Origin of the sequence: Westiellopsis prolifica IICB1 (genome assembly GCF_004323185.1) — a bacterium.
GTDB classification, from domain to species: domain Bacteria; phylum Cyanobacteriota; class Cyanobacteriia; order Cyanobacteriales; family Nostocaceae; genus Pelatocladus; species Pelatocladus prolificus_A.
In genome coordinates, this window is record NZ_NAPS01000002.1 from 2,212,066 (window position 1) to 2,252,676 (window position 40,611).

The window sequence follows — 40,611 nt, forward strand, 5'->3', positions numbered from 1 at the left end:
GGCATTGGGCATGGGGTATGGGGCATGGGGCATGGGGCATTGGTTATTCTCCTTTGTCTCCCTGTTCCCCGTTACCCGTTACCCGTTGCCCGTTGCCCGTTGCCCGTTGCCCGTTGCCCGTTGCCCGTTGCCCGTTGCCCGTTGCCCGTTGCCCGTTACCCGTTGCCCGTTACCCGTTGCCCGTTCCCCGATCCCTGATCCCCGATCCCCAATCCCCTATTCCCAATTAGTAAATACGATTTAGCAAATGAATATAGCAGTAGTGGGGTTAAGCCATAAAACAGCCCCAGTTGAAGTCCGGGAAAAGCTGAGTATTCCAGAACCACAAACCGAAAGTGCGATCGCGCAACTACTTAGCTATCCTCATATTGATGAAGTGACCATCCTCAGCACTTGTAACCGTTTAGAAATTTACATTGTCACTGAAGAAAGCGAACAGGGTGTTCGAGAAGTCACACAATTTCTCTCGGAACACAGCAAAATCGCTGTGACATCTCTACGCCAACACCTATTTGTTTTGCTTCATCAAGATGCTGTGATGCATTTGATGCGGGTTGCTGCTGGTTTAGATAGCTTGGTACTTGGTGAAGGTCAAATTCTTGCTCAGGTAAAAAATACTCATAAGCTAGGACAGCAATACAACGGTATAAAAACTATTTTGAATCGATTATTCAAACAAGCGATTACGGCTGGTAAACGAGTACGTACTGAAACTAGTATTGGTACTGGAGCCGTTTCTATTAGTTCTGCGGCTGTAGAATTAGCGCAGATGAAGATAGAAAATCTCGCAGCTTGTCGAGTGGCTATACTCGGTGCTGGCAAAATGTCACGCTTGTTGGTGCAACACCTAGTTTCTAAAGGTGCTGGCAAAATTTGTATTTTAAATCGCTCTGTTAGTAGAGCAGAAGAATTAGCGAAAACTTTCTCTGAACATAATATCCAAACTCATCCACTTTCAAAAATGATGTCAGTAATTTGCGAAAGTGATTTAGTATTTACAAGCACATCTGCAACTGAGCCAATTCTGGATCGTGGCAAGTTAGAACTTGTGTTAGAAGCCAGTCGGGCGCTGATGTTAATTGATATTTCCGTCCCGCGCAACGTTCATGCAGATGTGAACGAACTAGCAAACGTCAAAGCGTTTAACGTCGATGATTTGAAAGCAGTAGTAGCCCAAAACCATGAAAGCCGTCGTAAGATGGCTCAAGAAGCCGAAGGACTTTTAGAAGAAGAAGTAGACGCTTTTGATGTTTGGTGGCGATCGCTTGAAACTGTGACTACAATTAGTTGTCTACGCAATAAAATCGAAACTATTCGAGAACAAGAACTAGAAAAAGCTTTGTCCCGTTTGGGCTCAGAATTCGGCGAAAAACACCAAGAAGTGATCGAGGCTTTAACACGAGGTATCGTTAACAAAATTTTACATGACCCCATGGTGCAACTGCGAGCGCAGCAAGACGTTGATGCCAGACGCCGTTGTATGCAATCCCTGCAAATGTTATTTAACCTGGATGTAGGAGAGCAATTTAGTTAGGAATCGGGGATCGGGGATTGGGGAAAGGGGATCGGGGAAAGGGGATAAGGGGGACAACTAATCAGTGAACAGTGAACAGTTTAATTTGATAACTGATAACTGATAACTGATAACTGATTCATCCCCGATCCCCAATCCCCAATCCCCAATCCCCAATCCCCAATCCCCGATCCCCGATCCCCAATCCCCGACCCTTTATGAACCGCCTTTTTCGAGTCATTGCGCTGGTGTTAGGTTTGTGGCTATTGTTGGAATTAGCCTCACGTCTGGTTGCGGAAATTCTTTGGTTTGATGAAGTTGGATATTTACAAGAATTTCTGTTGCGTTTACAGACACAAGCGGGGTTGTGGGCGATCGCTTTTTTGATCTCAATCAGTTTTTTACTAGGGAATTTATTTATAGCCAATCGTCTCAAGTACCACTCTGGGAAGATTGAGACGCCAGAACGCGGGGACTTTAATAAATTGCGACACACAAACGTGGGAAATATCAATGAAAGATTATCCGCGTCACCCCGTCTCCCCAGCTCCGCGTCTTCGCAACTGTCACCGCGTCTTGCGATCTTCGCGTCTTCTCATCTGAAGCTACACCTACTTTTCCCAGTAGTTTTAGGACTGAGTGCTTTAGCAGGATTGATTCTGATTTATTACACTCAGAGGGCTTTTGAGTTGTGGTTTGTCAATATCAAACTCTTCACTTTATCTTGGCAACTACCACCACCATTACAGTTATTTTTGCAACTTTTTAACACCGCAGAAATACGGCTATCTATTGTCAATACAGGTTTGCTGGTAGTTTTGGTGATCGCGATTTTAATTAATCATCAGTTTTTTTTAAAAGCGATCGCTCTACTGATGAGCTTACTATTAGCATTTTTACTATCAGCAAAGTGGGTACTGGTTTTGCAGTATTTACAACCTACAAGTTTTAATAGTACAGACCCTCTTTTTAACCGAGATATTAGTTTTTATGTATTCTCTCTACCAATTTGGCAGCTATTAAAATTTTGGTTGCTAGGACTTTTTTTATACAGTATAGCTTCTGTAACATTAATTTATCTGCGTTCGTCAAATAGTTTGAGTGAGGGATGGTTTCCAGGGTTTTCTGTACCGCAGCGACTTCATTTAAACGCCTTGACAAGTTTGCTGATGCTGGTAATTGGCTTGCATTATTGGTTATTGCGCTACGAACTTTTATATTCTAAGAGTGGATTCAACTTTGGTGCTAGCTACACAGAAGTCAAGGTACAGTTACCAATTTATACTGGACTGAGTTTATTGGCGGTAGCGATCGCACTTTACTTACTGTGGCGAATATATATTTTATCTAGACGTAAAAAAGCGAGATTAAGACCAATTCCCTTTCCCCGCCAACTAGTCTACTTGCTCGGATTATACCTAGTAGTAGCAGGGATTTCTGGCGAAATTTTGCCCACAATTGTACAGCGTTTAGTTGTCCAACCTAACGAATTAGCTCAGGAAAGACCTTATATTGCTCGTACTATTGCTTTCACCCGCAAAGCATTTAAATTAGATGCGATCAATGCAGAAACTTTTGATCCACGAGGTCAACTGACAGCAGCTGATTTAAAGACCAATGATCAAACAATTGGTAATATCCGTTTGTGGGATACTCGTCCTTTGTTACAAACTAATCGTGAGTTGCAACAAATTCGACCGTATTATAAGTTTTCTGGTGCTGATATTGACCGCTATACATTATTACGAAACCTTCAAAATAAAACAACACAATATCAACAAACCATTATCGCAGCAAGGGAATTAGATTATGGTGATGTTCCGCAGCAGGCGCAAACTTGGATAAACCAACATTTAGTTTATACACATGGCTACGGTTTTACACTTAGTCCTGTAAACCTTGTTGGTCCCGGTGGATTACCCTATTACTACGTTAAAGATATTGGTGTTGAAGATACAGGTAGTCAAGGAGCTTTACAAATCACCACTGAAGAAATTCGTGCTAGTATTCCCATCACCCAACCACGCATTTACTACGGCGAAATTACTGACACTTACGTGATGACTGGGACAAGAACCCAAGAGTTAGATTATCCCAGTGGCAACGAGAATGTCTATAACGTCTACGATGGGCAGGGTGGAATTTATATTGGCGCGATGTGGCGACGGTTGCTGTTTGCTCAATATCTTAAAGATTGGCAAATGCTACTGACGCGCAACTTTAATTCTCAAACTAAATTATTATTTCGCCGCAATATTCGAGAAAGGGTACAAGCAATCGCGCCTTTTTTACGTTTTGACAGTGACCCCTACCTAGTTGCTGCGGATGGGGGAGGGAAAACTCTCAGAGGTAAATCAACAGACCTTTACTGGATAATTGATGCATATACTGTAAGCGATCGCTATCCCTATTCTGATCCTGGAAAAAATTCATTTAATTACATTCGTAATTCTATCAAAGTAGTTGTTGATGCTTACAATGGCACAGTAGATTTCTATGTTGCTGATCCCACAGATCCAGTAATTAATACTCTGGGAAACATTTTTCCTCGAATGCTCAAACCTCTGCAAACTATCCCAGATGGGCTTCGTAGTCATATTCGCTACCCAGGAGATTTTTTTAGGATTCAATCTGAACGCCTGCTGACTTATCACATGATTGATCCACAGGTATTTTATAATCGGGAAGATTTATGGGAGATACCGACAGAAATTTATGGTAGCGAACAGCAATCGGTAGAACCATACTACCTGATCATGAAATTGCCACAAGCACAGAAAGAAGAATTTGTTTTATTGTTACCTTTTAAGCCTAATCAACGCGCTAATTTAATTGCTTGGTTAGCAGCACGTTCTGATGGCGAGAACTACGGCAAATTATTATTATATGAATTTCCGAAACAATTATTAGTCTACGGAACTCAACAAATCGAGGCATTAATTAACCAAGATCCGGTAATTTCTCAACAGATTTCTTTGTGGAATCGTGAAGGTTCAAAGGCTGTTCAAGGAAATCTTTTAGTAATTCCTATTGAGCAATCTCTTTTATATGTTGAACCTTTATATTTAGAAGCCGAACAAAATAGTTTGCCAACATTTGTAGCAGTCATTGTTGCCTACGAAAATAAAATTGTGATGGCAGAAACTCTAGAAAAAGCCTTTGCTGCAATCTTTCAGCCAGAAAAGCCAGCTTCGCCGACAATCATACGACCTGTGGAGTAAGGATATCAAGCAGAAAAAATATCTTTGAAAAATATTCCAAGAAGAGCGAAGCATCACTATGATTAAATCAATTAAAAACAAGGAGTTTCTTGAGAGTAAGTCTTAAATAAATTCCAGTTCCTCTATAAAAACAAATTCGCACTCAATTGGTGAGATCCAAACATGACAAATTTTATTATCGTAGATTTCGGCTTCCACAATAATACCTGGTGCCAGATACTTATTACCGACAAAATCAGAATTTCTAAAGTAAAAATTACCACCTACTAACAGTTTAGCTGGCTTCAACTTTCCTTCTTCTTTAGCTTGATAATATGCTTGGGAAAGTTCTTCATTAGTGAGATGATGGTGTACATACTTCATCAATGATTCCCATTTTTCTGGGATTAAGCTTGATTTTAAACTTGAAGATAAATTTACTTTGTCTTCCTGTTTATGTTCAACTTCCAATTTCAACCTTTGAATATATAAACCTAAAGCTTCCTTGCCACTAATTTTATGAGTTTTAGCAATTGTCAAGACATGAGCAATAATCTCTAGTTCTTTAATTGGATCAAATTCCATCTTTAGCAATCCTAATTGTTAGATAATACATCAGTTGTTCACATGATAGTACTTCAAGCTGTTCTCTTGATAACATAATAATTGTTTACTATTGATAGTGGACTTATACCATTTCACAAAAAACCTGATACAAATACAGACCGTGTAGAGACGCGATATATCGCGTCTGGTACAAAATTTATATGTATTGTGATTAATGTGAATTGGTATTAGTGGGTTATACCCCTGTTTCTACAATCAGAATCGGAGATTAAAAATGACCGAAGCGTCGCAACGTAAAAAGGTGATAGTTGTTGGTGCAGGTTGGGCTGGGTTAGGTGCAACCTATTACCTAGCAAAACAAGGTTATGATGTGACTCTTCTCGAAGCAGGTTCTTACCCTGGTGGGTTAGTAGCAGGTTGGAAAACCCCAGGAGGACGTTCAGTAGAAGCGGGAATTCACGGTTTTTGGTATCCTTACAGAAATATCTTTGCCCTGATTCATGAATTAAAGATTAACCCCTTTACAACTTGGACTCGTTCATCCCAATATTCACCCGCAGGTTTAGAAGTTGAATCACCTATTTTTCAAAACTTACCCCAACTTCCAACACCTCTAGGAACTTTTATTTATACTCAATTTCAACGCCTACCATTAATTGACCGTCTCAGCGCCTTACCTTTACTTTACGCTGTCATTGATTTTGATAATTCTGATGCAGCTTGGCGGAAATATGATTTTGTCACAGCACGAGAACTGTTCAAAGATTTTGGTGTTTCTGCACGACTTTACAGCGAATCCTTTGAACCAATGTTATTGGTGGGTTTGTTTGCGCCTGGTGAACAATGTTCCGCAGCAGCAGCATTAGGGATGCTTTACTATTTTATTTTGGCGCATCAACCAGATTTCGATGTGGTTTGGTGTCGGGGAACTGTTGGAGAAAAAATCTTTCGCCCTTGGATACAGTATATTGAGAAATTAGGGGGAAATTTCCTCACAAATAAACGTGTGACTGACTTAATTATCGATAGTAATAATCAAGCAACAGGTGTAGTTTGCGGTGACGAAGTGTTTGATGCTGATGCAATAATTTTTGCTGTCGGTGTCACTGGAATGAAAAAGATTGTCTCTAGTAGCAGCAGTTTGCAAACTCGTACAGAATTCCGCAATTTAAATAACTTAGGGGCGATTGATGTTTTAGCAACTCGTCTTTGGTTTGACCGCAAAATTACAATTCCTCGTCCTTCTAATGCTTGCTTTGGCTTTGATCAAACTACAGGCTGGACATTTTTTGATTTGAATGCTCTACATGATGAATATCAACATGAACCGGGAACAGTTGTAGAAGTTGATTTTTATCATGCTAATCAATTTCTTCCTCTTGAAGATCAAGAAATCATACCGATAGTGCAGCGTTATTTAGCAACTTGTATACCAGAATTTCAGCAAGCAAAGGTAATTGATAGCAGCGTTATTCGTTTACCACAGGCGGTTACTCACTTTGCACCTGGTAGCTATCGCCATATGTTACCAGCTAAAACTAGTGTGAAAAATGTATTTATGAGTGGTGATTGGATTGTTAACCGTCACGGTTCTTGGTCTCAAGAAAAAGCTTATGTCACAGGTTTAGAAGCAGCAAATTTTGTAATTTCTCACTTAGGTGAGGGTACACCAGTGCGTATTATACCAGTGGAAGCTGATGAACCTCATATTCAATTAGCAAGGACAGTGAATAGAACTGTACGTCATGTAAGTAAGTCTATTTTACCTAGTTTTTGGCTACCATAATGCCCATCATAATTCAGCAACGCCTTTATTTGAGTCGTCTGAAGACGACTTGTGCTATTAGCTAAGGGTTTAAACCCTTAGCGGTATATTGAAAAAATTAGGATAGTCCCTTTATTAAAGGACTACCGACGCCGCACATTTAAGCTATCAAGTCCTTGCTTGATCCAACTCAGACATTCATATTCTGATGTGAATATTTTGGGTGCTGCAATGTTATTCAATGAGTCTGGTGGATAGTGATCGTAAAAAGATTTACCTTCTTGTCGATAAACAATTATGAGGCTATTACGGTAAACATAGCGGTTCTTAAAGTAATCACCCTCGCTGACGAATTCTGAATTTTGGTCTATATGTTCTTTAGCAATCTCCAGGATATTACTGACAGTGCTGCCATATATTTTGGCTGGATTTTCTATTTTGTGGAATTGACTTGTGTAACCAATTGCTGATAATAATTTATACGAATAAATTTCGTAATTATCCGCTTTTCCAAAAACAAAAGGAATGATTAAATATCCCTTGTAAGAAAATGCGTGTTCATATAGTAGACGACCCATCTTTACCTCCTATATTGTCACTTTCTTAGAAAGTCTCCTCACTTTTAACCACAACAACAATTATCCCTCTTTTTGCGAATTGTTCTGAGTTAGTTCACACAAAAATGAGGGCGATCGCTCTTGGTATTTTATCTTCTGAACTCAACTTACCAATCATTATATTGGTGATTTTGTTAGGAAGATTTTTCAGCCGCGATCGCTAATAATATCATTTATTGAATATTGCAAGTATGATGGGTGATACCCATCATACCAATTTTGATTGAATATAATCTTTGAAATTTGAGATTGCAAAACGTAATAATTTTAACAATTATCTTCTTTCATCAATCTTAAATAATACAAGCTATCAGAATTTTCTATACATTAATGTGAGTTTGATGGATTTCATGAGCTAAGATTCATCAAACTCACGTTTTTTTAAGTCAGTTCTTCAAATAAAGTAGAGATGCGATCGCTCACATCTCTACCTAATTGGTTAATGCTTAAATTAAGAAGCTTTCGCATGTTTATAATTTGCATCCATCCAACAACGAGGTAGATTTTCACCTGAAGGAAAAACGAGATTTTCCTTTTTATAAGATTCTGGTGACTGTTCTTCTTGACCTTCTTGATCTCTAGCTTGAATACTATCAATACTAGGGTCAATTAACTCTTGAACATCAAGAATTTTCAACAACTCACCACTATCTTTAAGTTGTAGCAACATAATAAATAACCTCGGTAAACTAGATTGCTTTAATAAAGAATCTAAAAAAGCATAAAAAAACTATGTATCAGTCCTGTTTCTCAAGCTTGAGCAAATATATTTGCTACTAGAGTTAACTTATAAATGGACTGATACGCGGTATAGTTTCTCTTTTAGAAAGAGAAAGATTGATTATTAAGTCAAGTAAAATTTAAGCTACTTAACACAAAATAAAAAAGATTAAATTTCGCGTTGGAATTTTTCTAATATATCCACCAAATTTACCTGACATTGTAGAGGTAATAAGTCAATTAGAGGAACTTCCCTTCTACCACCACCGATTTTGACAGGAATAGATTCTAGAACCTTGATCACATCCTCTTCATCTACTGGCTTACTCCCAGTAATTATGGGGTAAACTTGTTCTGCAACAACAGTATGTAACTTGGCGTTTGATAGATATAAATGCCATTTGGCAATATCGATGTAAACGTTTTCGCCAATTTCATTTGCTAGGGCTTCCAGTAATTCTGTGGTGTTAGTCTTTGCCATAAAAATAACCCTAAGGAACGGAAGCGAATTTATAAACTATTACTATTATCGCTCAATTCCCAAAAGACTCTACAGCCACAAGTTACAATTGCCCCAGCTTGATCAGTCCGTCTTCAGGTGGATTTAGACGGGACTTCAGAATAATTAGCGATCGCCGCAATATAAATCAAGTGAACCAATAATATCACTGACCAGCCAGCTGTCACCCAAGGTAGCCATTCCCAGGTAGTTTTTAAGAAATTGTGAAAAAACCACAACCCTGAATTACACGCTGCAAATATTGCCACATGGACAGCAAAATTCATCCGGTCATCGAGTTTGCGGTAAGCTGGGTCTTTGCGATCGGGTTTACGAGGCCAACGAGGAGGCATATACTTTGTTACAGAGTTTAATAAAATTTGCTTTCTGAACCATTTTAGGATTTTTTCAGCATATTGAAAAATTAGGATGCTTCCTCACCCTGCTTGGAATAATTGGTCAGGGAACAGGGAATAGGTTAAAGAATGTGTAATTAATAATGATTTCGGCGCACACAAAAACTACTCCGGCGCACACATAAATCACTTCGGCGAGCGCAAAAATCATTTCGGCGCACGCAAAAATCATTTCGGCGAACGCAAAAATCATTTCGGCGAGCGCAAAAATCATTTCGGCGAGCGCAAAAATCATTTCGGCGAGCGCAGAAATCATTTCGGCGAGCGCAGAAATCATTTCGGCGAGCGCAGAGGATGTCTGAAAAGTTTGCCAAAGGTATATTTGTCATTTTGTAGGCGTAAACCTTCGGTGCAGGTTACTTATACCATTTCACTAAAACCTTGGTACAAATACAGGCGGTGTAGAGACGCGCTGTTTGAAGCATCTCTACAAATTTATATGGATCGTGATTAAGGTGAAATGGTATCAGTTATAAAATTTCTGGTGAAAATCTGTCGTCATTATGGCATTTCTCGATACTTTTAAGAAAACAAAAATAGGACTGACAGCACAATCATTGTTGTGAATTATCCTGTCAATCCTGTTATACATTATATTAGTGTTTTTCAAACAACCCGAAATATCAACGGCAAACTAATTTACTAATTAATTTCGGGTAAAGTTAACTTGATTGAGATTGTAGTTGCTGTTGAGTTTGTCTATCATACTGATCGCCGATTGCCTGAGTTTCTTGTCCCTCTAAATTAACGGTGACAACTTTATTTTTTTCTTCCTCAGCTTTCGGCATGGTCAAACACAAAACACCGTTTTTAAATTCTGCTTGTACTTGATCGTTTTGAATTCTACTAGGTAAAGGAATCATGCGTTGGAAACGACCATAGCGAAATTCCGAACGTTTTATTCCTTTTTCTTCGGTTGTAATTTCAGATTTTCGTTCACCACTGATAGAAACAGCTTCAGCAGTAACTTTTACATCCAAATCCTTAGCTTCTATACCAGGAAGTTCTACCCGCAGTTGGATATTATCATCATTTTCGTGTATTTCAGCTAGTGGCATAAAAGCAAAACCAGCCATTTCATCACTTTCATCACTAGTAGTGATCATGCGATCAAACAGGCGATTCATTTCCCGTTGCAAGCTAGAAACTTCCCGGAAAGGATCGTAACGGTTAATTTGCCGGAAAGGGTCCCAACGTATTAATGCCATATTTCAGCCCTCCGATTCTATCTCAGGCAAGAAGTGCTAACTTCTTACTTTTAATTTTAAACTATCAAGGGTAAAAATTTGCCTCATCAGCCAAATGGATGACCTTTTATTTTTCAAAAATTAAAACTACTTAATCTGCTGATAGAGGAAACAAATATACCTAGTTGTAAACATGGAAATTATATTTACAGGTGAATTTTGCAGCTAAATCAAAATGGCTAAAGTTAACCCATTTCAACTACAAAAAAATTTGAAAGGTGTGAACTATCCAGTCAGTAAAGAAGAGTTGATTCAGCAGGCTCAACAACATAAAGTCTATTTTTGTTGTAAATAATCTCCTGATTTGCCACCAGTTTTACTTATTAATTGAATTGATTCAATTTGAATCGACTTTTCTAAAGCTTTTGCCATATCATAAAGGGTCAGAGCAGCAACAGAAACAGCTGTCAAAGCTTCCATCTCTACACCGGTTTCGGCTTTGGTTTTAACTATTGCCTGGATTTGATAACCAGGTAGTTCTGGTTCCGGTGTGATGAGTACTTCTACTTTGTGCAAAGGCAAAGGATGACATAGAGGAATCAAGTTAGCTGTTTGTTTAGCAGCCATAATTCCCGCTAGTCTTGCTGTTGCTAACACATCTCCTTTAGGGGCGTTTCCTGCTTGGATAGCAGTAAAGGTTGTGCTTGACATTCGCACTCTTGCAGCTGCTGTTGCTTGGCGGACTGTCGATGGTTTTTCTGACACATCTACCATTTGGGCTTGCCCTTGGTGATCTAGATGGGTCAGTTCAACAGAAGCAGTTGGAAAATTATCTTGCGTCATTTAATTTCATGTGTTACTATTAGATCCTGTGACCGCAAGGGCGTGTAGCTCAGTGGACTAGAGCACGTGGCTACGGACCACGGTGTCGGGGGTTCGAATCCCTCCTCGCCCGTTTATAAATTTAAAATAAAAAATCAAAAAAATAAAAATGAAGAATGCTGTTTCTTCATTTTTATTTTGTACTTATAAGTCTTGAATTGCATTTAAGGCGTAATAATCTTGACCACGACCAAGGGCGAAACGTAGGGAAGTGCGAAGAGTTTTACTAGATTGGGTAAGAAAAACAATCATAGCAAGTCCGGTTAATGCTGCTGTGAAACCGAAGCTAATGCGGTATCCCACTTGTTCAGCAGCAAAACCCACAATTGGGCCTGCGATCGCAATGCCAAAATCAAATCCAGCTATACATATGGCAAAAATACGTCCCCTTTGTTGAGGAAGGGAACGATCAGCCATCAGTGTCGCAATCATAGGAATTAGTGTACCGCCTCCAATACCTTCAACGAGGGCAGCGAGTAAGAAAGTACTAGCATTGTTAGCCAGATACATCAACACCATTGATAGAGAATAAAAAACTAAACCAATAGTTACAAACAATCCTCGCCCTAAGCGATCGCTTGCTTTACCAGTAAATACCCTACCACTAAAGCTAGAAATTGCCGAAGCTGTGTAAAACAACCCAGGGTTTAAGTCAACTTGAGTGGATTTGATATACAGTGGTGCAAAAGTATGTAAAGTTCCAATCGTCAAACCAACCATTAACATTACAAACGCTGGTACTCTCACCCTGGGACTAATCAACATTCGCCAAAAATTAGAATCAAGGTTTTTGGTTTCCTGCTTGTCAACAGGTGGATTAACAATTGGCAAAATACATAACACCCCTAACCCACCTAAGGCCGCAGATAACAAAAATAACGCCGTATTTCCAGCCGCAGCTTGTAAATAACCACCTAAAGCTGGCCCTATTGCTAAACCAACCGGATTAACCAAGCTCATGTAGCCAATAATCTCACCACGATTACTAGCCGGGGCTAAATCTGCTACCAGCGCTATGTAAGCAGTGGCAAAAGCAGCGATACTAATGCCATGAAAAGCACGCAACACAATTAATAAAGGTATGGATGTCGTGATTTCATAACCAAGGGGAGCGATCGCCACCACCACCATCCCAATCAGCAGTACAATTTTACGACCCCGCTTGTCTGCTAAACTTCCTAACCAAGGACGAAATAACAGCAGCCCAATCGCAAAACTACCCATCAAAACCCCAATTTGTTGCTTACTCGCCCCTACTTCTTCTAGATAAAGTGGTAAAGTTGGTAACAAAGAAGTCAAACTAGACCAGAACAGTAAACCTGCTGTAAATAAAATCAGCAGGTTTCGTTGTAATTCAGTATCAATTTTATTAAGTAATCTCACGGTAAATGCAAGTTAATTTAAGTGAATCGTCAAGAGTCAATTATCATTGAATTTTAGATTTGGCATTATGAACTTGGAACTTATAACTAACAAGTATTGTTACATTACTTAATAATAGCTAATACTTCAGAATTGTGGCAGATTCGAGGTTAGTTGACCATGGGGTATTGGGCGTGGAGCTTTAAGAGTCGTCTTTCGTAAACAACTATTTGTACTTCGCTGACCGAACAATTTTAGATTTTAGATTTTAGATTTTGGATTAAAATGAAAATCTGAAATCTAAAAACATGGTTACCACCGGACAGCGCCGCTCCGCGTCTACAAGCCTCTCCATTCATGGAGAAAAGACCGAAAAAGATTCGTTATTCAAGCCTCTTGTTTAAAGAAGAGGTTAATCTAAAATCCACGCGTCCAAAATCCAAAATCGAGTGACGAGTCTTTGATACTCGGCGAAAGTGGAGAGTAAAAGACAAGGGAGAATCTATCAAAAACGTGAGTTCGACCTGTACCCCACACACCCAGACGCGATGAATGGCGTCTCTACATTACTCCCCACACTCCCCACACCCCCTACACTCCCTAATCCTTGCTCCCCGCTCCCATTACTACTTCCCTGACTCGATAAATGGGACGCCCTTGGGATTCATGATAAGTACGCATTAGCAACTCTGCTAACAAACCAAAGCAGAATAGCTGTACTCCTGTTACTAATAACAGAACAGCCAAAATTAATAAAGGGCGATCGCCAATATCTTGACCCAAAGCTAATTTTACCCAAGTCAAATAAATGCCGATCGCACCTCCCGAAAGTATAGAAATCAAGCCCCATAGCCCAAAAACATGCATGGGACGGGTGAGGAACTTTTTCATAAAGGCGATGGTAAATAAATCCATCATTACCCGAAAAGTTCTTGACAAACCGTACTTACTGTGACCAAACTTACGTGCGTGGTGACGTACGGGCATTTCGGTAATTCTTGCACCTTCGATATACGCCAAAGCTGGTAAAAATCGATGCAGTTCTCCGTATAGATTCATATCTGCTACCAATTCTGCACGGTAGGCTTTTAATGAACAACCATAATCATGTATGTGTACGCTGGTGATCTGCCGGATTAACCAGTTGGCAATTTTAGAGGGTAATAGTCTTGTCAAAGCTGCATCTTGGCGATTTAGCCGCCAACCACTAACCAAATCGTAGCCTTCATCTAGTTTCGCCAACAGCATCGGTATATCTGCTGGATCATTTTGCAAGTCGGCATCTAAAGTTACAACTGCCTTGCCATGTGCATAGTAAAACCCAGCCGCCATCGCCGCAGTTTGGCCGTAGTTACGCCGCAGAATCACTGCTTTTAAATCGTTGCGGATTTGTGCTTGTTCTTTCAGGAACTGCGCGGAACCATCACTAGAACCATCATCCACACAGATAATTTCATAACTAAGATTACTAGCATTTAAAGTAGAAGCGATCGCCTCCAATAAATGAGGCAAACTTTCCACTTCATCACGCACGGGTACCACCACTGAAACACTGGGAACTGGTGAGGACATCGCCTCATATTGTCCAGCCATCCCATTAGAAACTAATCCACTCCTCATATTTTTTCTTTCAATCCTCTATGACTCTGCGGTTCGTAACTTTTCACCACTGTGCCAGCACCGCGTAGTTGCTGATAGTATGACTGACTCACCTCATCACCTTGTTCCGAGAGAATGTCAATCCCTATACCATTACGCCCTTTATCTTTACCAGAACTATGGATATAATAACCATCTCCTAAATAGAGTCCCACATGAGTAGCTTTTTGGGGAGTCCCAAAGAAGACTAAATCACCAGGTGTCAGCAGTGCTAGGTCAATTGATTGGGTAAAATCTTCCTGTTGGTACGCATCTCTGGGTAAGCAAATACCCACCGAACGAAACGCCGCCTGCATCAACCCCGAACAGTCGTAATTTGGCCCAACTGTACCACCCCAAAGATAATAATTAGGTTGTTGCATCGCTTTGTGAGTAAAAGCAATCACTTCTGGGAGCAATTTTTTGATTTCTGATTCGGAAAATGATTTAGCCTGATAAGGTACAGTAGCTGTTTGTAACAAAACCAAATCTGTAACTGACAACCAGCCTGGGTAGTCATCCTCACACAAACACACTTGTACAGATGTGCTACGGGGTGTGTCTACATCATTTGATGTCACCCACAAATGTCGCCCAACGTGAGCTTGGGTAGCCAAGCGTGTACATTCTGGAGAATCATATATGTTCAGGTTAGCTAGACACTCGTACTCACCTGATTCTAAATTTGCGATTTGGGATTTGAGATTTAGAGACATTCTGCAAACACAACAATGACTTTTTTTAATCAAGAAGAACAACTGGAAAAGCTAGGTAATGGCATTTTAGAAGCAACTTGGACAAAATTTCCCACCTTAGACCGCAACCAAATTGCTTTGACTTGGATTGTCTACGATCCACCTGTGTTGGTAAATACTGGCGGTGCGCTGACTCCAGATGCTTTTTGGAACCATCCAGTCCGTGGTTTTACTTATCGAGGCTCAGAGCGAATTTATCCAGCCAGTGTAGTGAAGCTATTTTACTTGGTAGCAGCACAGGAATGGATAGAAAAAGGTATGGTTCAGACTTCTAGTGAGTTAGAAAGAGCCATGGGCGATATGATTGTTGACTCTAGTAACGATGCTACTAGTTTGGTAGTAGATATACTGACAGGAACTACATCTGGTCCCGAATTACCAGCAGGCCCATTTGAGACATGGAAACAACAACGTCATATTGTTAATCGCTACTATCAATCCTTGGGTTGGCCGGAAATGGAAAGCATTAATGTCTGTCAAAAAACTTGGTGTGATGGACCTTACGGACGTGAACGCGCTTTCTATGGACAATTATTAGAAAATCGTAACATGTTAACAACTAATGCGATCGCCAGGTTGTTACATAGCATTATTGGTGGTGTCGCAGTATCTAGTATGCGATCGCAAGCAATGATGAGTCTACTCAAACGTAGTCTCAATCCTGATGATTTACCAAAAGATGTAGAAGAAGATCAAGTTACAGGCTTTTTAGGTGCTGGTCTTCCCCAAACAGCACAAATTTGGTCAAAAGCAGGTTGGACTAGTCAAGTTCGACATGATGCTGCGTATATAGAAATACCGAATTGTCATCCTTATCTTTTGGTCGTATTCACTGAAGGCAAAGCACACGCTCAAAATCGTGATATTTTACCTTTTGTTTCTCAGCGTATTGCCGAAGCACTTGCCAGTTTAAATTAGAAAAAGATCATGGAAAAGGGAGGGAGACAGAAAAAAACTGCTTCCCTCTTTCAAACCTGCTTTGACAATTTCGGGGAATAGGAGAGCATCAAAGAAGTATCGGTCATCCGCTAACAGGATTTTAGATTTTGGATTTATTCCACGGATAAACCCGCTTTCTTGTACCATCAAGGAATGATTGGTCAATAAAAATATATGGATTTAGTTGATCGTCAGGAATGCCAATTAAACAAGTTGAGTCAGCAACTGCAAAAGGAAATCGGCAAGTGCAAGTTACTTGAACAAAGGCTAAAAACTTCTGAAGCTCAGATGCGTGCTGTGTTTGAAGCAATGACTGATGTAGTGCTTGTGATCAATTTGCACAACAATCAACTCGGAAGTATAAAAATTCTGCCAACAAAACCTAATCAAATATATACAGATGATACTGATGTAATTAGCCAGACGATAGAACAATTTTTTCATGAACAGACTGCTCAGGTATGGCTAGAAAAAGTTAGACAAGCTCTAGAACTACAGCAAATACTTTATTTTGATTACTGTTTGTGTCAGCAGGAGCATAAAGTTTGGTTTAGCGCTAGTATTTCCCCGACCTCAGACCAATCAGTTCTTTGGGTAGCACGAGATATTAGCGATCGCAAGCAAGCTGAAATAGAATTACAACATGCTAAAGAAGCAGCTGAAGCAGCCAATAAAGCCAAAAGCCAGTTTTTGGCAGCAATGAGTCATGAACTCCGGACTCCCCTCAACAGTATTTTAGGTTTTTCTCAAATCATGTATGACGATACTTCCTGCATCGGTGAAAACCGGGAGTATCTTGAAATTATCAACAAAAGTGGTCAGCACCTGCTGCAACTAATAAACGATGTCTTAGAAATGTCCAAAATTGAAGCAGGTAAAATCAAACTGAATGAAACAAAATTAGATTTATATAGTCTGTTAGATAGCTTAGAGGATATGCTGCGCCTCAAAGCTAGAGAAAAAAAACTTACTCTTGTCTTTGAGCGATCGCCATCAGTACCACAATATATCATCACCGATGAAAGTAAACTGCGGCAAATTCTATTGAACTTATTGGGTAACGCGATCAAATTTACTCAAGCAGGAAGTGTAACTCTACGTGTGAGAATGGGACACGAGGGACAAGGAGGACAACAGAGACAAGGAGGACAAGGGAGAAATTTCTTCCAATACCCAATACCTAATTCCCAATCGCCGTACTCTGAGAGAAGCCGCTTACGCGTCTACGCGAAGCGTCTCCTCTGGAGAATCCCTGATCCCCGATCCCTTACTTTCGAGGTAGAAGATACTGGTTCTGGTATTGCTTCAGAAGAAATCAACAATTTATTTGAAGCTTTTGTCCAAACTGGTACTGGTAAGCGCGAGCAAGAAGGTACAGGTTTAGGACTAGCAATTAGTCGCAAATTTGTACAGTTAATGGGTGGAGATATTACTGTCAACAGTGTTTTAGGACAAGGAAGCATATTTGCATTCCACATTCAAGCCAAGTTAGCACAGACGACACAACAGCAAAACCAGTTGTCAAGTCAACGGGTTAAGTCTTTAGCACCAAATCAGCCAATTTATCGCCTACTAATTGTGGAGGATAATCAAGATCATCGCCAGTTTCTCATCAAACTTTTAAAACCCTTGGGTTTTGAAATACAACAAGTAGAAAATGGTCAAGAAGGCATAAATATGTGGGAAAGCTGGCATCCCCACATTATATTTATGGATATGCAGATGCCAATTATGGATGGTTATGAAGCTACTAGGGAGATTAAGACTAGACAAAGAAAATACGCACAGAAGAATAGATACGAGAATGAAAAGAATAAAGATATCCCCGCATCTCCCAATTCCCATCTGTCTACCTCTTCTTTTCATACCAAAATTATTGCCCTCACGGCTTATGCTTTTGAGGAACAGCGACAAGCAATGATCTCTGCTGGTTGCGATGATTTTATCAGCAAACCATTTCGCGAAGAAGAAATTTTTGCTCACCTGGCAAAACACTTAGGCGTACGCTACATTTACTTGGAACCAGGTATAGTTGACCAAAATAATGTTCTGCAATCTAGAAAGTTAACTCCTGAAGACCTAAAAGTAATGCCAGATACATGGATACAAAAACTACACACAGCAGCTAAAGAATGTAACGATGAAAGTATTGTCCAACTCCTTGCTAAAATTCCCATACAATATCCACATTTAATTGAAATTCTCACGCAAATTACTTATGATTTCCGCTTTGACGAAATTCTAGAAATAACTGAATTTTGCTCAGGTATAAACTCGAACTAGTTTTAAATTTATTAAAATAATTAACAATAATTAAATGTATTTATATCAATGTGATATACCCTTATAATTGACATTTTGGTATTTAGTTAATACTGATAATTTAAGGATTTTTCGTTATAAATCCGAACATGTAGAGACGTTGCAGTGCAACGTCTCTAAAGTATTAAAATATCAATATATTTTTCTGACCCCAGCAGTATTTATACCATTTCACGAAAAGCCTGATACAAATACAGACCCTGTAGAGACGCGATATATCGCGTCTGGTACATATTCAAAATTATGACGAAAATCCTATCCCTTGCAGTATTGACATTTATTTTTCATGCCATTGCAAAATAATTAAAAAATCAACTAATAAAAAATAAACATTAATAATTAATCAGCAAAAAAGCAAAATCTAATAATTCTTAGAAATTGATTTTTTTTCATTGAATAATTTTTGTCATTTGTTGGATTGAGGATCTATCTCTATATATAGTGAATATCCAAATCTTTGGACTACCTTAGAAATAGGGATGTAGAAATAGATTTTTTGATGTTAAATGTAGATATTGCCAAAATTGGCTCAATATGGGCAAAACCCATCATCTATAAAAGTAATATTGTTTGAGGAGTGAATGTGAATAAGATTGTTTTTTATCCAGAAGTAGTCAATTTAGTTAGTGTAGCAACTGTCGCTGTTTTAGGTGGTGGTTTACCTGCTGTTGCTCAAACGAGTAATTCTGCTAGCGTTGAAACACAAGCAGTTACTACAACATATACAGTAGAAAATCCATTAGTAGTCTCCGATTCTAGCCAAACTCAGGAACAGTTTTGGGCGATCGCTACACCAGAGACAGATAGTCCCACATTTACACCCGTTCCTGGTACAGTAGCAACATCATCTGCGGCACTTACGACTCAAAACCAAGAGCAAAACCAACAGCCAAGTACTCAATTATCTACTCCTGCTCCTAAAGTAGCGCAATCAGATATTCTTCCAGGTCGAGCTACTCGTGGAGGATCTAGCTATATTGGTATAGCAGCAAACATTGGTTTGAATGGTGGTGAGTCCTCTTTAGGTGATGGCAATTTTATGGCCATTAGCAAAGTTGGTCTGTCAAGAAGTTTATCTGTTAGACCTTCAGCAGTATTTGGCGACAACACCACAATTCTAGTTCCCATTACCTACGATTTTTCCCTCCAGCAGTTAGGAGATACTTTTAATGAACCTGTACCAATTTCTCCTTACGTCGGTGGTGGTGCAGCAATTAAAACAGGTGATGACTCTGAGGTTACTTTTCTTTTATCTGGTGGTGTAGATTTTCCACTGAGCGATCGATTTACTGCAACGGCCGCTATCAATGCAGCATTTTTTGATGACACTGATATCGGCTTAACACTCGGAGTAGGTTACAACTTCGGTTTATAGAAAATAGGGAAAGGCGATCGGGGAAGGTGGGGCCCCCTCTGGGGAACTCGGGGCCCCCACTCCCCCAAGGATGCAGCTGGCGAATAGGGGGTCAAACCCCTCGTTCGCCCACAAATTGGTTGTAGAGACGCGCCATGGCGCGTCTCTACATCTGGTGGAATGACGAAAAATCGTCGGTGAGGGGTGTCACCCCTGATTCGCCAGCTGTATCCCCAAGGGAGTGGGGATTAGGTGCGAAGGGGTAACGGGGATTGGGGATTGGGGATTGGGGAAAATCAATAGAAAGTGATTCCCCTTGTTTGTTTAATCTCCCTTGTCCTCCTTGTCTCCCTTTCCTTGTCCCCAATCCCCAATCCCCGATCCCTACTCTCTACTTCGGACTAACCTGCTCAACTGTCTTGATTTTGCCATCATCACCTACTGTCCAAACATCGTAGACACCAATCACATCGCCATTTTGATCAATATCTACGTTACCGCTGGCTCCTTGGTAATTTATATCTTTACCTTCTTTGAGTAATTTCAAACCTTCGCATACGTCACTAACCTCTACGCCAGGAGCATTAGCAACTTCACGGATTTTACTGGCGATTCCGACACCTGTATTTTCCTTCGCAGCTTGAGCAGATAAAACTAACAAAGCAGCTGCATCCCAACCATGAGGGGTGTATGGTGCTGGTGCGTATTTCCTTTTCTCTTGCCAAAGCTTAGTAAAAGCTTCTAGTCCTTTACCATTGGAACCGGGAACTGTACCTATGGCTCCAGCAACAATATATTTACCATCTTGAGTTTTACCAACTCTATCTGGAAATGTATCTGACTTCACACCATCAGTCAGCATGATCTGCACCCCTTGAGTACCACCCTGCTGATATGCGGATTTCAGAAATAGAGCTCCGGTTTCTTCGTAGAATACGCCTAGTACTCCATCAGGCTTACCTGCAAAAGCCGCTTGCGCTTCAGTATCAAATGTTGTAGCTTTGGGGTCATAGCGAACGGGGTTGTTTTTGTTAACTACGGTTCCCCCTAATTTTTCAAATGCTTGTACAAATGCTTTTTCAAACCCTACACCGTAGTCATTGTTAATCACGACAGTGGAAACTCGCTTAAAACCTCTTTTATTAGCAAGTTGGGCTAAAGCTTGAGCTTGGTAAGTATCTGGAGGTGCAGTACGCGCCCAATAGCCTTTATAGTCACCTTTTGTTGCCTTTTCGGTAAATACGGGGCTGGTGCTACCGGGAGAAATAAGCATAACTTTATTTGGCACAGCAATAGAGACCGCTGCACTCGAAACACTACTAGCAAAGGAACCAACTACACCAGCAACTTTATCTAAGGTCGCCAGCTTTGTCATACCAGCAGCACCAGCTTTGGGGTCAGTTTGATCATCCACTGCAACTAAAGTCACAGGTTGTCCATTAACACCGCCACAAGCATTGACGGTATTAACGGCTAGGGGGACAGACTCTACCATCTGCTGTCCGATCGCAGCTAAGTCACCAGTTGTCGGTAGCAGTGAACCTATTTTTAAACCTGCTGTAGTTGCAGCTACCGGGGTAGTAGTGGCTCCACTATCACTAGTATTCTGGGGATTAGTAGACGATTGGCTGTTGTTATCACCACAAGCTGCAATTAAAACGCCTGTTGTGAAGGTAATCATGGCTAAAGCAAAGGCATTAATAGTTTTTTTCATATACTTCAATTACACTCCTATTTTGCTCAGAAGCTTATCATTACCAGATGCAAGTTAACTTCTTAATTGCAAGATAAGTTTAATCTGTGATTTCTAAACCATAAATAATAGCATCTGCCAATAGGAGTAAAGTAGTTAATTTTTTCAGGCTCTAAATAAAATAGAGACGCTTTAAATAAAATAGAGACGCGATATATCGCGTCTCTACGTTAAATACGGAGAGGGAGGGATTCGAACCCTCGGTACGGCCTTTCGATCCGTACAACAGATTAGCAATCTGCCGCTTTCGACCACTCAGCCACCTCTCCACCTATGTCGAATATAAATATTAGCAGATGTTTAGATGTAAGTCAATAGTCATTGGTCATTGGTCATTGGTCATTGGTCATTGGTCATTAATTCATAGTTACTAATTTTTGCAAAGGACAAATGACAAAGGACAAAGGACAAATGACTAGTGACTAATTTTATAGCACTTGCGATCGCAACCACGCTAATGGTAAGCTGCCTAACTTTTGCCATTGAGGTACGTAAGCACGCTGATTGAAAACGTTGTAGTCGTTACGCTCAATCTTTTCCAAAATTCTACTGTAGTGCATTAGAGCCGCCCAAACAGGCAACCGCGCATCTGGACAGAGGTAGCTAATTCCCTTTTCTGCTTTTTTGTAAAATTGGCGAGTGCGAGCAATTAAATAACGCATCAGGGAACGCCAGCGTTCATCCACTACGCCTTTGAACAAATCTTGTTCAGTGTAGTTAAATCGCGCTAAATCCTCTAGGGGAATATAAATTCTTCCCCGTCGTGCATCCTCATGTACATCCCGTAGGATGTTGGTGAGTTGACTGGCTATTCCGAGTGCGATCGCTTCTTCGGTGGGAATATAAGGTGGTTGATTGCGGTTCCAAGGAGCGGTGTTTTGCTTGGTATCGGCTCCCATGACCGCCGTTGACATTAGTCCTACCGTACCAGCGACACGGTAACAATACAGGTACAAATCATCAAATGTTTCGTAGCGACTCCGGTGTAAGTCCATACGCTGACCGGCAATCATATCCCGAAAGGGCTGGATATCTATCGGAAAGCGCTGGAGGGTATCTACTAAAGCCACATCAAAATTATCCACTGGATATCCCGCAAAAATGGCTTGCAGCTGCTGTTCCCATTTATCTAAAGTTTCTGGTGTGGTAATAGCAGCCGCCGGGCCATCTACCAATTCATCGGTACGGCGACACCAGGCATAAATTGCCCATATAGCTGGACGTTTTGCCTTACTCATCAGCAAAGTGCCAAGATAAAAAGTTTTGGCGTACTTTGCTGTAATTTGACGGCAAAGTTGATAGGACTCATCCACAGAGACCGGCGGTTTCATGCGCGGGGGGGAATCAGACAGTTGCAGCATTCGTTGCGGGCTGGGGGGTTTGCATTTGCAGGTTTGATGAATTTGCCACTGAGTGTCCTTCAGCAATTACCTGCGCTGTCAGCTTACCAGAAAGCACAGCACCTTCCATACTACCGAGATAGGGTTGCATAGTGTAACTCCCACTCAGAAAGAAGTTGCTGACCGGTGTTTGCTGAGAAGGACGATACTGTTGACGACCAGGAGTTGCTGTATAAACTGAACGCGGCGTTTTGACTACGTGATATTTCAGCAATTTTGCTGGATTGTCTCCGTGAAAGTGTGAGGGAAAGAGTTTTTGCAATTCGGCAAGAGTTACCTGCAAAATCTCTTCATCGGATTTGGCAATCCAATCTTTTGCCGGAGCCAAAACCAATTCCAGCATTGAGCGCTCCGGATTGGTGTACCCACGGCAGGTATTGCTCATATCAGCGTAAACGCTGAGTAGAGGCGAGCGCGAAAATAGCAACTGGTCTATATCAGTAAGCTTGCGGTCAAACCACAACTGCAAGTTTATCACAGGCACGCCCTCTAACCCTTCCAGCTTTTGAAAGAAGTCATTTTCTTTCCAAGGAGGTGGTACCATCACCTTCATAACGTCTACAGGCATTGCCGAGACATAAACATCAGCAGTTTCTATATAATCTGCTGCTTTATTGAGTCCCCGCATTAAAAAGCCTTTCACCGTACCGTCTTCATTAAGCAAAATTTCTTTTAGTGGGGCATTTAAGCGTACTTCTCCGCCACGTGCTGTAATGTAATCTACCAATGGCTGACACAGGCGTTCTGTTGGTGAACCATCCAAAAAGGCCATTTTTGAGCCATCTTTTTGTTGGAGGAAGCGATTCAAGGCAGTCAGTAATACTATGGCTGAAATTTCATCTGGATTGATAAAATTTAGCGATTTTGAGGCCGCAATAAAAATATCTTGTTGCACATCCTCGCTGACTCCTTGCTGTTTGAGCCATTGGGAAAAAGTATATTGATCTGTGGAGTCAACATATTTTTGTCCTCGCAGCATCGCGGGAACTAATCCCTTGGCTAGCTCGATTTTTTCTCCCCAACTGAGCATATCGTTGTTTCGCAAAATTGCCACAATCCCATTTAAGGGTGCTGGCAATTCTGGAAAATCAAATCTACTGTATGTTCCGGGTTTTTCTGGTTGGTTGAAGATCATAGTGTGTTTTTTCCACTGCAAACGGTCTTCAATATCCAGTTCTTTCAGTAGCTGCAACATATTGGGGTAAGCCCCAAAGAAGACATGCAAACCAGTTTCGTACCAGTCGCCGTCTGCATCTTGCCAAGCAGCTACTAACCCTCCTAGTACGTCCCGGCTTTCCAGGACAATGGGGGTATAACCTAAATCTGTGAGATATTTTGCACAGGAAAGTCCTGCTAGTCCAGCTCCGGCGATCGCTACTCGCATTTAACCTTACTACTCTTCAATATTTCTTAAGGGTTTTGCCGTACTCATTATACTTTGCAAACCGTTACATTTGTGTTTTGTCATTTGTCATTGGGCATTGGTCATTGGGCGTGGGGCATTGGGGAGCCAGTGCGTTGCGGAGGTTCCCTCCGTTGTAGCACCTGGCGTCATTGGGCATTGGGCAAACAAGTCAAAAGTTCTTAATTTTGACTTTTGACTTTTGACTTTTTTTGTCCCCCTTGTCCCCCACTTGTTCACCTCACACAAACTCTCCCCTCGCCACCATTACTACCTTTCCTCCTACATTCACGTCTATGGCTGGAGTTTTTTGCTCTGCTCGGAGCAAAATTAACGAAGGTCTGTTAATTTCATATCCCTGCTCCACTCGTAAATTAATTTCTGATTTGCCGAAATAAGAATATTGAACTAAATAGCCAGCTAAACATCCATTGGCACTACCAGTAGCAGGGTCTTCTGGTATGCCCAGATAATCACAGAATACGCGCACATTCAGATCATTCTCTGGTTTGTATGTTTCTGGGCAAAATACAAGAATACTTTTCGCATCCATACTATTAACCAGTTCAAAATATTTCTCTTTATTGACCTGAATTCGCTTGACAGATTCCAGAGTCTTTAGAGGGACAATAATAAAGGGAATTCCTGTAGAAACTGCTTGAATTGGAAAACGAGAATCGATCTCTTGTGACTGTATTCTCAGAATTTCAGCTATTGTTTGACTATCCAATATTTGATGAAAAGTTGGCGCTTTTTGCTGCATCCACAAATATTTACCAGCAGCATTCGTGTCATCGATTGTTACTGGTATTTGTCCAACTTGTAAGTTTAATAAAATTTTTTTAACTGAACTTTGAATAATCTCTTTTTGGAGGATATAAGCTGTACCTAAAGTAGGATGACCTGCGAAAGGCAGTTCTTGATTTGGTGTAAAAATTTTTACATTATATCCTCCAGATACTGTTTCGGTTGAAGTCACAAATGTAGTCTCAGAATAGTTGATTTCTTTAGCAATTTGCTGCATTTGCTCTGAAGAAAGACTAGCGGCGTTGGTAAAGACAGCTAGTTGATTACCAGTATATTTTGCTTCAGCAAACACATCTGCAATGTAAAATATAAGACTTTTCATTTGTTTAAATTACTTAATAAGAATAGTTGATTGTTAGCAAATTTTTGCATGTTTACTCGGCTTGAGTTGTATCTCTTATAAAAAATTTAAATTGAAAAGCCAGTATAATTTGCCTTTTATATCTAAAAATTTTATGAATCTTTGATTTGCTTATTGAGCATTAACAGTATAAGATGATCCCTGCTGGTAATCGCTGATTTGTGTGTATCTAGCCCGATGCATATTTTTCTCAAAAGAGAAGAATTTATGCACAAATATTTGTTGAAAAAATCAGGAAAACATAAATAAATTTGCGCCTGTAGGAAGGTGCTATGTTCTGAACATTGACAATAATCATGATATTTTTTGGACTACTTTGGGTTACATCCTGGATTGGTTCTTTTTTGTCGTTAAATCAAACCTTGCCACCAAGCATTGTATCAAAAGTTGATTCGACAAAAATTTCTGCCAATATAGGTAAATTGGTTAGTAAGCCTCATCCATTTTTTGTACAGCCAAAGCAACCAGTAAAATTTTGGACTACGACGCTACTACCTACACGTTTTTTAAAAATAGATTGGGGAGACAAGACAACAAAACCTATCCTAAATAAACCATCAAATGCTTTGAAAACAAAAGCTAAAAGCAGCAAAAATCAATTTTGCTCTTCCCTGCAACTGACTGAAATTCGACAGCCTGTTGTCAAAACTGCCAATAATTTATCAGCCGCTACATTTATAAAAGCAGCTTCTACCCAAGCAGATTTTCTCGCAGATAATATTTTGCGATCGTCCTTGAGGACACTGCATCTAGGACAATCACTGCATAATTTATTCCGCTTTTCTAGTGCTTTTGAGCCAGTCTTTAGTTTTTCTGCAACTTTCCCAGTGGCTGTTGTGTATCGTGACGAAAGTAATTACGAGGTCTGGGTGAATAACCGCTTAATTGCAAATTTACCCAATAGATTACAAGCTACTTTGATGCAACAACGTTTGCGCCGATTGTTGGAGTCACCAAATCTAAATGCATCACAGCTGCAACCAGCATTAGTTGATGGTGTTCCAGCACTAATGTCAGGAAACCGCTATCTGTTTGGCATTAATAAACAAATTACCCAAAAAGCCAACCGAAGCGCTGAATTATTAGCAATTGAATGGACGAATAACCTGCGTATCGCGATGAGCGCACCAACATTATCACTTGTGGAAGGTCAATTAAAAATGTATGGCTTAATACCTTCCCAGAAAAAGATGTATGGCTTGGCTTCTTGGTATGGTCCATTTTTTCATGGTCGCTTGACAGCAAATGGTGAAATATTCAATCAAAATGAATTGACAGTTGCTCACAAATCTTTGCCTTTTAATACCTTCTTAAAAGTGACTAACTTGCAAACTGGTAAAGCAGTGATTGTGCGAGTCAACGATCGCGGTCCTTATGTTCCTCCTCGCAGTCTGGATTTGTCAAGAGTAGCCGCTCGTTGTATCAATAGTGAAGTAGCTGGAGTTGTACCTTATGAAGCAGTGATTATGCAACCAAGTGAAGCAAAAATAACTCTCAAAAATCTGAATTTGAGTCAGAAAAATCAGAAAACTAAGAAAAAGCTGGCAATTGTCACGGATTTTTGACCAGGTTCATAGTTATCAGATCAGCAAACCGTGAACTAAAGTTTCGGCTGAAAGTTTAAACCCGCTGAAGCGGGTTGGGGTTATTGGTGGTGTTCCTACGTTTTTTCAGAGTTAAAATCAGTTAAAATTTTTTCTTAGTTAATTGGAGCTAAAAACCTAAGTTAGCTCTAACTACAGTTGTTGCAACTGCTGAAAAATCTGAGTAGGAAGGAACCCATAATGGTAGCAGCGCCAGATATGCATCGTTTTGGACATCATTTAATCGTCGGTATTTCTGGTACTAAATTAAACGATGATGATAAACGTATTCTGAGCGAACTCAAGCCTGTGGGGATTATTTTTTATGCGAAGAACTTTCGTTACGGTGTTCACTACGAAGAATGGCTGCAAATCTATCAGGATCTAGTTAATCAAATTCGTCAATATGCTGAACGTGATTCGATGCTGATGAGTATTGATCATGAAGGTGGTACTGTCCATCGTCCATATTTACCAATCACTCGATTTCCCCATGCTTTTTTGTTGCAGTCCCGTGCGCGTGAAGTTGCTCAAGCAGCAGGAATAGAATTGAAATCATTAGGAATTAATATATCTTGGGCGCCTGTAGCAGATATTTTCTCTAACCCTGATAACCCAATTATCGGACCTCGTGCTTTTGGTATGACTCCAGAGAGTGCTGCTGCTGGTGCGCGTGAATATTTTCTGGGATTGCGGGAGTCTGGAATTATTGGTTGTGCTAAACATTTTCCTGGACATGGAGATACCAGCACAGATTCCCATCTAGAATTACCAGTACTGAATTTAACAATAGAAGAACTACGAAATCGCGAACTTATACCCTTTCAAGCACTCATCGCTGAACAAGTACCGATGATCATGACTGCTCATATTTTATTTCCTCAGATAGATGTAAATGTACCTGCGACACTTTCGCAGACTGTATTGACAGGAATACTTAGGGAAGAACTTAATTTTGCAGGGGTGATAGTATCTGATGATTTAGATATGAAAGCAGTCTCAAATATGTATGCTAAAAGTGGGACTGTGGCGCAGACATTTAATGCTGGTTGTGATTTATTTATTGTTTCGCGCAATCTACCTTCATCATCTGTGGAACGCACCTTTGCGATCGCTCAAGATTTTGTAAATTCTCTCAGCAATACTAGCCTTGACGAACGCATTGTTGAAGCAGCAAGAATGCGAATTGATAGCCTAGTAGCTACGACTCCCCAGTACTCAGTTTCAATTCTAGATCAAGACAGACTCAAGCAACATGCAGAGTTAGCGATCGCTTGTAGTTTTAAAATGACATAGACCTGTATTTCGACAAGGCGATCATACTCCTAACAATTTGGTTTTAGGTTAAATTATTATTTGTGAACTAGAGAATAAATTAATGGCTTGGGTTTTTTTATTTTTGGCGATCGCTTGTGAAATATTTGGAACTATTTCTCTAAAATTAGCAGATGGCTTCTCAAAACCGATTTACTTAACGGGTGCAATTATTGGATATCCTTTAGCATTCAGCTTTTTTGCATTTTCTCTGAAAACAATTGAAGTTAGTGTTGGGTATGCTGTCTGGTCTGGAATAGGAATTATCGGGACATCAATACTAGGTGCAATGATGTTTCAGGAACATATCAGCCTAGCCAAAGCTTTATGTATTGGCTTCATTTTTGTCGGAGTAATTGGTTTAAATTTAACCAAATATTAGTAAAATTATCAACCAATCAATTGAGGAGTCATAAAGTATAGTAACATTGATGAGATTGTAACAATAAACACGCAACCTACTTGAATAATGTTAAAAAGTTATGTCATGACAATCTAACAATTGGCACATAAATAATTTGGGTATAAGAAAGTATTTGGAAGTTTCATTTAATACTATACTCTATCTCCCAAAAATTGCAGACATATATACAAAACCTAACTTTATAAGGTTCAAATTTTTAATTTTCATTATCCACATACATAAGTGTGTATACTCAGATCTTGCACCTCTACGTACAACCTCAGATAAAGTAAAAATATGCGCGATAAAGCTACCTCATTTTTATGGGCTTTTATCGATAAATCAAGGTTTTCACTTTTTTACTGAGTAATTAAATTACATCAATTTTTATTGGTGCAAGATGTGAGTATAGTTTTTGAGTAGCAAATTATATTCACTTGATAGTTGATAAATATACTTTCAAGTTAAGTTATTGCAATATAAATAAATTGCTTTGGAATATTTGTAACAGTACACTATAAATTTATTAGGAGAATGATTATGGTTTCCCTTACAGAAGATGAAATCAAGTTGTATGAAGCCTATGAGACGAACTACCAAGCTTTTCTGAAAAATTGGCAAGTTAATCGCCAAGTTGGTCTTGATTTGATGCAAAAATACCTCAAGCCACAGCCCCCACAAGTTGCTGTGTTAAGTGTAGGAGCTGGTCCTGGTGATTTTGATGTACAAGTGATACGTACTCTCAAGCAAAAAATATCAAAAGAATCAAAGCTTCGTTATGTCGCTGTTGAACCAAACCATTTACATCGACAGCGCTATGAACAAAAAATTAATCCTTCAGAGTTTAGTGATGTTGATTTAAAAGTTCATTCAGAAAAAATTGAAGAATTTTCGATATACGAAAAGTTTGATATTATTCACTATACTCACTCGATGTATTATATGCCAGATCACGAGCAACAGCTTGTGCAAAAATCAATGGAAATGCTGAAAGAAAATGGCTTTTTGATCATCACTCTTGATACTAGAGATAGCGTTATCTATGACACTATTTTTAAATACGCTGCTTTCACAGGAGAAGGCTTTACAGATATGCTAAACATAGGAAAAATGCAAGAAATTGTAGACGATTTGGGATTGTCCTATGAAGTAGTAAATTATCCAGAATATATGGATATTACCCTTTGCTTTGAAGAAAATTCATCAGAAGGGAAAGCGCTTCTGGATTTCTTCTGTCAAGCAGATTCGAGCCTACTTTCTGATAAACAACGGCAAGAAATATTACATATATTAGCGTCTAACATAAGTGAAAAGGACGGTAAGAAACTAGTTCCAATACCTGCTGCAACAATGGTTATTTGCAAATAAGTTAAGTGCTAATACCAATTCTTCGTGAAGCTGCTCCCGAATTTTACCTCTCCCCAACCCTGCCCTTAGCAAGGGCAGTGGGGTCTTTGTATGCGTCTTCATATTAAATTGGTATAAAGCGCTTAATGAGGACTAAAAGTCCTCACTACAAACGCCTCCTTGTGTCCCTTGTCCTTTTAAATCCCGTGACTCTTCCCAATCACCCAATGACGCCGAAAAAATCGTGCTAGAGAAGACTCTTCTAGTGATAGAAAAATTGGGCGTCCGTGAGGACAGGTGCGGGGGTTGCGGGTGCGTTGCCAATCATCTAAAATTTGTTGCATTTCTGGTAAGGAAAGGGGTGTACCATTGCGAATGGCACTGCGACAAGCAACAGCTACTTGTGCTGTTTGTAAATCTCCTCCCCGACTCAGTTCTAAAATTGCGTCTGCACAGTCGTCTCGCTGCTGTAACATTGCGGGTATACTGCGGATTGCCCAAAGTTGTTCACCAAAGGGTTCAATATCTAAACCAAGGCGCTGTAGTTGGGACACTTGCACTGAGGACAATTGATAGAGAATAATCGGTGGTTCAATCGGGATAATTTGCCAGCGATCGCACAATTGTTCGTACAATATTCGCTCATGGGCGATGTGTTGTTCCACTAACCACAAACCACCCGGATGTTCAGCAACTATATAAGTATTGTTAACTTGTCCGACGGCTTTTAAAGTGTGAGAAGTTGAATTATCTTCAGACACAGTGGAAGGGTTAATATTGTAAGCACCGCTTTCTTCTGCGACTTTAATTAATTTCCCAACTCTACTAGTGTGAACTGCTTCTTGAATCGTGTCAGAATTAATTCGGAGTGCTTGTTCAATAGCTTGACTGACTTGCTTTTGCCAATAACTCAAGTCATTGAGATAAATTTCTGTCTTGGCTGGGTTGCGGTTCCAGTTGATTTGGTCTGGGGAAATTACCAGATGTAGACAACAAACCGGATAGCGATCGCGTGGTAATGTTCTATGAAATGCTCCTAAAATAGTTTGTTCTAATTCCGGCGCTTTGACTATTCTGCCGTTTACCGCTACCCGCAGCCAATCTGGACGATGACGATGACACCTATCAGGTAATCCCACAACTATATTTAAGGAATGCTGGGGAGAACTAGACAATTCTATTTGCAATTCTTGTAAGTCTCCTGGACGCACCTGGTGGATAAGTTGCGGTAGGAGTTTCCCCATTGTCCCAGCCGGAGAAATATTAAACCATTCTCGGTCATTTTGCCAAACTTGCCAAGCAACTTGCGGGTGACAAAGAGCTATTTGATAGATAGTTGCTTGCACTGCTTTCATTTGCTGTGCGATCGCTGGTAAACCTTGACGTCTGGCGATACAACTACCAAAGAGATTGGAGACTGTGACAACTGTACCAGGTGCGATCGCAGCTGCTTGTTGATGTAGTATTTGCCCTCCATAGGCATATACTACCCGTGTTCCCCCAGTAAATTGATCAGATACAACCGGAGATGGACGACTCAAGATTTCTAATTCAGCCAAAATCGTCAAACTGTGCAACGCTTCACCACGAAATCCTAAACTAGTGATTTTCCATAAATCTGCACAGCTATGAATTTTACTGGTACTATGGGCTGATGCTGCTCGTTGCAAATCTTCCAAGTTCATCCCGCAGCCGTTATCAGCGACTCGGACTCGCCATTGTTCTGGCCAAATAGAAACCACTATCCGCGTTGCACCTGCATCAAGGGAATTTTCTACTAATTCCCGCACTACAGCTGCAAAAGAGTCTATAACTTCTCCAGCTGTAATTAAATGTACGACTTCTTTTGGTAAAACTTGGATCGTGGATACCATAAAGTCTAGTTTAGACAAGGCGTTAGTCAGTGTATCATCTAAACAAATTTCATTAATTTTATATACAAAATTTTACTTTCTGACATAAAAATACACAGCTTTATTAATCTTAAGGAAAATATTTATTCTTTTTAAAAAAAGCTCGATAAAAATAAGTTTTTTGGTAGATTGCTGTTGATAGTGGAAATCAACAAACTATTAGGCAAAAACAATTAATTTAGGTGGCTATTATGCTTGATTCTGTTGCACACGACCTGAAATCTCGTCTGGAATTGGGTCAACCTGGTTTTACGATTCTGGATGTACGCGATCGCAGCAGCTACAATACAGGTCATATTACAGGAGCAGTACCAATTCCCTTAGCTGACTTGACAAGTCGCGCAAAAACTGCTTTCCATAGCAAGCGCGAGATTTTTGTTTATGGTGAAAACGACGAACAAGCAGTCGAAGCTACAAAAGTGTTAAAAGAGGCTGGATTTGCTCATGTTTCTGAAATTAAAGGTGGCTTGTCCGCTTGGAAAACAGCCGGAGGTGCAACAGTAGGGGCTTAAAACAAATAAAAGTATATTAATGGCTGATTTTTCTTAACACTCCCACGGTTAAAGCGTGGGGGGATTTCATGGTCATGGGTAATGGCCCAATTACCAATTACCAAAGGCGGCGGTTCCTCCTAACCCTAGAAGGAGCGTTCCGAGCCGCCGTCTTTTTGTGAGAAATGGGTTGCCATCGGCAGTCTCTTCATTTTTTGATACTGATTATTATTATTGATTCTGAGATAATTTATTTTCTGTAAGTCCCTAAGTAGTTCATATCTCCAGTTTCTATGGCAAAATTCAGATAAAATAAAGACGCTTGTAAGTTGAATGATCGGTAAAATCCTCGATAGCCGCTATGAAGTTATTAGTAAGCTTGGACAAGGGGCTTTTGGCACTACTTACCTAGCCATAGATAGGAAATTGCCTGATAAGGATCAGTGTGTAGTTAAGCACTTCTCGCCTCGCGCAACCGATCCTGCTACTTTGGAACTGGCACGAAGGCTGTTTGAGACTGAAGCCAAAGTTCTCAATCGCTTAGGTAGTCACGACCGGATTCCGCGTCTGTTGGCTCACTTTGAACAAGAACAACAATTCTATTTGGTAGAGGAATTCATTGCTGGGCATGATTTGAGTTTTGAATTCATACCAGACAAACAAATTAGTGAACAAGAAGTCATTGTTTTATTGCAGGATATTCTAGAAGTCTTAGAATTTGTCCATAAAAATAATGTCATTCACCGTGATATCAAGCCCTCGAATTTAATTCGGCGTCAGCAAGATGGCAAAATAGTTTTGGTTGACTTTGGAGCAGTCAAACAAATTAGCTCTCAAACAGGGAACCTCCAAGGAGCAGCGAATTTAACAGTTGCGATTGGCACACCCGGCTATATGCCTAGCGAACAAACCCAAGGTCAGCCCAGGTTATGCAGTGATATCTATGCAGTTGGAATTATTGGTATTTGTGCGCTGACAGGATTAAGAGCTACTCAATTGCCACAAGATACTCTTACAGGTGAAATTATTTGGCGTAACCAGGCACAGGTTAGCCAAAAGTTGGCAGAGATTATAGAAAAAATGGTCAAGTATGACTTTCGGCAGAGATATCAGTCAGCTACAGAGGTTTTGCAAGCACTCCAAAGCTTAAAACCCTCGGAACCAATCCTGTGGAAAGCATTAATTGGAGTCGGAATTGTTACAGCTAGTGCTATTGCTCTAGTGCCAATATTGATACCGAGCGAAAAACTGGAGAGCTATAGCAATATGACTTATGGTATCAGTATCAAATATCCACAAACGTGGATGCTATCTGAAATTCCAGATAGCAGAACAGGTAGTTTAGCAAAATTTATCTCCCCTAAAGAAAGTAATTCAGATCAATATCAAGAAAATGTAATACTCTTTGTTAATTTGCCAGCAAATAATAAAAAACTTGATGAATATACTCGAAATTCTATTACTGAGATTAAACAGTTTTTTCCTGATGCAAAGATTATTTCAGAAGGTAAAACGGAGTTAGCAAAATTACCAGCTTACCAAATTGTTTACACAGGCAAAGAAGAGGGCAATGATGTACAAGTTCTCCAAGTTTGGACAATCAAAGATAACAGAATTTATCTTATAAATTATACAGCACAAGTCAGCAAATATTCTAAATATTTGAAGTCTGCTCAAACAATGATTCATTCGTTGGAAATTCAGTAATATACATTTTCTGTATAAATTTGCTAAATAGATTTATGCGTTATAAAAAGTAATTTATCTAAATCCAAGTTTGCTTATCCTGTTGTTTAACAATAGATTGCTGTACACTCAAACAAAAATATTAAGCAATTTATGAATTCATTTAAAACTACATCAATACTTCAATAAATTTTTACAAGATTGATTAGCTTCAGTAGTTTTTTTGAGAGGATACTAGTGATTATAGTTTCTTGTTATTAGCGAGAAATACTTGAGTATGAAAACACAGTTACTTGTCAATATACTGGGCGCTGGTGCAATGACTCTGGCAGCTATTGGCGCTATGAGTCAACCCAGTTCGGCTCAAGCTAAGACGTACTACTGTAGCACTAGTGATGATGGTGTACCAACAACATTTGCTAGAACCGTTACAAGAAAACCTATTCAAGTTATTCGTTGGGAGTTTAGTTTAGGCGGATTGAAACCTGCACAACGCTGTCAAATAGTATCTGACAACTTCCAGAAAGCCTATGAACAGGGTCAGTTGAATTATCTAACATGGGGATTTTCCAATAAAACACCTGTTATATGTGCTGTCAGTCAATACGCTCGTTCTTGTCGTGATGGGATGTTGCTGTTCACACTCAAACGGAAAGAGGATGCTAGCTTGGTGCTTCAACATCTAGATGGATATACAGCCGGAGGTCCTTTAGTGCAATCTGAAGATGGTTCTCCTCATACCAATTCTTTATGAAGCTGCGCTAAATAAAGCTTCAAGAATGAAATCGTAAGAAGTAAGAGAAGCAATCATCGAAGGTGTAATATTTTGAAGTACCTCAGCTAGCTTTTGACGTAGCTGGGAAAGGGAGGAGCAATTTTCCCATTGCAGTTGAGTTTTGAGAAACTCCCAAAACCTCTCAATGGGGTTGAGTTCTGGAGAGTGAGGAGGTTGAAAAATGGGAATGATATTTTCTGGACAATCAAGAGTTTTGACGGTATGAAATGAGCCTTGGTCACATTGGATAACTGCAACATCCTCTCCTAGTTCAGGCACTTCCAAGTAATAAAATGCCCAGCCGTATTAAATATATTTTGGCCAAGCCCAAAGATTTAGGCGCTTTCGCCTCTTAGGCGAAAGCGACGGCTGGGCATTTTATTATTTGGAGATCCCTCAGCAGACAATAACTCTAAAAACTTTTGAAAACAATCACCATCGAGATGAGAAAACTCGTAGAAGAAACTGTAGCCAGTTAAAGGTTCTACGACACCGTACAAATAAAAATTATCACGTTGCCATTGACTCAAACCAACGGGCTTAACGCCAGGAGCAGTGATTACACGTCCGGCAAGGGTTTTTAACCCTAAACGTGTCTCGTCTTGACACATATATCTCAGCCGCTTACCTTGCCCAAATTCATCTTGTAAGAATTTGAGTGCTAAAGGCAGTTTTTTTTAAAATGAGGCTGACTCTCTGGGTGCTGTTTTCGGCTTTTTGGACGCGGCACTTTCAGCTTTGCACCTAGTTGGTATCGTACTAGCTGATATACCGTTTTATAAGCTATCTCCAGTCTAAATTCGCTGATTAACCATTCTTGAATTTGTTTATAGCTGTGGAATCCTTGTGGTTCTAATAATCTTTGCTTTAAACGTTCTAACATGAAGCCACTGACTATCGGCTCTTTACCTGGGGCATGTTTCACCTCTAATAAGCCTTTGTATCCCCCATCCTTATATTTTCTGATCCATCGAGTTATTGTTGCTTCGTCTCTCCCTAAACGTTGTGCTAAAGCTTGCCGACTTCTTAGTTGACCACTTTTGAGCCAGTAGAGCATTTGTAATCTCTCCTTGCTGTTTCCCTGTGTGGCATGTTTAACTGCTTTTTCCAGTTCTTCCTGACTCTCTTTGATCTCGACTTTTAATCTCAACCCCATCACACTTGTACCAAATGCACTCTTTTTCACAATTTAGCGCATCTTCATACAGAAATGGTATCAGAATTGCTAGAACGCTCCTTAAAAAGAGGCTATCAGATTGGATATACCAATGAAATCGAAAAGGGTATGAGTGGGGGACCAATCCTCAATAGTGAAGGTAAGATCATCGGTATCAATGGTATTCATGCTCAGCCTCTGTGGGGGAACCCCTATGTGTATGAGGATGGTTCCCAGCCTAATGATGATCTGCGAAATCAGATGAGACGTTCGAGTTGGGGAGTTTCTATTGCTAAGTTTGCTCAACTAGCTCCCCAATTTGTATCAACTAGCTCATCGCCAAAGCCAGACAATAATATAACTAAAGCACCTACTCCATCAAACGAAATAGCAAAGCAGGTAGATAGTATTGCCAAAGAAGTTACAGTATTGGTAACTTGGCAAAGCAAAAATGACTCACAAATCAGAAATGGTTCGGGAGTAATCATCGCCCAGCAAGGGAACACATACTATGTCCTCACTGCTAGACACGTAGCCAGTGGTAACAGAGAACTAAAAGTTATTACCCCTGATGGTAAAGAAAATGTGGTGAGCAATAGTACAATCAAACCCTGGGATGGTGTAGATTTAGCTTTATTGCAGTTTAATAGCAACCAAAGATACCAAGTAGCTACCCTGGCAAATTATGATCAAAAGCTTGAAGAACAGCTAGCTTTCGTTTCTGGTTGGCCTGAGTCAAAACAAGCGAGCGTTGCACCAAACCGTAAGTTGAGTGCTGGCTTTCTTTTAGATTGGTCTAGTAGTACTAATTTAGCGAGGGATGACCGCTCATTATCGCAGGGATACGGACTAGTCTATACCAACATTACAGATACAGGAATGAGTGGTGGCCCAGTATTAGATACAGAAGGTCGCGTCATCGGAATTCATACAGCAGCAGAAAATGACAAAAAAGAAAGGCCAGGTTCTATTTCCCAAAAAAGCGATCGCCAAAGTGAACTTGAGCTAGGTTACAGTTTGGGTGTTCCGATCCAGACTTTTGTTGCACGACTTCGTTCAGACAAAATCAATCTTAGTCTCAAACAAGAGAACTCTCGCCCGCGACAACTCACACCCTCACAACAAGATGATATTGTTACATCTTCATTAGATTTAAAAGCACCACCAAGCAGTGCTGATGAAATTGACTGGTTAAATTATGGTAATAAGCTGTGGCGATCGCGTCGATATGAACAAGCACTAGTAGCACTTGAAAAAGCCATTGCAATTAAACGTAACTTCTCAGAAGCTTGGTACTTACACGCTCAGACACTGATGCGTCAGCAAAAATACCAAGAGGCAATTAAATCATTTAACAAAGCCATTGAATATAATCCTAGTTCCGATCTAGCTTTTCTGGCTTTACGCCATCTTAGTGATGCATACTACTACTTAGAAGAATACGAGGATGCACGGAAAATCATAGAAAAGGCAATTCAACTTAGACCTGATGACTTTATTGTTTATACTTGGCTTGCTAATTCATTAGAACAGTTAGGGCTTTACCCAGAAGCACTCGAAGCAGGTAATAAAGCAATTAGACTCAATCCTCATCATCCTGAGAACTATACCCGCCGTGCTTACACTCGTAAATTACTTAAAGATTACTCTGGAGCCATTGCTGATTTAAACAAAGCCATAGAACTTCAGCCAGACTTAGCTTATGCCTTCAGCCAAAGGGGTTTTGTTCGCTATGAACAGGGAGATCATGCTGGAGCAATTACTGATTTAGACAAAGCCATAGAACTCCAGCCAAACAATGCCCGATATTACACTGATCGGGGTCTTCTCTACGCTCAAATCGGAAATCAGCAAAAATATACTGAAGATTTTAAAACTGCTCTGCGTCTACAGCCTGACAGCGCTTACATCTATGACAACCGAGGGGATGCTCGAAAATTACTGGAAGACTATCAAGGAGCTATAGCGGATTACACCGAAGCCATGCGCCTTGCTCCTGAGTCAGCAGCTTACTATTACAATTCGTTGGGTAATGTCCGCTATGACCAGAAAGATTATCAAAAAGCTGTAGGCGATTACACCGAAGCTATTCGCTTAAAGCCTAAATTAGCATTATATTACAGCAATCGCGCCAATGCCTATAGAGAACTCAAAGATTACCAAAAAGCTATAGCAGATTACACCGAAGCTATTCGCCTTGCTCCCAGTTCGGCAGCTAAATATTACAATGCGCTGGGTAATGTCCGGTATGAGCAAAAAGATTATCAAGGAGCTATAGTCAATTATACTGAGGCTATTCGCTTAAAGCCAAAAGAAACTTCATACTACATCAATCGCGCTGATGCTCGTAACAAATTACAAGACTATCAAGGAGCAATGGCTGATCTCAAAAATATTTTAAGCGTTGCTCCTGAGTCAGCAGATGTGTACTACGATGCACGGGGTTATATTCACTATAAGCAGAAAGATTATCAAAAAGCTGTAGCAGATTACACCGAAGCTATTCGCCTCAAACCCAAAGAAGCAAAATACTACAAAAACCGTGCCTTTATACTTATAGAATTGAAAGATTATCAGGCAGTTATAGCTGATAGCAACGAAGGTATTCGCCTCAAACCCAAAGATAAGTCGCTTCTAGCCAATCTTTACGCTGTACGGGGTGTTGCCTACTCTATGCAAAAAGATTATACAAAAGCGATCATTGATTTAAATGAAGCGATCCGTCTTGGGCCTAACGTTGCTAATTACTATAAAGCAAGAGGTGAAGTTTACTTTTCCCAGATAAAAAATCAGAGCGCGCTAGCTGATTTTAATAAAGCAATCCTCCTCAACCCTGACTTTGCTGATACCTACGAAATAAGGGCCTTGCTCCACTATCGACAAGGAAACGATCAAAAAGGGATTGACGATATGAACACTGCGATTCGTCTCAATCCTAACAATGCTAGTTTCTACGTGACTCGTGGTTTAAGACAGAGAGACTATCAACAACAAATTTCAGATTACACGAAAGCAATTAGCCTACAAGCGGACTATGCTATCGCTTACGAATTTCGAGGTGATGTTCGCATTAAACTCAAAGACATTCAAGGAGCGCGTCAGGATTATCAAAAAGCCGCAGACCTCTATAAACAACAAGGGAAAATGGAATATTATCAAGGTGCATTGGCAAGAATTAAAGAGCTTGAGCAATAATCAATAAACCTTAGTGTCTTCGTGTCTTCGTGGTTCAAAAATCATTTATTACCACCAAGACACAAAGACACCAAGTACTAATTTTTCATCGCCACAAGTTTACTATCTTCAGTATTTAGCAATCTATTTAATAGTGATGCTGGACGTTGAGTGTAAGGCCAAGCAAAAGCATGACGGAAAGCTGCATCTTGACAAGCTTGGAGTTGTTGAAAATTAATGATGTCGTAGGTGAGAAGATTTTCGTACTCAAAGGGTAAACGGACGTTGTGTAGTCCAGCGTTGTCTGTACAAATGGCAATATCGACTCCAGCATCAAAACAACGGTCAAAGACAACCTTAAGTTGGCGAATATCTTCTAAAGTACCTGTTTTGAGGTAAGTTGTGGGGCAAACTTCCAAACACTGATTGCGTTTTGCTAAATCTGGAAGTAATTCGGGGTACAACAAAGGAATTTGGATACCGTGACCAATTCGCATCAAAAATGGTAACAGTTGTGGATAACAACCAGCTGTCGTTTCGTACAGGTGTCCTGTTGTACTAATTCCTAAAGACAGCGCATAACTATATAGTTCTACCCATTCTTCTATGCGATCGCCATAATAATTATCTCCTCCTGCCACGTCTATCGCACAAACATACTGCTTATTTTGTGCAGCTAAATCTACAATCGCTTTATTCACCTCATAGGGTAAACGCGAATGCATACAAAGAATTTGACTAGTGACAATTGGATATTCAGGTAGTTTGCTTGCTTTACCCACAACTTCAACAATTTCTGCCATTTTGTCAATTCTTTCTGATTGACTCAGGTGTTCTGGTGTCCGCAGGTAAGGTGTATAACGCAATTCCAAGTAAGCCAAATTTTCAAATATATAAGCACCCCGTAATAGCCGATAAATAAAGTAGGGTAGAGTCTCTACAGTTTGTACACTTTCTACTAAAGTATGTAACTCTAAATACTCATCTAAAGTATTACGCGGACGTGTGTAAAATTCTTCAAAATCTCCATAGTCAGCAAACCGAGAAATTAACTCCGAGCAATGACGTTCAAAGTATCGCCATAAAACTCGCGGTACAACCGAACCGCCCAGGTGTCTATGTAACTCTGCATATAAGGCCATAGTGGTGCTATTCAGAATAAATATTAATTATTATTAACAGTAACAAATAAAAAAATAATTTGCTTAGAGAATCGGGAGCATCCCAATTTTGCAAAAATAGAGAGAGAAAAATAATTCGCGAGATATCATCGCGAATAAATAGGGAGTTTCAATCTTGCGGCTCTTCCT

The 40,611-nt window shown here is 40.0% G+C and carries 35 protein-coding genes and 2 tRNA genes; 16 read left to right on the forward strand and 21 right to left on the reverse strand.

The window, feature by feature from the left end; all coding sequences use genetic code 11:
* The first annotated feature begins 247 nt into the window (after nt 1–247).
* Complete coding sequence (locus B4U84_RS23855; protein ID WP_131120769.1) at nt 248–1,534, forward strand: glutamyl-tRNA reductase; 1,287 nt, start codon at nt 248–250, stop codon at nt 1,532–1,534.
* Between the two features lie 197 nt (nt 1,535–1,731).
* Nucleotides 1,732–4,734 carry a UPF0182 family protein gene (locus B4U84_RS23860; protein ID WP_131120770.1) on the forward strand — a complete coding sequence of 1,001 codons (3,003 nt, stop codon included), beginning with the start codon at nt 1,732–1,734 and terminating at the stop codon, nt 4,732–4,734.
* A 102-nt stretch (nt 4,735–4,836) separates the two neighbouring features.
* Here B4U84_RS23860 and B4U84_RS23865 read toward each other — a convergent pair whose 3' ends face one another.
* The gene (locus B4U84_RS23865; RefSeq protein ID WP_131120771.1) at nt 4,837–5,298 is read right to left on the reverse strand and encodes a hypothetical protein; all 462 of its coding nucleotides are present in this window, start codon (nt 5,296–5,298) and stop codon (nt 4,837–4,839) included.
* A gap of 256 nt (nt 5,299–5,554) precedes the next feature.
* Between B4U84_RS23865 and B4U84_RS23870 the strand changes: the two genes are divergently transcribed.
* Complete coding sequence (locus tag B4U84_RS23870; RefSeq protein ID WP_017311665.1) at nt 5,555–7,066, forward strand: hydroxysqualene dehydroxylase; 1,512 nt, start codon at nt 5,555–5,557, stop codon at nt 7,064–7,066.
* 122 nt (nt 7,067–7,188) lie between these two features.
* Here B4U84_RS23870 and B4U84_RS23875 read toward each other — a convergent pair whose 3' ends face one another.
* From B4U84_RS23875 to B4U84_RS23900, 6 genes are all read right to left on the reverse strand, one after another.
* Nucleotides 7,189–7,623 (reverse strand): hypothetical protein, encoded by a 435-nt coding sequence (locus tag B4U84_RS23875; RefSeq protein ID WP_131120772.1) that lies wholly within the window; start codon nt 7,621–7,623, stop codon nt 7,189–7,191.
* A gap of 490 nt (nt 7,624–8,113) precedes the next feature.
* Nucleotides 8,114–8,332 carry a hypothetical protein gene (locus B4U84_RS23880; protein WP_016861275.1) on the reverse strand — a complete coding sequence of 73 codons (219 nt, stop codon included), beginning with the start codon at nt 8,330–8,332 and terminating at the stop codon, nt 8,114–8,116.
* A 219-nt stretch (nt 8,333–8,551) separates the two neighbouring features.
* Nucleotides 8,552–8,863, reverse strand: a complete 312-nt coding sequence (locus tag B4U84_RS23885; RefSeq protein ID WP_017311667.1) for a DUF3181 family protein — start codon at nt 8,861–8,863, stop codon at nt 8,552–8,554.
* 113 nt (nt 8,864–8,976) lie between these two features.
* Entirely contained in the window at nt 8,977–9,234 is a 258-nt protein-coding gene (locus B4U84_RS23890; RefSeq protein WP_017311668.1) for a 2TM domain-containing protein, read from the reverse strand.
* A 106-nt stretch (nt 9,235–9,340) separates the two neighbouring features.
* Nucleotides 9,341–9,574 carry a hypothetical protein gene (locus B4U84_RS23895; protein ID WP_131120773.1) on the reverse strand — a complete coding sequence of 78 codons (234 nt, stop codon included), beginning with the start codon at nt 9,572–9,574 and terminating at the stop codon, nt 9,341–9,343.
* Between the two features lie 385 nt (nt 9,575–9,959).
* On the reverse strand, nt 9,960–10,505 hold the full coding sequence (locus tag B4U84_RS23900) for an Hsp20/alpha crystallin family protein (protein WP_131120774.1): 546 nt from the start codon (nt 10,503–10,505) through the stop codon (nt 9,960–9,962).
* Between the two features lie 214 nt (nt 10,506–10,719).
* On the opposite strand from B4U84_RS23900, the gene B4U84_RS23905 reads away from it, so the two are divergent.
* On the forward strand, nt 10,720–10,839 hold the full coding sequence (locus B4U84_RS23905; protein ID WP_131120775.1) for a DUF2795 domain-containing protein: 120 nt from the start codon (nt 10,720–10,722) through the stop codon (nt 10,837–10,839).
* Here B4U84_RS23905 and moaC read toward each other — a convergent pair.
* Nucleotides 10,821–11,327, reverse strand: a complete 507-nt coding sequence (moaC, locus tag B4U84_RS23910; protein ID WP_131120776.1) for a cyclic pyranopterin monophosphate synthase MoaC — start codon at nt 11,325–11,327, stop codon at nt 10,821–10,823. The genes B4U84_RS23905 and moaC overlap by 19 nt on opposite strands.
* Nucleotides 11,328–11,365: 38 nt before the next feature.
* Here moaC and B4U84_RS23915 point away from each other — a divergent pair.
* Nucleotides 11,366–11,439 (forward strand) — tRNA-Arg (locus tag B4U84_RS23915).
* 71 nt (nt 11,440–11,510) lie between these two features.
* Here B4U84_RS23915 and B4U84_RS23920 read toward each other — a convergent pair.
* The 3 genes from B4U84_RS23920 to B4U84_RS23930 form a co-directional block, all read right to left on the reverse strand.
* Nucleotides 11,511–12,749 carry an MFS transporter gene (locus B4U84_RS23920; protein WP_131120777.1) on the reverse strand — a complete coding sequence of 413 codons (1,239 nt, stop codon included), beginning with the start codon at nt 12,747–12,749 and terminating at the stop codon, nt 11,511–11,513.
* Nucleotides 12,750–13,328: 579 nt separating this feature from the next.
* The gene (locus B4U84_RS23925) at nt 13,329–14,348 is read right to left on the reverse strand and encodes a glycosyltransferase family 2 protein (RefSeq protein WP_131120778.1); all 1,020 of its coding nucleotides are present in this window, start codon (nt 14,346–14,348) and stop codon (nt 13,329–13,331) included.
* Nucleotides 14,345–15,082: a C40 family peptidase gene (locus tag B4U84_RS23930; RefSeq protein ID WP_017311675.1), complete on the reverse strand. Its 738-nt coding sequence runs from the start codon at nt 15,080–15,082 to the stop codon at nt 14,345–14,347. The genes B4U84_RS23925 and B4U84_RS23930 overlap by 4 nt, the downstream gene beginning before the upstream one ends.
* Nucleotides 15,083–15,097: 15 nt before the next feature.
* On the opposite strand from B4U84_RS23930, the gene B4U84_RS23935 reads away from it, so the two are divergent.
* The 3 genes from B4U84_RS23935 (at nt 15,098) to B4U84_RS23945 (ending at nt 19,757) form a co-directional block, all read left to right on the forward strand.
* Entirely contained in the window at nt 15,098–16,039 is a 942-nt protein-coding gene (locus B4U84_RS23935; RefSeq protein ID WP_017311676.1) for a serine hydrolase, read from the forward strand.
* Nucleotides 16,040–16,234: 195 nt separating this feature from the next.
* On the forward strand, nt 16,235–18,343 hold the full coding sequence (locus tag B4U84_RS23940; protein ID WP_131120779.1) for an ATP-binding protein: 2,109 nt from the start codon (nt 16,235–16,237) through the stop codon (nt 18,341–18,343).
* Between the two features lie 622 nt (nt 18,344–18,965).
* The gene (locus B4U84_RS23945; RefSeq protein WP_131120780.1) at nt 18,966–19,757 is read left to right on the forward strand and encodes a hypothetical protein; all 792 of its coding nucleotides are present in this window, start codon (nt 18,966–18,968) and stop codon (nt 19,755–19,757) included.
* A 370-nt stretch (nt 19,758–20,127) separates the two neighbouring features.
* Here B4U84_RS23945 and B4U84_RS23950 read toward each other — a convergent pair whose 3' ends face one another.
* From B4U84_RS23950 to B4U84_RS23970, 5 genes are all read right to left on the reverse strand, one after another.
* Nucleotides 20,128–21,450 carry an ABC transporter substrate-binding protein gene (locus B4U84_RS23950; protein ID WP_131120781.1) on the reverse strand — a complete coding sequence of 441 codons (1,323 nt, stop codon included), beginning with the start codon at nt 21,448–21,450 and terminating at the stop codon, nt 20,128–20,130.
* A gap of 216 nt (nt 21,451–21,666) precedes the next feature.
* Nucleotides 21,667–21,758, reverse strand: a tRNA-Ser gene (locus B4U84_RS23955).
* A 159-nt stretch (nt 21,759–21,917) separates the two neighbouring features.
* Nucleotides 21,918–22,850: a 15-cis-phytoene synthase CrtB gene (crtB, locus tag B4U84_RS23960; RefSeq protein ID WP_131120782.1), complete on the reverse strand. Its 933-nt coding sequence runs from the start codon at nt 22,848–22,850 to the stop codon at nt 21,918–21,920.
* Nucleotides 22,834–24,273: a 15-cis-phytoene desaturase gene (gene pds / locus B4U84_RS23965; protein ID WP_017311682.1), complete on the reverse strand. Its 1,440-nt coding sequence runs from the start codon at nt 24,271–24,273 to the stop codon at nt 22,834–22,836. The genes crtB and pds overlap by 17 nt, the downstream gene beginning before the upstream one ends.
* Before the next feature lie 259 nt (nt 24,274–24,532).
* Nucleotides 24,533–25,420, reverse strand: a complete 888-nt coding sequence (locus B4U84_RS23970; protein ID WP_131120783.1) for a PhzF family protein — start codon at nt 25,418–25,420, stop codon at nt 24,533–24,535.
* 335 nt (nt 25,421–25,755) lie between these two features.
* On the opposite strand from B4U84_RS23970, the gene B4U84_RS23975 reads away from it, so the two are divergent.
* The 4 genes from B4U84_RS23975 (at nt 25,756) to B4U84_RS23990 (ending at nt 30,127) form a co-directional block, all read left to right on the forward strand.
* Nucleotides 25,756–27,024, forward strand: coding sequence for a septal ring lytic transglycosylase RlpA family protein (locus B4U84_RS23975; RefSeq protein ID WP_131120784.1), 1,269 nt, complete (start codon nt 25,756–25,758; stop codon nt 27,022–27,024).
* Between the two features lie 219 nt (nt 27,025–27,243).
* On the forward strand, nt 27,244–28,338 hold the full coding sequence (nagZ, locus tag B4U84_RS23980) for a beta-N-acetylhexosaminidase (RefSeq protein ID WP_131120785.1): 1,095 nt from the start codon (nt 27,244–27,246) through the stop codon (nt 28,336–28,338).
* Nucleotides 28,339–28,420: 82 nt separating this feature from the next.
* The gene (locus B4U84_RS23985; protein WP_131120786.1) at nt 28,421–28,738 is read left to right on the forward strand and encodes a DMT family transporter; all 318 of its coding nucleotides are present in this window, start codon (nt 28,421–28,423) and stop codon (nt 28,736–28,738) included.
* Between the two features lie 561 nt (nt 28,739–29,299).
* Nucleotides 29,300–30,127: a class I SAM-dependent methyltransferase gene (locus tag B4U84_RS23990; RefSeq protein ID WP_131120787.1), complete on the forward strand. Its 828-nt coding sequence runs from the start codon at nt 29,300–29,302 to the stop codon at nt 30,125–30,127.
* Between the two features lie 176 nt (nt 30,128–30,303).
* On the opposite strand, the gene mutL is transcribed toward B4U84_RS23990, so the two are convergent.
* Nucleotides 30,304–31,980, reverse strand: a complete 1,677-nt coding sequence (gene mutL, locus B4U84_RS23995; protein ID WP_131120788.1) for a DNA mismatch repair endonuclease MutL — start codon at nt 31,978–31,980, stop codon at nt 30,304–30,306.
* A gap of 230 nt (nt 31,981–32,210) precedes the next feature.
* Between mutL and B4U84_RS24000 the strand changes: the two genes are divergently transcribed.
* The 3 genes from B4U84_RS24000 (at nt 32,211) to B4U84_RS24010 (ending at nt 34,950) form a co-directional block, all read left to right on the forward strand.
* Entirely contained in the window at nt 32,211–32,531 is a 321-nt protein-coding gene (locus tag B4U84_RS24000) for a rhodanese-like domain-containing protein (protein WP_017311689.1), read from the forward strand.
* A 312-nt stretch (nt 32,532–32,843) separates the two neighbouring features.
* A complete protein-coding gene (locus tag B4U84_RS24005; RefSeq protein WP_131120789.1) occupies nt 32,844–34,217 on the forward strand; it encodes a serine/threonine-protein kinase in 1,374 nt (457 codons plus the stop codon).
* A 256-nt stretch (nt 34,218–34,473) separates the two neighbouring features.
* Nucleotides 34,474–34,950: a COP23 domain-containing protein gene (locus B4U84_RS24010; RefSeq protein WP_131120790.1), complete on the forward strand. Its 477-nt coding sequence runs from the start codon at nt 34,474–34,476 to the stop codon at nt 34,948–34,950.
* Here the strand turns inward: B4U84_RS24010 and B4U84_RS24015 are convergent.
* The 3 genes from B4U84_RS24015 to B4U84_RS24025 are packed head-to-tail and all read right to left on the reverse strand — an operon-like array spanning nt 34,945 to nt 36,157.
* Nucleotides 34,945–35,250 (reverse strand): transposase, encoded by a 306-nt coding sequence (locus B4U84_RS24015; protein ID WP_242677688.1) that lies wholly within the window; start codon nt 35,248–35,250, stop codon nt 34,945–34,947. The two genes, B4U84_RS24010 and B4U84_RS24015, sit on opposite strands and share 6 nt — an antisense overlap.
* A 56-nt stretch (nt 35,251–35,306) precedes the next feature.
* Nucleotides 35,307–35,582, reverse strand: coding sequence for a hypothetical protein (locus tag B4U84_RS24020; RefSeq protein ID WP_131120791.1), 276 nt, complete (start codon nt 35,580–35,582; stop codon nt 35,307–35,309).
* A gap of 50 nt (nt 35,583–35,632) precedes the next feature.
* The gene (locus B4U84_RS24025) at nt 35,633–36,157 is read right to left on the reverse strand and encodes a helix-turn-helix domain-containing protein (protein ID WP_131120792.1); all 525 of its coding nucleotides are present in this window, start codon (nt 36,155–36,157) and stop codon (nt 35,633–35,635) included.
* Nucleotides 36,158–36,181: 24 nt separating this feature from the next.
* Between B4U84_RS24025 and B4U84_RS24030 the strand changes: the two genes are divergently transcribed.
* Nucleotides 36,182–39,322, forward strand: a complete 3,141-nt coding sequence (locus tag B4U84_RS24030) for a serine protease (protein WP_131120793.1) — start codon at nt 36,182–36,184, stop codon at nt 39,320–39,322.
* 77 nt (nt 39,323–39,399) lie between these two features.
* Here B4U84_RS24030 and B4U84_RS24035 read toward each other — a convergent pair whose 3' ends face one another.
* Nucleotides 39,400–40,443 (reverse strand): adenosine deaminase, encoded by a 1,044-nt coding sequence (locus B4U84_RS24035; RefSeq protein WP_131120794.1) that lies wholly within the window; start codon nt 40,441–40,443, stop codon nt 39,400–39,402.
* Nucleotides 40,444–40,611 lie beyond the last annotated feature (168 nt).

What these genes read in the sequence shown, in the direction of transcription:
- B4U84_RS24030 (WP_131120793.1), top strand. Translation starts at nt 36,182, where the DNA reads ATGGTATCAGAATTGCTAGAACGCTCCTTAAAAAGAGGCTATCAGATT.
- moaC (WP_131120776.1), bottom strand. Translation starts at nt 11,327, where the DNA reads ATGACGCAAGATAATTTTCCAACTGCTTCTGTTGAACTGACCCATCTA.
- B4U84_RS24005 (WP_131120789.1), top strand. Translation starts at nt 32,844, where the DNA reads ATGATCGGTAAAATCCTCGATAGCCGCTATGAAGTTATTAGTAAGCTT.
- B4U84_RS23935 (WP_017311676.1), top strand. Translation starts at nt 15,098, where the DNA reads ATGACTTTTTTTAATCAAGAAGAACAACTGGAAAAGCTAGGTAATGGC.
- B4U84_RS23855 (WP_131120769.1), top strand. Translation starts at nt 248, where the DNA reads ATGAATATAGCAGTAGTGGGGTTAAGCCATAAAACAGCCCCAGTTGAA.
- B4U84_RS23890 (WP_017311668.1), bottom strand. Translation starts at nt 9,234, where the DNA reads ATGCCTCCTCGTTGGCCTCGTAAACCCGATCGCAAAGACCCAGCTTAC.
- B4U84_RS23870 (WP_017311665.1), top strand. Translation starts at nt 5,555, where the DNA reads ATGACCGAAGCGTCGCAACGTAAAAAGGTGATAGTTGTTGGTGCAGGT.
- B4U84_RS23975 (WP_131120784.1), top strand. Translation starts at nt 25,756, where the DNA reads ATGATATTTTTTGGACTACTTTGGGTTACATCCTGGATTGGTTCTTTT.
- B4U84_RS23900 (WP_131120774.1), bottom strand. Translation starts at nt 10,505, where the DNA reads ATGGCATTAATACGTTGGGACCCTTTCCGGCAAATTAACCGTTACGAT.
- pds (WP_017311682.1), bottom strand. Translation starts at nt 24,273, where the DNA reads ATGCGAGTAGCGATCGCCGGAGCTGGACTAGCAGGACTTTCCTGTGCA.
- B4U84_RS23940 (WP_131120779.1), top strand. Translation starts at nt 16,235, where the DNA reads ATGGATTTAGTTGATCGTCAGGAATGCCAATTAAACAAGTTGAGTCAG.
- B4U84_RS23905 (WP_131120775.1), top strand. Translation starts at nt 10,720, where the DNA reads ATGGCTAAAGTTAACCCATTTCAACTACAAAAAAATTTGAAAGGTGTG.
- B4U84_RS23925 (WP_131120778.1), bottom strand. Translation starts at nt 14,348, where the DNA reads ATGAGGAGTGGATTAGTTTCTAATGGGATGGCTGGACAATATGAGGCG.
- B4U84_RS23985 (WP_131120786.1), top strand. Translation starts at nt 28,421, where the DNA reads ATGGCTTGGGTTTTTTTATTTTTGGCGATCGCTTGTGAAATATTTGGA.
- B4U84_RS23895 (WP_131120773.1), bottom strand. Translation starts at nt 9,574, where the DNA reads ATGATTTCTGCGCTCGCCGAAATGATTTCTGCGCTCGCCGAAATGATT.
- B4U84_RS23970 (WP_131120783.1), bottom strand. Translation starts at nt 25,420, where the DNA reads ATGAAAAGTCTTATATTTTACATTGCAGATGTGTTTGCTGAAGCAAAA.
- B4U84_RS24010 (WP_131120790.1), top strand. Translation starts at nt 34,474, where the DNA reads ATGAAAACACAGTTACTTGTCAATATACTGGGCGCTGGTGCAATGACT.
- B4U84_RS23990 (WP_131120787.1), top strand. Translation starts at nt 29,300, where the DNA reads ATGGTTTCCCTTACAGAAGATGAAATCAAGTTGTATGAAGCCTATGAG.
- B4U84_RS23875 (WP_131120772.1), bottom strand. Translation starts at nt 7,623, where the DNA reads ATGGGTCGTCTACTATATGAACACGCATTTTCTTACAAGGGATATTTA.
- mutL (WP_131120788.1), bottom strand. Translation starts at nt 31,980, where the DNA reads ATGGTATCCACGATCCAAGTTTTACCAAAAGAAGTCGTACATTTAATT.
- B4U84_RS23880 (WP_016861275.1), bottom strand. Translation starts at nt 8,332, where the DNA reads ATGTTGCTACAACTTAAAGATAGTGGTGAGTTGTTGAAAATTCTTGAT.
- B4U84_RS23930 (WP_017311675.1), bottom strand. Translation starts at nt 15,082, where the DNA reads ATGTCTCTAAATCTCAAATCCCAAATCGCAAATTTAGAATCAGGTGAG.
- B4U84_RS23885 (WP_017311667.1), bottom strand. Translation starts at nt 8,863, where the DNA reads ATGGCAAAGACTAACACCACAGAATTACTGGAAGCCCTAGCAAATGAA.
- B4U84_RS23865 (WP_131120771.1), bottom strand. Translation starts at nt 5,298, where the DNA reads ATGGAATTTGATCCAATTAAAGAACTAGAGATTATTGCTCATGTCTTG.
- B4U84_RS24035 (WP_131120794.1), bottom strand. Translation starts at nt 40,443, where the DNA reads ATGGCCTTATATGCAGAGTTACATAGACACCTGGGCGGTTCGGTTGTA.
- nagZ (WP_131120785.1), top strand. Translation starts at nt 27,244, where the DNA reads ATGGTAGCAGCGCCAGATATGCATCGTTTTGGACATCATTTAATCGTC.
- B4U84_RS24000 (WP_017311689.1), top strand. Translation starts at nt 32,211, where the DNA reads ATGCTTGATTCTGTTGCACACGACCTGAAATCTCGTCTGGAATTGGGT.
- crtB (WP_131120782.1), bottom strand. Translation starts at nt 22,850, where the DNA reads ATGCTGCAACTGTCTGATTCCCCCCCGCGCATGAAACCGCCGGTCTCT.
- B4U84_RS23860 (WP_131120770.1), top strand. Translation starts at nt 1,732, where the DNA reads ATGAACCGCCTTTTTCGAGTCATTGCGCTGGTGTTAGGTTTGTGGCTA.
- B4U84_RS24020 (WP_131120791.1), bottom strand. Translation starts at nt 35,582, where the DNA reads ATGTGTCAAGACGAGACACGTTTAGGGTTAAAAACCCTTGCCGGACGT.
- B4U84_RS23950 (WP_131120781.1), bottom strand. Translation starts at nt 21,450, where the DNA reads ATGAAAAAAACTATTAATGCCTTTGCTTTAGCCATGATTACCTTCACA.